At 59.6% G+C, this 57,671-nt stretch carries 46 protein-coding genes (2 of these 46 cut by a window edge); 20 read left to right on the top strand and 26 right to left on the bottom strand.

Going from position 1 to position 57,671, the window contains the following annotated elements:
• Positions 1-865: the 3' portion of a winged helix-turn-helix domain-containing protein gene (locus EOK75_RS10620; protein WP_137193927.1), read on the top strand. Its footprint begins 329 nt before the window's first position; only the last 865 of its 1,194 coding nucleotides appear in the window; the start codon falls outside the window, past its left edge; the stop codon is at positions 863-865.
• A gap of 3 nt (positions 866-868) precedes the next feature.
• On the opposite strand, the gene EOK75_RS10615 is transcribed toward EOK75_RS10620, so the two are convergent.
• On the bottom strand, positions 869-1,792 hold the full coding sequence (locus EOK75_RS10615) for a DMT family transporter (protein ID WP_137194372.1): 924 nt from the start codon (positions 1,790-1,792) through the stop codon (positions 869-871).
• Positions 1,793-1,916: 124 nt separating this feature from the next.
• Here EOK75_RS10615 and ade point away from each other — a divergent pair, with 124 nt between their 5' ends.
• From ade to EOK75_RS10600, 3 genes are all read left to right on the top strand, one after another.
• Complete coding sequence (ade, locus tag EOK75_RS10610; RefSeq protein WP_137193926.1) at positions 1,917-3,617, top strand: adenine deaminase; 1,701 nt, start codon at positions 1,917-1,919, stop codon at positions 3,615-3,617.
• Positions 3,614-4,546 carry an alpha/beta hydrolase gene (locus EOK75_RS10605; protein WP_137193925.1) on the top strand — a complete coding sequence of 311 codons (933 nt, stop codon included), beginning with the start codon at positions 3,614-3,616 and terminating at the stop codon, positions 4,544-4,546. The genes ade and EOK75_RS10605 overlap by 4 nt, the downstream gene beginning before the upstream one ends.
• Positions 4,547-4,657: 111 nt before the next feature.
• Positions 4,658-5,275, top strand: coding sequence for a hypothetical protein (locus tag EOK75_RS10600; RefSeq protein WP_168199211.1), 618 nt, complete (start codon positions 4,658-4,660; stop codon positions 5,273-5,275).
• A gap of 118 nt (positions 5,276-5,393) precedes the next feature.
• Here the strand turns inward: EOK75_RS10600 and uvrC are convergent, their stop codons facing one another.
• From uvrC to EOK75_RS10535, 12 genes are all read right to left on the bottom strand, one after another.
• Entirely contained in the window at positions 5,394-7,262 is a 1,869-nt protein-coding gene (gene uvrC / locus EOK75_RS10595) for an excinuclease ABC subunit UvrC (protein ID WP_420821931.1), read from the bottom strand.
• A 311-nt stretch (positions 7,263-7,573) separates the two neighbouring features.
• The gene (locus tag EOK75_RS10590; RefSeq protein WP_137193922.1) at positions 7,574-8,353 is read right to left on the bottom strand and encodes an SDR family oxidoreductase; all 780 of its coding nucleotides are present in this window, start codon (positions 8,351-8,353) and stop codon (positions 7,574-7,576) included.
• Positions 8,350-9,294 carry a calcium/sodium antiporter gene (locus tag EOK75_RS10585; RefSeq protein WP_137193921.1) on the bottom strand — a complete coding sequence of 315 codons (945 nt, stop codon included), beginning with the start codon at positions 9,292-9,294 and terminating at the stop codon, positions 8,350-8,352. The genes EOK75_RS10590 and EOK75_RS10585 overlap by 4 nt, the downstream gene beginning before the upstream one ends.
• A gap of 209 nt (positions 9,295-9,503) precedes the next feature.
• Complete coding sequence (locus EOK75_RS10575) at positions 9,504-10,322, bottom strand: S49 family peptidase (protein WP_137193920.1); 819 nt, start codon at positions 10,320-10,322, stop codon at positions 9,504-9,506.
• Between the two features lie 127 nt (positions 10,323-10,449).
• Positions 10,450-11,619 carry a phenylacetate--CoA ligase family protein gene (locus EOK75_RS10570; protein WP_137193919.1) on the bottom strand — a complete coding sequence of 390 codons (1,170 nt, stop codon included), beginning with the start codon at positions 11,617-11,619 and terminating at the stop codon, positions 10,450-10,452.
• A gap of 11 nt (positions 11,620-11,630) precedes the next feature.
• The gene (locus EOK75_RS10565; RefSeq protein WP_137193918.1) at positions 11,631-12,455 is read right to left on the bottom strand and encodes an ABC transporter ATP-binding protein; all 825 of its coding nucleotides are present in this window, start codon (positions 12,453-12,455) and stop codon (positions 11,631-11,633) included.
• Between the two features lie 69 nt (positions 12,456-12,524).
• Positions 12,525-13,808: an ABC transporter substrate-binding protein gene (locus EOK75_RS10560; RefSeq protein ID WP_137193917.1), complete on the bottom strand. Its 1,284-nt coding sequence runs from the start codon at positions 13,806-13,808 to the stop codon at positions 12,525-12,527.
• Between the two features lie 45 nt (positions 13,809-13,853).
• Positions 13,854-14,930: a branched-chain amino acid ABC transporter permease gene (locus EOK75_RS10555; RefSeq protein WP_137193916.1), complete on the bottom strand. Its 1,077-nt coding sequence runs from the start codon at positions 14,928-14,930 to the stop codon at positions 13,854-13,856.
• A complete protein-coding gene (locus EOK75_RS10550; protein ID WP_137193915.1) occupies positions 14,930-15,208 on the bottom strand; it encodes a hypothetical protein in 279 nt (92 codons plus the stop codon). Before EOK75_RS10550 ends, EOK75_RS10555 begins: the two co-directional genes overlap by 1 nt.
• 2 nt (positions 15,209-15,210) lie before the next feature.
• On the bottom strand, positions 15,211-16,197 hold the full coding sequence (locus EOK75_RS10545; RefSeq protein ID WP_168199210.1) for a branched-chain amino acid ABC transporter permease: 987 nt from the start codon (positions 16,195-16,197) through the stop codon (positions 15,211-15,213).
• Between the two features lie 24 nt (positions 16,198-16,221).
• The gene (locus tag EOK75_RS10540; protein WP_137193913.1) at positions 16,222-17,043 is read right to left on the bottom strand and encodes an ABC transporter ATP-binding protein; all 822 of its coding nucleotides are present in this window, start codon (positions 17,041-17,043) and stop codon (positions 16,222-16,224) included.
• Positions 17,040-19,022: an AMP-binding protein gene (locus EOK75_RS10535; protein WP_137193912.1), complete on the bottom strand. Its 1,983-nt coding sequence runs from the start codon at positions 19,020-19,022 to the stop codon at positions 17,040-17,042. The genes EOK75_RS10540 and EOK75_RS10535 overlap by 4 nt, the downstream gene beginning before the upstream one ends.
• A 177-nt stretch (positions 19,023-19,199) precedes the next feature.
• Between EOK75_RS10535 and EOK75_RS10530 the strand changes: the two genes are divergently transcribed.
• On the top strand, positions 19,200-21,125 hold the full coding sequence (locus EOK75_RS10530) for a hybrid sensor histidine kinase/response regulator (protein ID WP_137193911.1): 1,926 nt from the start codon (positions 19,200-19,202) through the stop codon (positions 21,123-21,125).
• Positions 21,122-21,832: a response regulator transcription factor gene (locus EOK75_RS10525; protein ID WP_137193910.1), complete on the top strand. Its 711-nt coding sequence runs from the start codon at positions 21,122-21,124 to the stop codon at positions 21,830-21,832. Before EOK75_RS10530 ends, EOK75_RS10525 begins: the two co-directional genes overlap by 4 nt.
• Positions 21,833-21,844: 12 nt before the next feature.
• Here EOK75_RS10525 and EOK75_RS10520 read toward each other — a convergent pair whose 3' ends face one another.
• From EOK75_RS10520 to EOK75_RS10500, 5 genes are all read right to left on the bottom strand, one after another.
• On the bottom strand, positions 21,845-22,474 hold the full coding sequence (locus EOK75_RS10520) for a 4'-phosphopantetheinyl transferase family protein (protein WP_137193909.1): 630 nt from the start codon (positions 22,472-22,474) through the stop codon (positions 21,845-21,847).
• A complete protein-coding gene (locus EOK75_RS10515; protein WP_338053333.1) occupies positions 22,467-26,894 on the bottom strand; it encodes a MupA/Atu3671 family FMN-dependent luciferase-like monooxygenase in 4,428 nt (1,475 codons plus the stop codon). Before EOK75_RS10515 ends, EOK75_RS10520 begins: the two co-directional genes overlap by 8 nt.
• Positions 26,895-27,020: 126 nt before the next feature.
• Positions 27,021-27,983 carry a glycosyltransferase gene (locus EOK75_RS10510; RefSeq protein ID WP_137193907.1) on the bottom strand — a complete coding sequence of 321 codons (963 nt, stop codon included), beginning with the start codon at positions 27,981-27,983 and terminating at the stop codon, positions 27,021-27,023.
• 3 nt (positions 27,984-27,986) lie between these two features.
• Positions 27,987-34,304, bottom strand: coding sequence for a type I polyketide synthase (locus tag EOK75_RS10505; RefSeq protein WP_137194370.1), 6,318 nt, complete (start codon positions 34,302-34,304; stop codon positions 27,987-27,989).
• Between the two features lie 333 nt (positions 34,305-34,637).
• A complete protein-coding gene (locus tag EOK75_RS10500; protein ID WP_137193906.1) occupies positions 34,638-36,050 on the bottom strand; it encodes a hypothetical protein in 1,413 nt (470 codons plus the stop codon).
• A gap of 303 nt (positions 36,051-36,353) precedes the next feature.
• On the opposite strand from EOK75_RS10500, the gene EOK75_RS10495 reads away from it, so the two are divergent.
• Positions 36,354-37,100: a WecB/TagA/CpsF family glycosyltransferase gene (locus tag EOK75_RS10495; protein WP_137193905.1), complete on the top strand. Its 747-nt coding sequence runs from the start codon at positions 36,354-36,356 to the stop codon at positions 37,098-37,100.
• Here EOK75_RS10495 and EOK75_RS10490 read toward each other — a convergent pair whose 3' ends face one another.
• Positions 37,101-38,078, bottom strand: a complete 978-nt coding sequence (locus EOK75_RS10490) for a glycosyltransferase family 2 protein (RefSeq protein WP_137193904.1) — start codon at positions 38,076-38,078, stop codon at positions 37,101-37,103.
• Between the two features lie 282 nt (positions 38,079-38,360).
• Here EOK75_RS10490 and EOK75_RS10485 point away from each other — a divergent pair, with 282 nt between their 5' ends.
• Positions 38,361-39,299: a CpsD/CapB family tyrosine-protein kinase gene (locus EOK75_RS10485; protein WP_137193903.1), complete on the top strand. Its 939-nt coding sequence runs from the start codon at positions 38,361-38,363 to the stop codon at positions 39,297-39,299.
• A gap of 5 nt (positions 39,300-39,304) precedes the next feature.
• Positions 39,305-40,549, top strand: a complete 1,245-nt coding sequence (locus EOK75_RS10480; RefSeq protein WP_137193902.1) for a Wzz/FepE/Etk N-terminal domain-containing protein — start codon at positions 39,305-39,307, stop codon at positions 40,547-40,549.
• 97 nt (positions 40,550-40,646) lie between these two features.
• Here EOK75_RS10480 and EOK75_RS10475 read toward each other — a convergent pair whose 3' ends face one another.
• Both EOK75_RS10475 and EOK75_RS10470 read right to left on the bottom strand, forming a co-directional pair.
• Entirely contained in the window at positions 40,647-41,357 is a 711-nt protein-coding gene (locus EOK75_RS10475; protein WP_240793959.1) for a sugar transferase, read from the bottom strand.
• 458 nt (positions 41,358-41,815) lie between these two features.
• Entirely contained in the window at positions 41,816-42,025 is a 210-nt protein-coding gene (locus EOK75_RS10470) for a hypothetical protein (RefSeq protein WP_137193901.1), read from the bottom strand.
• A gap of 261 nt (positions 42,026-42,286) precedes the next feature.
• Here EOK75_RS10470 and EOK75_RS10465 point away from each other — a divergent pair, with 261 nt between their 5' ends.
• Positions 42,287-43,504 carry a glycosyltransferase gene (locus EOK75_RS10465; RefSeq protein WP_137193900.1) on the top strand — a complete coding sequence of 406 codons (1,218 nt, stop codon included), beginning with the start codon at positions 42,287-42,289 and terminating at the stop codon, positions 43,502-43,504.
• Here the strand turns inward: EOK75_RS10465 and EOK75_RS10460 are convergent.
• Genes EOK75_RS10460 through EOK75_RS10450 form a run of 3 tightly spaced genes read right to left on the bottom strand, consistent with a single transcriptional unit; the run spans position 43,501 to position 47,821 of the window.
• On the bottom strand, positions 43,501-44,325 hold the full coding sequence (locus EOK75_RS10460; protein ID WP_137193899.1) for a glycosyltransferase family 2 protein: 825 nt from the start codon (positions 44,323-44,325) through the stop codon (positions 43,501-43,503). The two genes, EOK75_RS10465 and EOK75_RS10460, sit on opposite strands and share 4 nt — an antisense overlap.
• Entirely contained in the window at positions 44,319-46,838 is a 2,520-nt protein-coding gene (locus EOK75_RS10455; protein ID WP_137193898.1) for a hypothetical protein, read from the bottom strand. The genes EOK75_RS10460 and EOK75_RS10455 overlap by 7 nt, the downstream gene beginning before the upstream one ends.
• Before the next feature lie 44 nt (positions 46,839-46,882).
• Positions 46,883-47,821: a hypothetical protein gene (locus EOK75_RS10450; RefSeq protein ID WP_137193897.1), complete on the bottom strand. Its 939-nt coding sequence runs from the start codon at positions 47,819-47,821 to the stop codon at positions 46,883-46,885.
• A gap of 97 nt (positions 47,822-47,918) precedes the next feature.
• Between EOK75_RS10450 and EOK75_RS10445 the strand changes: the two genes are divergently transcribed.
• Both EOK75_RS10445 and EOK75_RS10440 read left to right on the top strand, forming a co-directional pair.
• On the top strand, positions 47,919-48,164 hold the full coding sequence (locus EOK75_RS10445) for a WGR domain-containing protein (RefSeq protein ID WP_137193896.1): 246 nt from the start codon (positions 47,919-47,921) through the stop codon (positions 48,162-48,164).
• Positions 48,161-49,213: a saccharopine dehydrogenase gene (locus EOK75_RS10440; protein WP_137193895.1), complete on the top strand. Its 1,053-nt coding sequence runs from the start codon at positions 48,161-48,163 to the stop codon at positions 49,211-49,213. The genes EOK75_RS10445 and EOK75_RS10440 overlap by 4 nt, the downstream gene beginning before the upstream one ends.
• 3 nt (positions 49,214-49,216) lie before the next feature.
• On the opposite strand, the gene EOK75_RS10435 is transcribed toward EOK75_RS10440, so the two are convergent.
• Complete coding sequence (locus EOK75_RS10435; protein WP_137193894.1) at positions 49,217-49,945, bottom strand: SDR family NAD(P)-dependent oxidoreductase; 729 nt, start codon at positions 49,943-49,945, stop codon at positions 49,217-49,219.
• Between the two features lie 254 nt (positions 49,946-50,199).
• Here EOK75_RS10435 and EOK75_RS10430 point away from each other — a divergent pair, with 254 nt between their 5' ends.
• Positions 50,200-50,745, top strand: a complete 546-nt coding sequence (locus tag EOK75_RS10430) for a sigma-70 family RNA polymerase sigma factor (RefSeq protein ID WP_205965449.1) — start codon at positions 50,200-50,202, stop codon at positions 50,743-50,745.
• 12 nt (positions 50,746-50,757) lie between these two features.
• Positions 50,758-51,396, top strand: a complete 639-nt coding sequence (locus tag EOK75_RS10425; RefSeq protein WP_137193892.1) for a ChrR family anti-sigma-E factor — start codon at positions 50,758-50,760, stop codon at positions 51,394-51,396.
• A 5-nt stretch (positions 51,397-51,401) separates the two neighbouring features.
• On the opposite strand, the gene EOK75_RS10420 is transcribed toward EOK75_RS10425, so the two are convergent.
• Positions 51,402-51,584 carry a DUF1674 domain-containing protein gene (locus tag EOK75_RS10420; protein ID WP_137193891.1) on the bottom strand — a complete coding sequence of 61 codons (183 nt, stop codon included), beginning with the start codon at positions 51,582-51,584 and terminating at the stop codon, positions 51,402-51,404.
• 74 nt (positions 51,585-51,658) lie between these two features.
• Between EOK75_RS10420 and EOK75_RS10415 the strand changes: the two genes are divergently transcribed.
• The 6 genes from EOK75_RS10415 to EOK75_RS10390 all read left to right on the top strand — a co-directional run.
• Positions 51,659-52,930, top strand: coding sequence for an RsmB/NOP family class I SAM-dependent RNA methyltransferase (locus EOK75_RS10415; protein WP_137194368.1), 1,272 nt, complete (start codon positions 51,659-51,661; stop codon positions 52,928-52,930).
• A 102-nt stretch (positions 52,931-53,032) separates the two neighbouring features.
• Positions 53,033-54,769 carry a heparinase II/III family protein gene (locus EOK75_RS10410; protein ID WP_137193890.1) on the top strand — a complete coding sequence of 579 codons (1,737 nt, stop codon included), beginning with the start codon at positions 53,033-53,035 and terminating at the stop codon, positions 54,767-54,769.
• A gap of 27 nt (positions 54,770-54,796) precedes the next feature.
• A complete protein-coding gene (purH, locus tag EOK75_RS10405) occupies positions 54,797-56,386 on the top strand; it encodes a bifunctional phosphoribosylaminoimidazolecarboxamide formyltransferase/IMP cyclohydrolase (RefSeq protein ID WP_137193889.1) in 1,590 nt (529 codons plus the stop codon).
• 1 nt (position 56,387) lies between these two features.
• Positions 56,388-56,870 carry a signal peptidase II gene (gene lspA, locus EOK75_RS10400; RefSeq protein ID WP_137193888.1) on the top strand — a complete coding sequence of 161 codons (483 nt, stop codon included), beginning with the start codon at positions 56,388-56,390 and terminating at the stop codon, positions 56,868-56,870.
• A 52-nt stretch (positions 56,871-56,922) separates the two neighbouring features.
• Complete coding sequence (locus EOK75_RS10395) at positions 56,923-57,447, top strand: DUF3035 domain-containing protein (RefSeq protein WP_137193887.1); 525 nt, start codon at positions 56,923-56,925, stop codon at positions 57,445-57,447.
• 89 nt (positions 57,448-57,536) lie between these two features.
• A protein-coding gene (locus tag EOK75_RS10390) for a M16 family metallopeptidase (protein WP_137193886.1) crosses the window boundary here: on the top strand, positions 57,537-57,671 show its 5' portion. The gene runs 1,218 nt beyond the window's last position; only the first 135 of its 1,353 coding nucleotides appear in the window; its start codon is at positions 57,537-57,539; its stop codon lies beyond the right edge, outside the window.

Below are 57,671 nucleotides of genomic sequence, written 5' to 3'. Positions count from 1 at the left end.
GCGGTTGGAGCAAGGCTGGAAACGCTGGTTCCGCGATGGCTATGAGGAACAGTTCGAAACCATCCTTGATCGCATCCGCAAGGACGGACCCGTGACCACATCCGATGTCGGGCAGGGGGAGGCACGGTCCAAGGGCGGCTGGTGGGATTGGCACCCGTCGAAAACCGCGCTGGAATGGCTGTGGCGGACCGGCGTGCTTTCAATCGCAGGGCGCGACGGTTTCCAGAAAATCTATGATCTGACCGAGCGTGTGATCCCCGCCGCCCACCGCTTGCCCGCCCCCGATATGGCCGCGCATCATGATTGGGCCTGCCTTTCGGCGCTGCAACGGCTTGGCTTTGCCACAGCGGGGGAGCTGGCCGCGTTCTGGGCCGCCATTCCCAATGCTGCCGCCCGTGATTGGTGCGCAAAGGCGTTGAAACAAGGCCGGATCAAAGAGGTCGATATCGAGGCCGCAGATGGCAGCCTGCGCCGCAGCTTCATGCTGCCGGGCACGCTTACCGCTGACCTTGCGCCTGCCCCGCCGCGTATCCGCATCCTTTCGCCCTTTGATCCGGCCTTGCGTGACCGCGCCCGCGCCGAGCGTCTGTTCGGCTTTCGCTACCGGATCGAGGTGTTCGTGCCGCAAGCCAAACGCCAATACGGTTACTATGTGTTTCCGGTGCTAGAAGGGGAGCGTATCATCGGGCGGATCGATGCCAAGGCTTACCGCGATGACGGCACGCTGCGTGTTCGGGCCTTTTGGCCCGAGGCAGGGATCACAATGGGCAAAGGGCGGCTATCGCGGCTAGAGGATGCCCTCACGCGGCTCGCGCGCTTTGCCGATTGCCCTACGGTCGAATTTGCCGCTGATTGGCTGCGATAGCGGCTAGCCTTGCGGCGTCATCGCGCGGCGTTGCTTGGCGCGTTCCAACCCCAGTTTACGCTCTCGCCAGATGATAAGCACACCGGCGGTGACGACGATGGCGGCCCCTGTCAGCATGGTTATGGTTGGCACCTCGTCAAACACCCAATAGCCGATCGCCAGCGCAAAAATCATTGAGGCATAATCAAAGGGTGCTACAACCGATGCATCTGCCTCGCGGTAGCTGGACGTTAGCAAAATCTGCCCGACACCGCCCAAAAGTCCGGCCAAAATCAAAAGCCCCGCCTCTTTGGCCGAGGGGATAACCCAGCCGAACGGCAATGTGACCAGCGACAGCACCGTCGCGGTCAACGAGAAGTAAAACACGATGGCGGAGGTTGTTTCCTGCATCACGAGCTTGCGCACAAACACCTGCGCCAGGGCGGCGAACACAGCCCCGCCCAGCACCAGCATCGCACCAAGGGCGGCTGCATCATCATTGCCCGCCCCGGGAACCACCGTCAAACGCGGGCTGAGCACGATCAGCACCCCGATCAATCCAAGCACAACGGCAGAAATGCGGAACAGGCGCACATCCTCGCCCAGAAACATCGCGGCGAAAATCACGGTCAACAGGGGCGCGGCATAGCCGATTGCCGTCACCTCGGGCAAAGGCAAATAACCAAGCCCCGCAAAGCCAAGCCCCATCGCCATCGTCCCCACCACACCGCGCCAGATATGCCCTATCGGTGCGCTTGCCTTCAGGCCGGTTTGCAGTTCCCCGCGCATCATCAGCCATATAAGGATGACAGGCATGGCAAAGAGGGAACGGAAGAAGACAGCCTCACCGGGGGGCACATGGGCCGCCGTGGATTTGATCAAAGAGGCCATGAGAATAAAATTCACGACCGAGCACAGTTTGTAAAAAATGCCGCGCATCGGGCGCATGGTAAGGGCCTTTTTCTTGGGTTGCGCAAGGTGGACCATCTTTTACAGGGCGATACAAGCCCCGCCGGGGCTGGACGCCGCCGCCGTCATAGGCTTTTCTATGCAAAAGCAAAGGATTTCAGATATGGCCACCGCCCCTCTCTCTGCCCGCATCGCCCAAGGTCAGGGACAGGCCCCCGCAGATGTGGTTTTGCGCGGGGGACGGGTGTTTGATCTGATCACCGGTGATCTGGTTGAAACCGATGTGGCGATTTGCGGCGATACCATCGTAGGTGTCTATGATGATTATGACGGCGCGCAGGTCATTGATGTATCAGGGCAAATCCTTGTGCCGGGGTTTATCGACACGCATCTTCATATCGAAAGCAGCCTTGTTACCCCGTTCGAGTTTGACCGCCTCGTGACCCCTCTGGGGGTGACCACCGCGATTTGCGACCCGCATGAGATTGCGAATGTTTGTGGCTTGACCGGCATTCAGTATTTCCTTGAGGCCTCGGCGCTGACGCTGATGGATATCCGCGTGCAGCTTTCGTCATGTGTGCCCTCAACCCATATGGAAACGGCGGGCGCGGTGCTGGAGGCGGGCGATCTTTTGCCGCTCAAGGATCATCCGCGCAGCCTTGGTCTTGCGGAATTTATGAACTTCCCCGGTGTTTTGATGCAAAACCCCAGCGCCATGGCCAAGCTGGAGGGCTTTGCAGGCCGCCATATCGACGGGCATTGCCCCTTGCTGCGCGGTAAGGGGCTGAACGGATATATCGCGGCAGGCATCCGCACCGAACATGAGGCGACCACCGCCGAAGAAGCACTGGAGAAGCTGCGCAAAGGCATGCGGGTGTTGATCCGTGAGGGGTCGGTTTCCAAGGATCTGCATGCGCTGGCACCTTTGATCACGGAACGCCACTCGCCCTATATCGCCTTTTGCACCGATGACCGGAACCCGCTGGATATCGCAGAGCAGGGGCATCTGGATTACATGATCCGTACGGCGATTGCGCTGGGGGCGCCGCCCTTGGCCGTCTACCGCGCCGCCAGCCTTTCTGCCGCCGAGGCCTTCGGGTTGAAGGATCGCGGTTTGATTGCCCCGGGGAAACGCGCGGATATTGTGGTGATCGACAGCCTTGAAAGCTGCCGTGCCAGCATGGTCTTTGCAGGCGGGGTACAAGCCAATAAAGCCAATTTCGCCGCACGCCGCACAATCGCCCCCGTGGCCCGCAACTCGGTCAAGGCGCCAAAAATCACCGCGACCGATTTCCGCACCGGCGGCAACCGCACGCAAACCCCCGTGATCGGGATCATCCCCGGCAAGATCATAACCGAGCATCTGACCTTCAATGTCCCCCCCCGTGACGGCGACAAAGCGCCCGACATCGCCCGCGACCTGGTAAAAATTGCCGTGATCGAGCGCCACGGCAAGAACGGCAATCGTGCGACGGGCTTTGTGCAGGGGTTTGGCCTGAAACGGGGGGCGATTGCCTCTACCGTGTGCCATGACCATCACAATATCGCGGTGGTCGGTGCGGATTACGACGATATGGCGCTGGCCGTAACGCGATTGGGTGAGATCGAGGGCGGCTTTGTCGTGGTCGAAGGTGGCCGCGTGCTGGCCGAGCTGGCGCTGCCGGTTGCGGGGTTGATGAGCCTTGAGCCGTTTGAAACCGTCCGCCATGCGCTCGAAGACCTGCGTGCCGCCGCCCGCAGCCTTGGTGTTGTGCTAGAGGAGCCGTTCTTGCAGCTCGCCTTCCTGTGCCTGCCTGTGATCCCGCATCTGAAGATCACTGATCACGGCATGGTCGACGTCGATAAATTTGAGGTGATGCCATGAGCTATCCTGCCAAATATGATACGTTGCTTGATGCCCAGACATGGGAGTTCATCCGTAAAACCGAAAGCTTTTATCCGCCGGACGCGGTCGGGCTAGGCGTGGCCGATCAGCGCAAGGTTTACGATAAGATGTGCCGTGCCTTTAACGCCCCCCACCCGCCGGGGCTGGAGGTGCATGACACGACATTGGACCATATCCCCCTGCGCCACTACCGCGCCGCAAAAGACGCGCCCGCACAGGTGCTTTATCTGCACGGTGGCGGGTTCGTGGTCGGCGGTCTGGAAAGCCATGACAGTGTCTGTGCCGAGATTTCTGCGCGCACCGGCTTTGACCTCACAGCGGTCGACTACCGATTGTCGCCTGAACATCCCTTTCCGCAAGACCTCGATGATGCTGTGCACGCAGCCAAGGCACAGACAGGCAAGCCCTTGATTTTGGTAGGTGATAGCGCGGGGGCCAATCTGTGCGCGGCGGTGTCAGCCGCCTTGATCGGCGCCAAGGATGCGCCCGTGGGGCAAGTGCTGATCTATCCGCAACTGGGCGCGACAGAGGTTACGCCCAGCATGGCCGCCCATGCAAATGCCCCCATGCTGGGCGCTGCGGATTGTGGCTATTATGCCAGCATCCGCTCTGCGCAAAACCCCAAAACTGTGACCGACCCGCGCTTCTCGCCCCTATGTGCGGCGTCCTTTGCCGAGCTGCCGCCAACGGTGGCCATCAGCGCCGAATGTGACCCCTTGGCCGATGATGCCGCCCTTTATTGCGCTGCGATCACCGCCGCCGGGGGCCGCGCCCTGCATATCCAAGAGGCAGGTCTGGTCCACGGCTACCTCCGCGCACGTCATAGCGTCGACCGCGCAAAATCCAGCTTCACCCGCATCATCAATGCGGTTTCGACTTTGGCGCGGGGCGAATGGCCCACCGTGTGAAAACCAACAATCCCGCATAGTTATCATTCAAATAGCTGCCCATTTTAACGCCGTCTTTAGCCGGATCGCGTTTAACGGCAGTCTCTTTGAATGTTTTTGCCGGAGCGGTCAATGGTCATACCCTACACAGTACATATCGGGCAGATGTCTGATCGCATCCGCTTTGGCCACCCGAAAGGCCGCAACGGCGCGGCGCTTCGACTTGCGAAGCACGCGCGCGGTTGGTTGCGGGCGATCCTTGCCCTATGCGCGCTCACTATGCTTGTTGCATGTGAACGCGATGCCGAACAAACTCTGCGCACCAAACTCGACCACTGGTTCTATCTGGGTGAGACCGTTTATTTTCAATCCCGATCGCGCTGCACGGGTGCCATGATCCGTCTGGAATCTGCCTATCTGCGCCCCACCATCGCGGTTCAAACCAATTATGATCGCGCCAAGGAAACGCTTCGTGCCAATGGTGTGGCCGCCATCCGCAAAGCAGACATGACGCCGACCGAGCTAACCGATGCGATGCTTATGAGCGGGAACGGAGATTTCGGCAAACAGGCGCTGGCGGCGGGCGCGCTGGCCGCCTCTTGCTTTAACGGGACAGAGATGGGCGCCCTATTGTTCGACGCCCTCCACACGCCCGGTGCCACGCTGGTATATGACACGCAAAGCTCGGGCTTGATGGTCGTGGACCCCGGGCTCAGCAGCTTGTTCTATGTTGCGGGCGACGTGTGGTGACCCTCTCCGCCGCGAAATGGGGCAAGGCTTGCATACCCCGATAAGGCCAATTTTGGTCGCTGTTATGAAGCGACGGTAAAAGGCCCGCCAACCGCTTCCACTACAGATTGTAGGCGCGTCAATTCAGCTTTGCGTTGAAGAAATCGCTGATCTTTTGCGCCAGCGGTTCTGAAATGCCATCAACTGCCATCAGGTCGGGGATTGCAGCCCGCGAAACCGCCTTGGCGGACCCGAAATGCGCCAAGAGCGCGCGTTTGCGGGCCGCCCCGACACCGGGGATATCGTCCAGCGGGGTGGCGCTGACGGCCCTGGCGCGCTTGGCACGGTGCGCGCCGATGGCCCAACGGTGGGCCTCATCGCGCAGACGTTGCACGAAATAGAGCACCGGATCATTCATCCGCAGCGCAAAGGGGCGCTTGCCTGCGCGGTGGAATTCCTCTTTGCCGTGATCGCGGTCCACGCCTTTGGCAACGCCGATCATGGCGATATCATCCACGCCTAGATCGCGCATGATCTCCGCCACCACCGACACCTGCCCCGCCCCGCCATCGATCAGCAGAAGATCGGGCCATGCATCAGAGGTCCGGCCTGGGTCCTCTTTCAACAAGCGCTCAAACCGGCGGGTCAGCACCTCTTTCATCATGCCAAAGTCATCCGAATTGGCGCCGGCTTCGGACTTGATGTTGAACTTCCGGTACTGCGATTTCAAGAACCCGTCAGCCCCCGCGACGATCATCCCGCCCACGGCATTCGTGCCCTGAATGTGGGAGTTGTCGTAAACCTCAATCCGCTTGGGTGGGGCGTCCAGATCAAAGGCCTCCACTAGACCCTGCAAAAGCTTGTTCTGCGTGGCGCTTTCCGACATTTTGCGCGCAAGGCTCTCGCGGGCATTGCGGGCGGCGTTTTCCACCAGCTCTGCTTTTTCGCCACGTTGCGGGACGCTGATCGTTACCTTGCGGCCCGCGCGATCGGTCAACGCTTGGGCCACGAGGTCTTCATTTTCCAGCGCATGCGACAGCAGCAAAAGCTGCGGCGGTTCTTTGTCATCGTAAAACTGCGTAAGGAAAGCCTCCATGATCTCCGGCTCTTCGGCACCCATCGGCGTGCGAGGATAGAAATCACGGTTCCCCCACGACTGGTTGGCGCGAATGAAGAACACCTGCACGCAGGCCTGCCCCCCCTCAAAGTGAAGCGCCACGACATCCGCCTCTGTCACACCGCGCGGGTTGATGGCTTGGGCCGATTGCACTTGGGTCAGCGCCTTGATGCGGTCGCGCAGGGCGGCTGCACGCTCAAACTCCATCTCCTCGCTGGCCTTGGCCATCTCGGTCGCTAGATTGGCCTGCACATCCGTCGATTTTCCTTCCAGAAAGCGCTTGGAATCCGCGACCAGACGGGCGTAATCCGCCTCGCTGATTTTGCCGACACAGGGGCCGGCACAGCGCTTGATCTGATATTGCAGGCACGGGCGCGTGCGCCCCGCAAACATCGCATCCGAACAGTTGCGCAACAAGAACACCCGTTGTAGCTGGTTCAACGTGCGGTTCACCGCGCCGGCGCTGGCAAAGGGGCCAAAGTAGTGCCCCTTTTCAGACCGTTTCCCGCGATGCTTTTTGATCATCGGAAAAGGGTGCTCGGTCGGGATCAGGATATTGGGAAAGGACTTATCATCCCGCAGCAACACATTATAGCGCGGCTTGAGCTGCTTGATGAGGTTTTGCTCCAGCAACAGCGCCTCGGTTTCGGTGCGCGTGGTCAGAAACATCATCGAGGCCGTTTCCGAGATCATCCGCGCGATGCGCCCCGAATGGCCCGAGGGGCGCGCGTAATTGGATACCCTGTTGCGCAGGCTGCGGGCCTTGCCAACATAAAGCACCTCGGATGCCGCGTTCAGCATCCGGTAAACCCCCGGCGACCCGTCCAGCGTTTTCAGATAGCCCTGAATAACGCCATGCCCCGTCTCAATTTCCGGCCCGTCTTGCGTCACATCCAATTAACCTTTTTTTAACCTTCGATTCTCAGCTAGCGCTGCAATGCCAAGACTTCGGTGGCAAGGGGAAACCTATCCCCGCTTTCTGTGGATAACTCTGTTGGAAACAATCTGCCAGCATAGAATTTCCCTTGTATTCCTGCCCTTTCAAGCATCTGCACAAAAAATAGGCAAATCTGCAAAACACTGTTATTAAAAGGAATTTTTTTGAACGTGTGGTAAGGAGTTGATATTCATGAGGAAAACGTAATAAATTCGTAATGATTGAGGCAGCGGTGTACAACTTGTCGCAGGATCGGCGTCAAAGCTCACTCCACGCCCAAGATATCCGGCGTTTTCCAGCCGAGATGCTGCCCGCCATCCACGCATAAAAGCTGCCCCGTGACCGCAGGCGCATCGAGGAAATACCCAAGCGCGGCCGTGACATCGGACGGATTCGCACCACGGCCGAGCACCGTATTTTCGCGCTGACGTGTAAAGTGATTTTGTGACTGCCGCGCCCCGATCATCGTGGGACCAGGGCCGATTGCATTCACGCGCACCCTCGGCGCCAGTGCTTGCGCTGTGGTTTGCGTCAAGGCCCACAGGCCCATCTTGGCCAGCGTATAGGTCATGAATTCCGGTGTCAGCTTGCGCACGCGTTGGTCGACCATATTGACGATCAGCGATTGGGCCAACTGCTCCCCATTGGCATCGGGAATCGCAGGCAGGGCTTGCGCCGCAAACCCCTGGGTCAGCACAAAAGGCGCCCGCAGGTTGGAGCCGATATGCCGGTCCCAGCTTTGCCGCGTGGCGCTTTGGATTGTGTCATAGTCGAAAATGGAGGCGTTGTTGACCAGAACAGTCAGCGGCCCGTCCAGCCCTTCGGCTGCGCGCTGGATCAAGGTTTCGGTCTCTGCCTCCTCCAGCAGGTCGGCTTGCAGGGCAGTGGCGCGGCGGCCCATCGCGGTAATTTCGGCGACCACGGCCTCGGCCTCCTCTTGCGAGGTGGCGTAATGCACGGCGACGTCATGCCCGCGCGAGGCCAGATAAAGCGCCATCGCACGGCCCAGCCTGCGCCCCGCGCCTGTGACCAACGCGCGTGTCATAGGGCCACCAAGGAAAACGTATAGGCCGCATAGATCGCGACGAACACGATGCCCACCGCCCGCGTGATATCAAAACGCATCAGGATGAAGGGAACCAACAGCAAGGATGCCGCCGCCATCACCCAAAGATCGGATGCCAGCATGGACGCAGGCACCGGAATTGGCCCGACAAAGCCTGCCACACCGATGATCCCCAAAAGGTTAAAGACGTTGGAACCGATAACATTTCCCATCGCCACATCTGACTGCTTTTTCAACGCTGCGATCACCGAGGTTGCCAGCTCTGGCAAAGACGTTCCAACCGCGACCAGCGTTAACCCGATAACGGTTTCCGAGATGCCAAACACCCGCGCCATATTGGCCGCGCCATTCACCAACAACTCTGCCCCGATGGGCAAGCCGATCAAGCCGATCCCCAAAAACCCGATGATCTTCCACCATGGCGCAGACGGATCTGCACCTTCCAGATCTTCTTCTTTGGCGGCATTTCGATGACTGCGGGCGGCATGAAAGTTATCCGCCAACATTAATGCAAGCCCGACCAAAAGCACCGCCGCGTGCCACCATGTGATTGGACCCAGAAAGCACAACCCGATAAACAGCGCCGTCGCCGCAAGCATGGTGATAAAGCCGCGCGAAACGCCCAAAGTGCTGGAATGGATTGTTGAGATAATCGCCGGAATCCCCAGAACCAAAAAGATATTCGCGATGTTGGAGCCGACAACATTGCCCAAGGCAATCCCCGGCACGCCGTCCAAAATCGCACTGACCGAGACCAGAAGCTCTGGCGCGGAGGTTCCGAAAGCCACCACCGTCAGCCCTACGATCAACGGCGGGATGCCCAACCGCAGGCTAAGGTTTACGGAGCCGCGCACCAGCGCATCCCCTGCCAACACCAAAAGCACAAGGCCAATGGCCACATACGCAATATCCATCAGCATCGGCGGGATTTATCCTTTTTTCTTCGGTTTCACACCGCAAGCACAACGATTGGAGCCGATGATATGACGACCGCAGCCATGGCACAAACCGGGCTTGCGCCCCGATCTACGCAACGCTCCGGGCGCGAGGGAGCCAAGCCAGCCCAGCTTGCCAAAGACGGCCAAAGCCAAGATCACGACCAGAAAGAGCGAAACAATTTTGACCACAATTACAGCCCGTACCGCTGCCAGAGCGCGCGATCCTCGACCTCGGCCATGGCCCCGGCGGCGATTTGGGCACCCGCAGCGCCGATGCCGAACCGTTGGAGCAAAGGCTTGCGTTGGCCGATCGGCCGCAAAGAAACCTTGTCGCCGTAAAGCGCCTTCATCTTGGGCACCAAATGCGCCACACCATCAGCAAGGCCCAGATCAACAGCACCCTGCCCGACCCAAATATCGGCGTTGAAAAGATCAGTCTCCGCCGACAGCCGTGCACCACGCCGCGCCTTTACATGGGCGATGAAGGCTTGGTGGATCGGCTCTTGTAGGGCCTTGAGGCGGGCGACATCCTCGGGCTTTTCGGGCAAAAACGGATCGGCCAATGATTTAGAGGTACCGGCAGTATGGACCCGACGCTCCACCCCGTATTTCTCCATCAGTTGCGGAAAGCCGAAGCTGGCAAAAATCACGCCAATTGAGCCGACAAGCGAGCTGTTATCCACCCAAATATCATCGGCGGCACAGGCCAGCCAATAACCGCCCGAGGCCGCGACATCTTCGACAAAGGCATGCACGGGAATGTTCTTCGCATCCGCCAGCCGCCGGATACGCGCGGCGATCAGGCTTGATTGTACGGCCGAGCCACCGGGGGAATTGATCACGAGCGCCACGGCGGCGGGCTTGCCGCGCGAAAAGGCACGTTCAATTTGCGTGGCCAGTCCGGCATCGCTTAACGCAGGCGAAAAGCGGCTGCCCCCGCCGATGCTGCCCGACAGGCGGATTACGGGAACGAAGGGCGGCTTTTCAAGAAAGGGGATATATTTGCGCATAAGCGTGATGTAGGCGGCCAAGGCCAAGGGAACAAGAAGCAGAGTGCAAAGCGGTGCAGATTTCTTTTCCCATTGGCGCTTGCTGCCTGAAATTCAGGCGCGGGGAACAGGCCCCCACGCCCAAAGATCAGTCATATTTGCGCAGATCTTCGATTACCAAACCATCGTTGGGCAAAGACCCCGGCGGAACCAGTTCAACCTTGCCGCGCAGCTTGAGGGTTTCCAAAATGCTGCCTTCATAAAGCGCGGGGTTGGAGGCGCGGGTCTCCACCCTGACGGTCATCTCGTCCATCTCTCCCTTGCGGGTCGCGATAACACGAGCGCGCGCCACCTCTTCGTGGGCTGCGACAAAGGCGGCGACCTGTTCGGGGCGCACGAACATGCCCTTGATCTTGGTGGTTTGATCGGCACGGCCCATCCAGCCCTTGATGCGGGCGTTGGTACGGCCACAAGGGCTTGTGCCTTCCATCAGCGCGGAAAGATCACCAGTGGCAAAGCGGATCAACGGGTAATCGGGGTTGAGAGTGGTCACGACGACCTCGCCAACCTCGCCCGGTTCTACCGGATCACCGGTTCCGGGGCGGACGATCTCGACGATCACGCCCTCATCCAAGATCATCCCCTCCATCGCGGCGGATTCGTATGCGATATTGCCAAGGTCGGCGGTGGCATAGCACTGCAAGGTCTGGATACCGCGATCCGCGTATTCCTGACGCAACGACGGGAACAGCGCACCGCCCCCCACCGCCGCACGGGTGATTTTAAGCCGCTCACCCATGGTCTCGGCCCTGTCCAAGATGATTTTCAGGAAATCGGGCGTACCGGCATAGGCCGTCGCACCGATATCAACCGCTGCACGAACCTGTAGCTCGGTCTGGCCGATGCCTGCGGGGATCACACGCGCGCCAACCGCCAGAATGCCGGAATCAAAAATCATACCCGCAGGGGTGAGGTGATAGCCAAAGCAGTTCTGCACGATATCATCCGCGCCAATGCCGCACGCATGGACAAACCGGCCCATGCGCCACCAGTCATGGCTGTTTCCGCAGGGCTCATAGATCGGGCCGGGGGATTGAAAGATATGGGTGATATTCTGGGTCGGAATGCCACCAAGCGGCGGGTTCGCCTTTTGCCGTGCCGACAAATCCGCCTTGCGCAGGACCGGCAGCTTGACCAGATCGGACAGGCTGTTGACCGCTGGCAGGCCGACGCGGGCAAGCTGCACGCGCAGTTGCGCCAGTTGATCGGCCTCGCGGGCGTCTTGGCTTCGGGTTTCCAAGGCATCGAAATGGGTCATGGTTTTGTCCCTCATGCCAACCACCGCTTGCGGCGGCGGTAGCTGCGGACATCGCGGAACGACCGGCGGCCCTTGTCGGACATGCCCAGATAGAATTCCTTTACGTCCGGGTTCTCACGCAATTCCTGTGCAGTGCCTTCCATCACCACGCGGCCCGATTCCAGAATATATCCGGTATGGGCATAGCGCAGGGCGACGTTGGTGTTCTGCTCGGCCAAAAGGAAGGTCACGCCTTCGTTCGCGTTAACGGCTTTGACGATCTCAAAGATCTGCTCCACCAGCTGCGGGGCCAGACCCATCGACGGCTCGTCCAGCAAGATCATCTCGGGGCGGCTCATCAAGGCGCGGCCCATGGCACACATCTGCTGTTCCCCGCCAGAGGTATAGCCCGCTTGGGATTTGCGGCGCTCGCGCAAACGGGGGAAATAATTATAAACCATCTCAAGGTCGGCGGCCGTAGCCCCTGCCCCGTCGGTGCGCGTATAGGCGCCCGTCAGCAGGTTTTCCTCGATCGTCAAATGCTCAAAACAATGGCGGCCCTCCATCACCTGAATGACGCCGTTGCGCACCATTTCGGCCGGGTCACGGTTGGCGATATTTTTGCCTTTGAGGGAAATACTGCCCTTTGTCACCTCACCGCGTTCGGAATGCAGCAGGTTGGAAATGGCCTTGAGTGTGGTGGTTTTGCCAGCCCCGTTACCACCCAAAAGCGCGGTAATCCGGCCTTTGGGCACCGTCAGGCTGACGCCCTTCAACACAAGGATGACGTGATTATAGATCACCTCGATATTGTTGACGTCCAGCAACGTATCCGAGGTTTGGGGTGCGTCCAGCATGGGCTTCATCTTTGCAAAAAGGGGCGTGATCCCCGGCCAATGCCATAAGCACGGGCCGGGGTTTGTCGATTAGTTGCAGCGGTGCTCGATATTGTTTTCCGCAGCATAGGCCTCGGAATCCTCAAGGATCAGCGGCTGGATCACGTCCATATCCGGTTCAATCCAGCCAGAAATCAGGGTCCAGGTTTTGGCGGTTGCATCCCATTGCTGGATGCGCGCCTTGCCGGGGCCACCGTGATCTTCACAGGTCGCCTTGAAGGCTTGGCCAAAGTCGGGCAGGCCCAGCTCTTCCATGCGCTCTTCGGTGATCTCAAGGTTCTCAAACCCGTCACGCACCTGTGCAGGCGTGACCTGCGAAGTGCCCGCGATTTCTTGTGCGGTGCGCAAAGCCTCGGCAATAATCATGGCCGCATACATGCCGCGCGAATACAGCACGCCACCAACCTGATCGCCCGCACCGGCACCCTTGCCTGCATCGGAGACGTATTTCTTCATGTCGGCGTACACCGGATAATCCATGCCCGTGCCATGCATCGCCAGCGACTTATAGCCGTCAGCACCATCGCCCGCAGGCAAGACGTCATGGTCCGCGCCCGACCACCAGATGCCGATAAACTGATCCATCGGGTAGCGAATGTTCGCAGCCTCTTGAATGGCCACCGCGTTCATCACGCCCCAACCATACATGATGACGTTATCGGGTTTTTCGCGGCGGATTTGCAGCCATTGCGATTTTTGCTCTTGGCCCGGATGCTCAACAGGAAGCTGAACCAGCTCAAACCCGTGCTTTTTCGAAAGCTCTTCCAATGTGCGGATCGGCTCTTTGCCATAAGAAGAGTTGTGATAGACCAACGCGATCTTTTTGCCCTTCAGGTCACCACCGTTTTCCGCCAACAAGTAGTTGATCGCAACACTTGCCGCCGTCCAATAGTTCGCTGGATAGTTGAAAACGTTGGAAAAAACCTTGCCGTTGGATGCGGATGTGCGGCCATAACCGGGTGTATACAGCGTGCTGCCATCCGAGGTGACCTTCGGGATCAACTGATAGGTGATGCCTGTGGAAAGCGGGTTGAAGGCAAGCGCGTTGTTGCCCTTTGTCGCCTCATAACATTCCACGCCTTTTTCGGTGTTATAGGCAGTTTCGCATTCCGGAACTTGCACGATCTCACCGCCGATGCCGCCATCGCGTTCATTCAGCAGGGTGAAATAATCCTGAAAACCGTCAGCATAAGGCACACCGCCCGGCGCATAAGGCCCGGTGCGATATGAAAGGTTTGGCACGACCAGATCGGCCATCGCGGGGGCAGCAGCCATCATGGCGGCGGCAGCAAGGGCAGCAAAGTTCATTTTCATCTCAAGTCTCCTCCCAGAGTTTGTTTTTGTATTCCGGACTGCCCCTTAGTGTGGGAAAGGCCAAAGCCGTAATTTCTCTTTTGCCAAGCGCCAAAGCTGGGCGATGCCATGCGGTTCGGCGATCAGGAATATGATGATAAGCGCACCGATGATCATCAGCTCGATATGCGCCGCAAGGTCTGTGGGCCAACCAAGCCCGCCAACCAGCACGTTCTTCAAGAACACCGGCAACAGCACCAAGAATGCCGCCCCTGCCAAGCTACCAAAGATAGAGCCGAGCCCGCCGATGATGACCATGAACAGGATCAAAAAGGACTTCTGGATGCCAAAGCTTTCGCCAACCTCGGCAGCACCAAGATAGACCGCAAAGAACAAAGCGCCCGCGATACCGATGAAAAAGCTGGATACGGCAAAGGCGGAAAGCTTGGCGCGCAGCGGGTTCACACCGATGATCTCGGCGGCGATATCCATGTCGCGGATCGCCATCCATTTGCGCCCGATCGTGCCGCGCGTCAGGTTGCGGGCAAGCCATGCCACCAAAAGCAACATCACAGCACAGAACAGGTATTTCGCCGCCGCAGTGGTGTCTGGCCCTGTGATGACGATGCCAAGGATATCACGCTCTGGCGCGGAAATCTGGCCCGAGGCGGAATAGTTGTAAAACCACGGCACCTTGTTGAACAACCAGACAAGGAAGAACTGCGCCGCCAGCGTGGCCACCGCAAGGTAGAACCCCTTGATCCGCAAGCTTGGCAGGCCGAACAGAACGCCCACCCCGGCCGTGATCCCACCCGCCAAAATGACGTGGATAAAGATCGACACCTCGGGGAAGGCGGTCATCAACTTGTAAACCGCATAGGCGCCCACGGCCATAAAGCCGCCTGTCCCAAGCGAAAGCTGCCCACAATAACCAACAAGAATATTCAACCCGATGGCGGCAATCGCATAGATCAGGAAGGGCACAAACACCGCGTTTGCCCAGTAATCGTTAATAAAAAACGGGATAATACCGAATGCCACCGCCAACACCGCATAGTAACGGATACGGTCGAATTTGATCGGGAAGGTTTGGCTGTCCTCACTGTAGGTGGTCTTGAAATCACCTGCCTCACGGTAAAACATCAGTCATTCCCTTCCGACGCTTGAAATTCAGCCTCAAGATGCGATCTATCGGCGGTTTTGGGGGCCGGCGCATAGCCGCTGACCTCCGCATAGCGAACCAGTTGCAGATAGGCCCAGATACCAATCCCACCGCCCGCAGCCGCAAGAACGAAGGCGGTGGTGATCTGGTCCATGTTTTGGGTCTCGGCAGTCAGGGCGAGATAGCCAAAGGCCCAAAAGCCCGCCCATGCAATAACATTCAAGATCGCAATACACTTCTTGAAAGGGGTGCCTTGCATCGTCACACCCTCTCGATGATCTTCTCGCCGAACAGGCCTTGGGGCCGGAACACGAGGAACAAGAGCGCCAGCACATAGGCGAACCAGTTTTCGGTGGCCCCACCGATCATTGGCCCGATGGCGAATTCAAACAGTTTTTCACCCATGCCGATGATCAACCCGCCAACAATCGCACCGGGAATAGAGGTGAACCCCCCCAGCATCAGCACCGGAAGTGCCTTAAGCGCGATCAGCGAGAGCGAGAACTGCACACCGGATTTCGACCCCCACATGATACCCGCAACCAGCGCCACAAAGCCCGCGATCGACCAGACCAGCACCCAGATGAACCGCAAGCTGATCCCAACCGACAGCGCCGCTTGGTGGTCATCCGCCACAGCCCGCAAGGCACGGCCGTATTTGGTGTACTGCGAAAACAGAGTCAACGCGATCACAAGGGCGGCGGCAACAAGGGCGGCAACGATATCCAGCTTGTCGATAAAGAAGCCATAGCCGAACCAGTTATAGGTGACATTCTCGATGGTCTCCGAGACCCCCTGCGGCAAGCCGACATCCAGTTTCTTGATGTCGGAACCCCAAAGCACATCGCCGAAACCCTCAAGGAAGTAGGCAAGGCCAATGGTCGCCATGAACAGGATAATCGGTTCCTGATTGACCAGATGTTTGAGGATATAACGCTCAATCACAATCGCCATACCCACCATCACCAGCGCCGTCAGCGCGATGGCAACGATTGCTGGCAAGGTCCAGCCAAAGTGGTGCAGGTCCGTGCCAAAGATGGCATTGATCACGTGGGAAAATGGGATCTGCCCGTCTTGCAGGCCCACAAGCGTCAGCGCCGCGAACAGCGCCAACACACCTTGGGCATAGTTAAAAATGCCGGAGGCTTTAAAGATCAACACAAAGCCCAAGGCGACAAGGCTGTACATAATCCCCGCCATCAGGCCGTTGACCATCACCTCGGCTGCGAAAAAGAAGGTATCGGGCATCAGAAATCCCCCAGATTTTGGTGGTTAGTCATGTGACACCCCCAGATATGCATCAATCACGGCTTGGTTATTGCGCACCTCATCAGGGGTGCCATCGCCGATTTTCTTGCCGTAATCCATCACGACCACACGGTCGGACAGATCCATCACCACACCCATATCATGTTCGATAAGGGCAATTGTGGTGCCGAATTCATCGTTCACATCCAGAATAAAGCGGGACATGTCCTCTTTTTCCTCGACGTTCATCCCTGCCATCGGCTCATCCAACAGCAAAAGCTTGGGCTCGGCGGCCAAGGCGCGGGCCAGTTCCACCCGCTTTTTCAACCCATAGGGCAAACGGCCCACAGGGGTTTTGCGGATATGCTGGATTTCCAGAAAGTCGATGACCTTTTCGACCTTTTCACGGTGCGCGGTTTCCTCGGCCTGCGCCTTACCCCACCACAAAGCTTGGGCAAGCATCCCCGACTTCATCTGCGTCAGGCGGCCGGTCATGATATTGTCCAGCACCGTCATCCCCTCAAACAAGGCGATGTTCTGAAAGGTGCGGGCAATGCCTTGGGCGGCAACCTGATAGGGCTTCATCGGGGGGCGGCGCGATCCGTGAAACCACACCTCGCCCTCTTGCGGGACATAGAACCCCGAAATGACATTGAGCATCGAGGATTTACCGGCACCATTCGGACCGATGATTGCGCGAATTTCGCCCTCGCGGATGTCAAAGGAAATGTCGGTAATCGCCGCCACGCCGCCAAAGCGCAGGGTGATATTCTTCATTTCCATCATCACGCCGCCGATTTCGCGACCGTCTGCGGTGGTATAGCCGTCTGGGTTCTGGATATTCATTCTGCGGCGACCTTTTGTGCGGGGGCCACGACGGCATCGGCCAGCGTCAGCGTGGCTTTGATGGCGCCCTTGCGACCGTCCTCATAGGTGACTTCAGTTTCGGTGTAGATCTCGGATTTACCGCCATAAAGCGCGCCCACGAGGTCGGCGAATTTATCCTCCACCACTTTGCGGCGCACTTTGCGGGTGCGGGTCATCTCGCCGTCATCGGCGTCCAGTTCCTTATGCAGGATAAGGAAACGATGCACCTGACAGCCCGACAACATCGGGTCGGCAGCCACGGATTCGTTCACCTCCGACACATGACCCTTCATCATCTCCAACACACGCGGATGCTGCGACAGCTCTTGATAGCTGGAATAGGCGATGTTGTTACGCTCTGCCCAGTTACCAACCGCATTAAGGTCAATATTGATAAACGCGGTGCAAAAATCGCGAGACGCGCCAAAAACCACAGCCTCCAAAATCGCAGGATAAAATTTCAGCTTGTTTTCAACGTATTTCGGCGCAAACAGGCTGCCATCGGCCATTTTGCCCACGTCCTTGGCACGGTCGATAATGCGCAGATGACCGGTGCCTTCCTCAAAGAAACCCGCGTCACCTGTGGCAACCCAACCCTCTGGATCTTTGGTCGAGGCGGTGCTTTCGGGGTTTTTATAGTAACTCTCAAACGTGCCGGGGCTGCGGTAAAACACCTCGCCATTGTCGGCGATTTTCACCTCAACCCCCGGTGACGGCACGCCAACGGTATCGGCGCGCACCTGACCGTCGGGCTGCTGGGTGATGAACACCGAGGCCTCTGTCTGGCCGTAAAGCTGTTTCAGGTTGATCCCGAGCGAGCGGTAAAAGCTGAAAATTTCTGGCCCGATCGCCTCACCAGCGGTATAGCCCACACGCACGCGCGAAAAGCCAAGGGTGTTTTTCAACGGCCCGTAAACCAGAATATCCCCCAGCCAATAGGAAAACTTATCCGCCGCCGATACCGGATTGCCGTCCAGAATATCGGGACCAACGCGGCGCGCCACGGCCATATATTTATCGAACAGCCATTTCTTGAAACGGCCCGAGTCTTCCATGCGGATCATCACATTGGTCAACTGACCCTCAAAGACGCGCGGCGGGGCAAAGTAATAGGTCGGCCCGATCTCGCGCAGGTCGGTCATCATGGTGGCGGCCGATTCCGGGCAATTCACGCAAAAACCGGTCCACATCGCCTGACCCATCGAGAAAATGAAATCGCCCACCCATGCCATCGGCAGATAGGCAAGCACCTCATCCCCCGCGCGCAGGTGATCAAAATCCGAGGTGTTTTTGGATGTCTCAATGATGTTGCGATTGGACAGCACCACGCCCTTGGGCTTGCCGGTGGTGCCCGATGTATAAAGCATCACACAGGTGGAATTGTAATCAAGCTCGGCGGTGCGGGCGGTCAGCTCTGCCTCGAAACGCTGATGGGCGGCGCGACCTTCGGCAATCACATCCGCCATCGCATTCATGCGCGCATGGTCGTATTTCCGCATCCCGCGCTTGTCGACATAGATGATCTGCTCAACGCTCGGCTTTTGATCCTCGGTCAGCCATTCGCTTTCCACCTCAAGGATCTTGTCGACCTGTTCCTGATCGCCGCACACAACGAAACGGGCACCGCAATGATCCAGCACAAAGGCCATCTCTTGCGCCACCGCATCTTGATAAAGCGGCACCGGAATGGCCCCGCACATCTGTGCCGCGGCCATCGCCCAGTAAAGCTGTGGACGGTTACGGCCAATGACGGCGACATAATCCCCCCGGTTAAGGCCGAGTGCCATATACCCCATCGCCATCGCGCGAATCTCGACATCGGCCTGCGCCCATGTCCAGCTTTGCCAGATCCCGAATTCCTTTTCGCGGTAAGCCGGTTTATTGCCATGCTTCTCCACGTTACGCGCAAGCAGCGCGGGGATGGAGGCAAGACCAGCCTGTGCCTGTGACGCTTTCATTCAAGTCCCCCCTTGATGCCGAAACGATTCGTTAATCATCCCCAGCTTGTTAAGCCTATAGGTCGCTTGCAATGCTTGCGTGACTTTTTCGCAAATCTTGCGAATTGTTACAGACGTGATTTACGCCTTCCCCGGGACCGGCCCCCGATGTTAACCAATGAAAGGAGGACGCGCGCAATGGGACAAGACATTACCACCGCAATGACCGCCGCCGGATTGAATCTGATCCAGCAGGCGCTTTCGATCTATGACAGCGACCTTCGGCTTGCCGTCTGCAACCGTCGCTTTTGCGAGATGTTCAACCTACCGGAATCCCTCTCTACCCGTGGTGCGCTGTTTGAGGATACGATCCGCTATCTGGTCGGGCGTAATGAATATGGCGAGGTCGATGATATTGAGGCAGCCGTGACCGCAAGGGTCGAGGCAGCCCGCGCGTTTGAGCCGCATTATATGGAACGGATGCGCCCCAATGGCCGCTGGGTCTCGGTCGAGGGGGCACCTTTGACCACGGGCGGCTGGATCACGGTCTATACCGACATCACCGAGATCAAGGTTCAGGAAGGCTTGCTACGCGCAAGGTCAGAGGAATTATCAGGGCAGGTCCTGGCCAATGCCGAGCGTTTGTCGCAGGCCAACCGGCAGCTTGCCTCGGCCAATATCGCGCTAGAGGAAACCAAGCGCCAGTTGATGGAAATGGAAGCCCGCACCCGGTTGACCACCGAGATGATGCCCGCCCATATCGCCCATGTTGATTGCGAGCTGCGCTATACCTATACCAACCGGCGCCTTTCGTCCGTCATGCCCGGCGCAGGGCGGCCCCAAAGCATTCTGGGCCTGACGGGCCGCGAGGCCTTGGGCGAACCCAGCTTCAGTAAGATCGAGCCCTATCTACTCCGCGCGCTGGAGGGGGAACCTTCGGTCTTTGAATTTGCCGATGATGCAAGCGGGCGACGGATACGGGCCGCCTTTACCCCCGATCAAACCGGTGACGGGCCGATAAACGGCGTCTATATTCTGGCGATGAACGTGACCGAAGAGGTACAGGCACGCTCTGCCCTGATGCAAACCCGCAAGCGGGAATTGGCGGCACAGCTGACCAGCGGCCTTGCCCATGACTTCGCCAATCTGCTGACCATCATTCTGGGGCTGCAAGGGCGGCTGGAACGGGTCTCTTTGCCCGATAGCGCCGCCGAGATCGTGGCAGCCACCATCGCCGCCGCCCGCCGCGGGGGCACATTGCTGGATAGGATCGCAGGGATTTCCGGCAAGCGAGAGCTGCGGCCCGTCGTCACCGATATGAAGCAGTTTCTGGCCGATCTGTCGGTGCTTGCCGATCCGATCCTGCCCGAACAGATCACCCTCTGGATGGCCCGCGAGGGACTGGAGCCCCCCTTGCTGCTGGATGCAGGCATGTTGCAAGACGCGCTTGTGAACCTCGTGCTCAATGCCCGCGACGCGATGGGTGCCAAGGCGGGCAAGATCACCCTGACCGCCCGCGCCCTGCGCGAGACATGGCTGGAACTGGTGGTCGAAGATGACGGCCCCGGCTTTTCCGAAACCGCGCTGGAACGGGGGCTGGACCCGTTCTTCACCACCAAAGGCGGCGAAGGATCGGGCCTCGGGCTGGCGATGGTCTATGACCAAGTTACCTTGGCGGGCGGCACGGTGCGTCTGCGCAACCGCGCCACGGGCGGCGGCATGGTCACGCTGCGCCTGCCCTTGCGCCCCGTACACAAAGCCACCGAACCCGGCATGGTGCTGTTGGTCGAGGACCGCATCGAGATCCGCGAAGGCGTGCGCGAAATGCTGCGCGCCATGGGCCATTCGGTGATCGAGGCGGGCAGCGCGGATGAGGGGCTTGCCCTTGCCGGCTTGCCGGGCCTAACCATGGTCCTTAGCGATATTTCCCTTCCCGGAACGCTGACGGGGGTGGACCTTGTGGAAACCCTTGCGCAAAACGGTATGAAGGGGCGATGTTTCCTGATGACGTCTTTGCCGCCGACGAACCCGCTGCGCGCACGCGCAGCCGCACAGTTTCCGGTGCTAACCAAACCTTTCGACGAGACGCAGCTCGCCGCCCTTTTGACCCCAGAGGCCCCATGACCGCAAAAGCCCCCCTTGTCGCCATTCTGGATGATGAACCCGAAATTCGCCGCATGCTGCAAGACGCGCTGGAGGAGGCCGGTCTGCGCACCCTTGCTTATGCCCGCGCGACCGAATTCGAAGCCGCCCTGAACCGGGTCACACCGGATGTGTGCTTGGTCGATCTGGGGTTGCCCGACCGCGACGGCTTGGCGCTTGTCCACCGTTTGGCGCTGGAATCGGGGGCGGTGATTATCATCATTTCAGGGCGCGCACAGGTACAAGACCGCGTAACAGGGTTGGAGCTGGGCGCAGATGACTACATCATCAAACCCTTTGATCCCGCCGAGGTCGTCGCCCGCGTCCGCGCCCATCTGCGCAAGGGCCGCAGCGGCACGGAACGGGTGGCCCAAGAAGCGCGTTTTGAGGGGTGGACCGCCCTGTTCGACCGCTACCTTCTGGTCAACAAAGACGGTGCCGAGGTTGCCTTTTCCCATGCCGAGGGTGAGGTGTTGCGCCTGTTTCTGGAATCCCCTAAACGATTGATTTCACGCGCACAAATGCAAGAAAGCCTTGGCGGCGCGGCAGGTGACAGCTTTGACCGCGCGATGGATGTGCGGATTTCGCGGCTGCGCACCAAGCTGGGCGAAGACCCCAAAAACCCGCTGTTGATCAAGACGATCTACGGGGCGGGCTATATCTTTTTGGGCGATGTTGTCTGGGCCTGACCCAACGCCGCATTACGCCGCAACAAGGGTCAGAAAATGGCCCTCGCTTTGGCAAAACCGCCCGTGCAAAAGCGTGTTTTGCGGGAAATGCGGCACATCTTGCGTAAAGCGGGCCGTAAACTGGCCATGCCCCAAGGTGATCTCCAGCGCGTCAAATTCCAGCAAGGTTCTGGATCGGGCGTATTGCGCCTTATAGGCCGCCTCTTTCGCCGAAAAAATCAGTTTGGCGTGTAGGCCCGTGCCCAATGTCGCGCGTTCTGGCGGCGACAGCACGATGTCCCACAGGTCAGCCTCTAGCGGGGTTGCCGGTTCCAGATCAATACCGATCAGGGTCGGGGCGCGGGTAACGGCCGCAAGGCAAGCCGTCGCACTATGGGTGATGGAACCGCTGATCCCGTCAGGCCAAATCGGCGCGCGATCGGACCCCATCGGGATTGCACAGGCAGGGCCAAACGCAGCCATTGCCGCACGCGCAGCAGCCCTGCCCGCCGCAAATTCCATCAACCGTTTTGGAACCGAACCTGCTAATATCTCCCCTCGCCAAAGGGGGGGCGAGGGGGCCCTTGGGTCACTTGCCGCAATGACGACCCCCTGCGGCGCAATTGCGCGCGCCGCAGCTAAAAGTGATTCAAGATCAATCACTCAACCGAGCAGAGCGCATCGCCCGCCGCCGCGCCATTGCATCTGTACGGCTCGGATTCGTAGGCTCGGCAGCTTTTGCCGGTACATGCGTCTGTGCCTGAATGGGATCTGCCGCTGGGGCCAATGTCGCGACAACTGGCCCCTCCATCGAGGATTCGATATGTGCGGCCAGTTTCTCCAACACCGGAAAGCGGAAAATATCGGTGATCGACAGCTTGGCCACGCCCAGACTGGCACGGATTTCACGGTGGGCCTGCACAGCCAAAAGCGAGTGCCCCCCCAGCGCAAAGAAGTTGTCCTTGGCCCCGACTTTCGCGACCCCCAACACCTGGACCCACACGGCGGCCAGCGCCTCGGCCACACCCAGTGGGGCGACGTAGGTTTCAACCTTCGGCATCGCGCTTACCGGCGCAGGCAAGGCCTTGCGGTCCACCTTGCGGTTCGGCGTCAGCGGGAAAGCATCCAGCCGCACAAAATGCTGCGGCACCATATGGGCGGGCAACGCCTGCCCGATCGCATCGCGCAATTCCGCCTCGGATGCTGTGCCGCGAACATAGGCCACAAGACGCAGATCGCCGGCGGTATCTTCGCGTGCCATAACGACGGCCTGGTTCACCTCGGGCTGGGCTTCCAGCACGGCCTCCACCTCCCCCAACTCAATCCGGTGGCCGCGCAATTTGACCTGATGATCGGCACGACCAAGGAAATCAAGCGTGCCATCGGCATTCCAGGACGCAAGGTCGCCGGTGCGGTACATACGCCCCGCATGGAAAGGGTTGGGCAGGAAGCTGCTGGCGGTTTGGTCTTCGTACTGCCAATAGCCGCGCGTGACCCCCTCACCACCGATCCATAGCTCCCCCGCCACGCCAAATGAGACCGGATTCAGATCGTCATCCAGCACATAGGCCTGCGTGTTGGCGATGGGGGTGCCGATATTCACCGCCCCCTGCCCTGCCGTGGCTGTGGTGGACCAGATGGTGGTTTCGGTCGGCCCATACATGTTTTCAATGCGCGCAGCCGTCGCTTCGGCCAAATCCGCGACCAAGGCCGCCGACAGCGCCTCTCCGCCAAGCAACAGAGTTTTAACGCACGCCAATGCGGCACGGCTATCCTCGTTCATCGCGATCATGCGCGCCATGGACGGGGTGCATTGCAAATGGGTAACCTTGTGACGGACAAGCTGTGCCGCGATAGAAAAATCATCCGCCGCGGGCCCCGTCTCGTTGGAACGGCGCAGCACCTCGACCAGCGGATGCAGCCCCGCCATTACCTTATCGGTGGGGATCCCGTAGTCGATAAGGCATGCCACCTCTGTCACGCCGATCTGCTTGAGACGTTCAACCCGCGCGACGCAATCCTCAACGGTGCCGAACAGGCCGGCATCCTCAAAGTAGCGGTTGAACGCGAAATCGAGGATGGCCTCGTTTTCCTCTTCGGTCAGGGATTGCAGGTCGATCTCCGTCGGGTTTTCAATGCCCGCAGGCTTTTTGAACGCCGGAAAGGCCCATGCGTATTGCTTGATCAAACCGGCGGCAGAGCGCAGATAATCCTTCATCGGACCCCGCGCACCTTCGCGTGCGGTTTCACGGTCGCCCGCGATATAGGTGTGCAGCATTAGTGAAACGCTAAAGTCATCGGGGTTATGGCCGGCCTTGCGCAGGGCGGCGTGATAGATCTTGATCTTCTCCCCGACCTCCGCAACCGTCTGGCCCAACAGGTGGGTCAGCACATTGGCCCCAATCTCGCCTGCCTCTCGCCATGTGGCGGGATTGCCGGCGGTGGTGACCCAAACGGGAAGCTCTTTTGATACCGGACGCGGCTGCGTGGTCACCCCGAAATGGCCAGTGGCCGTCGGGAAATCCACCACATCACCGCGCCACAACCGGCGCACCTGATCAATAGAGGCAAACAGCGCATCGCGGTTTTTGGGCGGTGTATTTTCAGGACGCAGCACAAAATCATCGGGATGCCAGCCAGAGGCAAAGGCAAGCCCCGCGCGCCCGTTGGTCAGATTGTCAATGACGCTCCATTCCTCGGCGATACGCGCGGGATGGTGCAACGGCGCCACGCACGATCCCGCACGCACATCAACATTCCTTGTCACCGCCGCAACCGCCGCCCCCGTCACCGAGGGGTTCGGATAGGGGCCACCAAAGGCGTGGAAATGCCGCTCTGGCGTCCAGACTGCGCAGAACCCGTTTACATCAGCGAATTTCGCGCCTTCCAGCAGCATCTCGTATTTCTTGGGGCCGACACCATCGTCATTGCCCCAGTAATAGATAGAGAACTCCATCCCCTTGCCGGCCGTAACCGGCCCGGAGGCGACCAGCGTCCGGTTCTCATCCGATGACAAAACCAGTTTGAAACCGCGGGCGATTGTCCAGAACAGCTCCAACACCGAGATATCAAACGAAAGCGATGTGACCCCCAGCAGGACAGAACCCTCGGCATGGTCAATCCGTTGATCCATCCCGACAAAGAAGTTCACGACATTGCCATGTTCCACCATCACGCCCTTCGGCCTGCCGGTAGAGCCGGACGTATAAATCATATAGGCCAGATCGGCACTGGTGACGCCGCTATTGGGGTTGGTTTCGGGTGCCAAGGCAATGCGCGGGTCCGTATCAAGGCACAGGGCCTGCGGCCCCATCGGCAAACCACCCGTCAACGCCGTCTGGGTAACGATCACCCCTGCCGCGCTATCCTCAATGAAAAGCGCAATACGATCCGCCGGATAGGCAGGGTCTATCGGAACATAGGCCCCGCCGGCCTTCATAATCGCCAGCGCCCCGACCAGCATATGAAGCGAGCGGTTGATATAAAGCCCGGTCAACACCCCCGGCCCGACGCCCATCTCCATCAAGACATGCGCAGCACGGTTGGCCCGTGCATTCAGCTCTGCATAGGTCAGGCTTTGAGATTCAAAAACCACCGCGACAGCATCCGGCGTTTTGGCGGCCTGCACCTCAAACGCCTGATGGATGGTTTGGGTCCGGTCATATTCAACCGCCGTATCATTCAAACGGTTCAAGATCAGGTCGCGCTCTGCCTCGGGCATGATCGGCAAGGCGGCGCAGGGGGTATCGGGATCCGCATCGGCCAGCGCTTTTGCCAAAACCGAAAGCCGCGCAGCAAGTGCGGTGGCATCTTCGGTGCTCATACGGGCTGCATCAAAGTGGAACCTGTCCGGCGTGACCGTGATCGCCGAGCCTGTGACCGGGCCATCCATCGCCAAGGCAACCAAGGGCGTTTGCAAGGCAACAAGCGCAGGATCCCGACGCGGCAGATCGACGGCAAAACCGGGGGCTTGCAAGGCGGCGGTCAGAGGCAAGGCGGCCTCTGCTTGCGCAATGGTGCCGCTGGCGTCGACATGCAATGGCGACCAACCCGAAACATACAGCGACTGGTTGGGGCTTTTAATTGCAAGATCAACCGTATCCTGCCCCAACGCCCGTGCCATACCGATAGCGGTTGCAAACAGCGGTGCCGCATATGGCAGGCTTTGCCAATCCGCGGTGCTCGGGGCCTTGACTTGCGGCATCTCCAGCGCGGTCACGGCGGCCAAAGCCCGGCGCATGGCCCCTTCAATCGGGGCCGCAGCAGCAATGGCCGCAGTGATTTCCGCCGCCGCATCGCCAGGGCTGGCAAGACTGGTCACATTCAACGTGGTCGGACAAACAGCATAGCCCGCAAGGTCCATCAAGCCCGTAAGCCGTATCGCACCCTGCCCGCAGGCAACAAAAAGCCCGTCGGGTGCTGTGACAAGCACCGTCCCCGGCATGCCTTGCCCCCGAATAATTTCGGCCCCTGTCACCAGCAAAATGCGGCCATCCACCTCCAGCTTGGGCAGGGCCACAGGGTTGGCGTAGATACCATGATCCAATCCGCGCACCAAAGCATAGACCTGCTCGGCGGTTTGCGTGAAATCCAGCCGTGCAGCCGCTTCGGGACGATCCGCGCGGCGGTATTGTGTGCGGGCGGTCAGGTCTTGCGCGGTGCCCGGCGCGCTGGATGCCAAGGCGGCCAGAACGGCAGGGAAGCTTTCGATCGCTGCCTCGAAACATTTAGTGTTAAGCGTCAGCGCCGTATCATCGGGGGCGACATCAAACAGGCGCTGCTCCAGAATTGCGCCCTCATCCACACCGGCGACCATGCGGTGCCATGTGATGCCGTGCTGCGTCTCGCCATTCAGAATTGCCCAGACCGGCGCGTTGAGGCCCGCATATCGCGGCAGGGGGCCGTCATGGAAATTCACCGTCTGATCCGCCAGCGCCAAAACCGATTCGGGGATCACATGCAGGTAGGCAATCGAGAGCAGCCAATCGACATGGATATCCAGCAAATGCGCGTCGCTTGGCACCTCGACACGAATACCTTTTGCCTGCGCCCACGCCCGCACATCCGGGTTCTCCGTGACCATGGCCACCACTCTATGGCCTTGATAAATAATACTTTCTGCACATTGAATGGTAAGGGACTGGTTGCCAAAAATCAGGGCGTCCGACATCGTTAACTCCTTCCCGCAACATGCGGGGCACACATAATATTACGCGCGATGCCTAAAAATGGATCGCGCCGTATGGGCTATCAAATCCCGAAGAAAATGGGGTGGATCTGCCCTCTCCTTGCGCTGAAACAACAGTCGCAACCGCCATAGGATAGACCCGAAAACGAGCGATAATGTGGCAAGGGCAGCATAACCGCGCCCATGCACTTTGGTGAAATAGTAAAGACGGCTGTCAAACCAGTAGCTTGGCATCCTTGCCCAGGTTTTCATTCCGGTCGAGACCGACCCGATATGCATGACGGTACTCGTGCGCACGAAATCAGAAGGGTATCCGGCGGCGGCAGCACGGTGGGACAGTTCCGTTTCCTCAAAATAAAGGAAAAAGGTTTCGTCAAACAGGCCGACCTCATCCAGCACAGACTGGCGCATCATCAAGCTGGCGCCAACAAGCCAATCAACGCGCGTTGTCGTCTCGGGGATCGGCTGCGCCACAATATAGCGGTGCAAAAGGCGGGATACCGGACCAAAACGGACAGAGCTCTCAAACTCCCCCGCGATGGACGGGAAACGAAAGGCGGCGCGATGCGGAGTGCCATCTTCACCATGCACATAGCTGCCGGTAAAACCGGTCTTCGGGTTGTCTTCCAAATGGTTGTAAAGCGCCCGGATCGCCCCGACGGACGGAAAAGCGTCAGAGTTGAGGATATAGACATAATCGGGGCGGTCACCACCGGGCAAGCCCGCACGGATCCCCACATTATTCCCCGCCCCAAAACCGCCGTTGTGACCCGACTGGATCACCCGCACAGGGATCTCACCCTTGTCCCAACCACGCTCGGCCACAGCCGCAGACAGCTTTTCGTAAGAGCCGTCCCCGCTGTCATTATCCACGATCGTTAAAGCACCGGGAATGCCTTTCATCTCGCGCAATGCGACTTCTGCCGCGCTCAGCGTCATATCGGCAGTGCGCCAATTAAGGATGACCGTTAAAAGAGTTTTCATTCGTTACTCCGACGCAGATTCATCTGCGGTCTCTGAATTTGCAATCACCTTGCGCAAGGCAGCGGCCATCACGCGGACATTCGGTTCCAGCACCATGCTGTCATGGTCGCCCGGCACCTCGATAACTTCCAATGCGGGCGCAAAGCGGGTGAGGTCGTTATCGGGATAGACGTACTCTTTGGCACGGCTGACCCATTGGCCGTTGCTAACCGCCCAATGCCGGTCAAGCGGCGGACGGAACAGCACGGTACGCCCCTTGCGCAGCAGCAAAGGGAATTGCGGCAGGGCGGTACGGAAAGCAGCCTCAATCGCAACATTATGAAAGGTCCCTTCGGCATCGGCGTCAGGGGCGTTATGCTTGCTCCGCTCCCATTCCCAACGAGAGCGCGCCCAATCGATCACATAGTCGGGGCCATGCTTTCGTAGCTCCGCCAGTTTGATATAGGCCTTGTCGATGCTGGACAGGCTGGGCCGCAACGGCAAAGGTGTGTCGAGCAAGACTAGGAGGGCGACCTTTTCCCCCTGCGCCTCAAGCTGCCGCGCCATATCCCAAGCGGTCAAACCACCGCCCGAGAAGCCGCCCAGAAAGTACGGCCCATGCGGTTGAACTTGACGCAGCTCGGCGATGCAATCCGCCGCTGCCTCTTGGATCGTGTTATGGGGCGGCGCATCGCCATAAAGGCCGCGCGCCTGAAGACCGTAGAACGGACGTTCAGCGCCGATCAGCTGCGCAAGATGGCGCAGGTTCAACACGTTGCCGAACATGCCCGCCACAAGGAACAGCGGCGCCTTTGACCCGCCATTCCCTTCATGCATCGTGACCACATGGGTAAAGCGACGCTTGGGTTCCTCTGCCTGCTCGGGGCTATCCTGCGGGCCGATACGCTCCTCAATCAAGGCGGCGCAGGCGGCGATTGTAGGGGCCTCAAACAACACGGAAATCGGGAAGTCCACGCGGTAGGCTTTGCGCACCATCGCGAAAAGGCGCACCGCAATCAGGGAATGGCCACCAAGGGCGAAAAAGTCATCCTCCACCCCGACCTGATCAACGCCAAGCAAGTCCTGCCAAAAGCCGGTGAGGGTACGTTCCACATCGTTTCGGGGGGCCACGTAATCGCTGTTCAAATCCGGCCGCGCAAAGCTTTGGCCCTTGGGGGTACTTGGCTCCACCTGCTGCGCCTGTGCGACCAGCTTGGGCAACTCCATCGAGGAAACGATAACTTGCGGCACATTCAGCGACAGGGCGCGACCGAACGCCTCGGCGCCAAGCTGCGACGGGATACCCTGCGACAGGTTATGCGCAAACCGTTCCTCTGCCGCAGAGCGTTGCCGTTTGGGCGCGTCGTCAAATGTCAGATCGCGCGGATCGGGCGCGGCAAAGGACAGCCCCCCGTCCATGCGGCGGATGGTGAAGCCTTCGATTTCAACGATCACATTGCCCAACGGATCCGCCAGCGTAACATCGAATACCGCAGTCGGATCATTGACGTGGTTCGCCGCCCCAGCACGCACCCATGACACAATCTGTGCAGGTAAGCGGTCGTAAACCCTGACCTTACGATAAGACACCGGAACCCAAAGGTGATCAGGCCGGTAGCCGCCAATCAGCCCCATCGCCCAGCCGGTCGCCAGATCCATCAGCGCCGGATGCAGATGCCACGGCCCTGCCTCCGCCATGTATTCAGGCGGTAAGCTAAGGCAGGCAAGGCCTTCGCCACGTCCGTAAACCTGCGCATCCAGCACATGCCAACGCGCCCCAAAGATCAGATGTGCCTCTTGCGGTGAACGCAGCGGGCCTGTCTGCAATTCTCCGCAGCGCTCGATGATGGCGGCTGGGTCAATGACGGGTGCGTTCTGCGCCAGTGGTAACAATCGTGCCTGCGCATTCAACTGCCAGCCTTTGCGCCCGCCAGAGTCCACGGCAGAACGCAGCGCAAACTCATACCCTTCATCGGTCTGGGCCAATGTCGCGCGAATATCCGGCACGTCGAGCGGGCGGAAGAAATAGAGATCGCGCACCTCAAACCTCGGCTGGCCTTGGTAGGCCATCGCCTCTGCCGCCATCTCCAAATAGCCGGTGCCGGGCACCAACGCATGGCCGTCTTTAGTGCGGTGGCCATCCAAAATCCAGCGATCCAGCCCCAGATGGGCGGTAAACTGGCGATGGCCGACCGCGTCAAAGCCCGCCGCATCCAGCATTTGCGCCTCTATCGGTTCTTGTGGTGCCGAGGCAGGACCGGCAAGCGCATTGGCCGCCATGCCGACATCTGCCCATATGCCCCAATTCAGCGCGGTCACTTGGGTCTTGCCGCCTTTGCGCGCCTGCGCATAAGCGTTGAGATATTCATTGGCGGCCACATAATCCACCTGCCCCAAAGGCCCGGTAACGGTAGAGGTCGAGGAGAACAGCACAAGCCGCGCGATGGACCCGTCAGGGAATATATCTTCCAACACTTTGGTTCCATGCAGTTTTGGCGCGAATACACCTTCAACCCCCGCAGGCGACTTGCCCAAAAGCGGGCCGTCATCAATCACGCCCGCCGCATGGATGACCGTATGAATGGGGCCAAATCTTTCTGTGATCCGTCCTACCGCAGTTCGCATTTCCTGCGTATTGGTCACATCAGCCGCAAAAACCGCAACATCACCCAGCGCCTGAAGCCGCTGTATGGCCATGATGCGCTGCGCGGTGGGGTCAGTTGGGCCGAGCTTGGCCAGATAGACCGGCCATTGGTCAACATCGGGCAGCGCGTGGCGGGAAATCAGGGCAATCTTTGCACCGTGTTCGGTGATCAGCTTTTCCGCAAGCGTCAGGCTGATACCGCCCAAACCGCCCGTAAACAAAACCGGCGCGCCGATGGGCATATCAAAACCGGCATCCGGCAAGGCGGCGGGTTTGATGGACTTCTCCAACCGTTTCGCACCTCGCAGGGCGGCCACCGTATTGGCGGGTGCTGCAAAAAGCTCCTCTTGCACTTGGGGCAAGAGTGCCGCAAAATCTGCTTTGCCCCGTCGCGGAATCGCGGGCAGCACCAGATCACAGGTGGAACAGGTAACGCCTGACACCTCGCGCGGGATGATCATTGCAGGCCCTGCAACCATCGCCTTTTCGGGATAGGCAAGCCCCTCAGCACGAACCTGCGCGGCCCCATTGGTAAAGACCGTTATATGCGGCGGCTCGGCAAGGTTTTCCTCGGCCAATGCCTGCCCCAAGAACATCAACGCATAAAAGCCTTGCTCCACATTGCGGTGAAAAAAGCTGGAACCGGGACGGAAGGTCTCTTGCGCCGTGACCAGCCAGAAATGCGCGATACGGGTTGGTGTGCGCCCCTCAGAGATCAGATCCCGCAGCATTGTCGCATAGCCGTCGCGGCCCTGTTCCGGCGCAAGGCGGTAGCCACCCTTGCCATCAGGGCCAAAAGCATCCCCTGTCCGCACCGGAATGACGCTATGACCGGCCGCAATCAGCGGGGCAAAGGCCGCTTCGGCCAAGCCACCCGCATCCATAAACACCAGCCACGTTTGGGGCGGCTGGTCCTCAAACCCCGCCTCGACATCAAAATCGGTATCCACAGCACGGGGACGCCAATGCGGCTGCCAGCCCCAGTCGGCCACATCATCAAGGCGCATCGGCAGATCCGGGGCGGCGGCGGCCTCTGTCCCCGGTTCGATGAAATATTGATTGCGCTGAAAGGCGTAGGTGGGCAGCGGCACACGGTGGCGCGACGCATCCCCCCAGACCTGCGACCAATCCACATCCACCCCACAGGCCCAAAGCCGCCCGATGGTGGCGAGATGCCATTGATCATCCGGCATGACTTGTTCGGGGTGGCGCAATGCAGGGACAACCTGCGCGGCAGAAACCCCGTTCGCTTGCGCCAGTGACGACATTGAGCGCCCCGGACCCATCTCCATAAAGACGCGGTCAGGGGCTTTGAGCGTCTCCATACAGGCGGCAAAATTCACCGTATTACGCAGATGGGCCACCCAATAGTCGGGGCTTGTGGCTTGTGCAGCCGTCAACGCCTGCCCGGTCGTATTGGAGATAATCGGCAGCTGTGGCGCATGGAGCGGTATCGACCGCAGATAATCACCAAATCGCGCCAGAACCGGCTCCAGCATGCGCGAATGGGCGGCGATATCAATTGCGACCCGCTGGCATTCCACCTCTTGGTCGGCAAGCCTTCCCGCAAGCGCGTCAAGGGACGCGTCAGGGCCGGACACCACGCACAGCCCCGGGGCGTTAACACTTGCCACATCCAGATCGGCGGTCATCAGGGGACGGATCTCTGCCTCATTCAGCGGGATGGACAGCATACCGCCCTTGGGAATGGTATCGAACAAGGTGCCGCGCAGATGCACCAAGCCGATGCAATCCTCAAAGCTAAGAACACCCGCAAGACAAGCCGCCGTGTTTTCGCCCATCGAATGGCCGACCAAAGCGGCAGGCTCCACCCCCCAAGACTGGTAGAGTTTCGCCAAGGCGTATTCGGTAATCATAATCAAAGGCAACTGGATAGAGGGCCGCTTTAGCGCCTCATTTGCCGCCGCCTCTGTGCCCGGCTCCGCAAGCCAGAGGGTGCGGATGAGGTGATCGATTTCCGACGGCAAAACCGAAAGGCCACGGTCCATCCAATCGGCAAATTCAGGCTCTGTCTGGTAAAGATCGCGCGCCATGCCCGCGAATTGCGCGCCGCCACCGGGGAACATAAAGACGACGTCAGGTGCATCCAGCGCGGCATGGCTCCAGATCCGGCGGGGATCAGCGTTTTCTAGCAGGTCGGCGGCGGCATCATGGGTCTCGGCGACGATCACACGGCGATGCTCAAAAGCGCGGCGGCCTTGTTTCAGGGTCCACGCCACATCGGCAAGCGGTTGTTCAGGATGCGCGCGCAGATGGGCGGCGAGGGCCTTGGCCTGCCCGTCCAGCGCGGCTTTGGATTTGGCGGAGATCGCAAGCAGTTGGAACGGCCAATCACTGGGGTCTGACGGGGCGCGGGGCGGGGCCTCTTGCAAGATTACATGCGCATTGGTGCCGCCAACACCCAAGGCATTGACGCCCGCACGGCGCGGCCCTTTGCGACGTGACCAATCGGTCAGCCTATCGTTGACGCGGAAGGGCGAGGCATCAAAATCAATCGACGGATTTGGTGCGGTAAAGTTCAGGCTTGGCGGGATTTTACCGTGATGCAGCGCGAGGCTGGTCTTGATCAGGCTGGCCACACCCGCCGCCGTATCCAGATGGCCGATATTGGTTTTCACCGAACCTATGCGGCAAAATCCGGTCTCATCCGTGGTTTGTGCAAAGGCTTCGGTCAGGGCGGCAACCTCAATCGGGTCACCAAGGAAGGTGCCGGTGCCGTGACATTCAACATAGTCGATGGTATCGGCCGTCACACCCGCAACGGCTTGGGCATCGGCGATCACACGTGCCTGCCCGTCAACTGATGGGGCCAGATAGCCGGCCTTTGCCGCGCCGTCGTTATTGACAGCAGAACCCTTAATGATGGCCCAGATATGATCGCCATCACGCACAGCATCCACCGCACGGCGCAGCACAACCACCCCGGCACCGGACCCAAATACCGTGCCCTGAGCAGAGGCATCAAACGCATGGCAATGCCCGTCAGGCGACAGGATCTCACCCTCATTAAAGACATAGCCCTGCCCTTGCGGCAGCACGACGGTAACCCCACCAGCCAGCGCCATATCACATTCACCGACCAACAGGGATTCAACCGCGTAATGCACCGCCACAAGGGAGGTGGAACACGCGGTCTGAATATTGATGCTCGGGCCTTTGAGGTCGAAAATATGGCTGACGCGTGTGGTCAGAAAATCCTTGTCGTTGCCAGTGTGTCGCAACAGGAACATGCCGGTATTCTCGACCAAGTCGGGGTTCGTACACAGGTTGAAATAAAAATAGCTGCCCATGCCGCAGCCACCATAAACACCGATATTGCCCGGAAAATTTTCTGGCGGGTGGCCGGCATGTTCCAACGCCTCCCATGAAACCTCTAGAAACTGGCGGTGCTGGGGGTCAAGGATGGCGGCCTCTTTCGGAGAGAAGCCAAAAAACTCTGCGTCGAACCGGTCGAAACCTTCCAGCGGGGCGGCGGCAGGAACATAGTTGCGGTGGCGCATACGGGCGGGGCTTTCGCCTGCCGCAAGCAACTCCTCTTGTGTCAGGTGACGAACGCTTTCAACGCCTGCCGCAAGGTTGGACCAATATTGCGCAACGGACTCTGCTCCCGGAAAATGTGCTGCCATTCCGACAATCGCAATGTCATTTCCACCAGGCTCTACGTTATTTACTGCCATTGCCATGTTAAGATTCCCAGGCCCTTTCAAGCGTCACTCATTACGGTGCCACTACATGTGGCTCCCTGAACATCAATCGATCCAGCACGTTAAAATATCGCAAAGAAACATGCTTTAATTGGCGCAGGCATGTCGCAAAATGATCATCCACCCAATGAAGACAACGCTGCAGGAATACCGCGTTCCTACCTCTTTACAAGCCCCAAGCCCGCCCCTGCCGACGGGTCATCCCAAATTTTCTGGACCCCATTCCCGCGACAAGGAACCGACCGAAAGCAAATGCTCGCAGTAGTTGTTTTTCAGGTCGAATCAGTAAGTCCGGAACTGTAATATTCAGATCATCGTGCGCGGGCCCGCGCCATTGGCCAGCTTTGCCAGCCACCGCGCACGCGTGTCGATCCGGCGCTGGACGGCCAGATCCTCGGCATAGCCCAACAACGCCCCGGCCATCAGCCATGTGAAGGGAATAAGCGTGGCATTGGGCAGCAAATCCACCAGATTGGCCGCATAGATCAACGCGATCCCACAAGCAAAAGGCGAGAACGCAGCAGAGCGGAGCAAAAGCCCCTCGCGCCCCAAAAAGACCAGCGGCATGACAAGCAAACCAAACTCCGCGATGTAGCCAAGCCAACCATAGGTCCCCAGCACGATGATCCACTGACCGTCCGGGATTGTCTGGATAAGCCCGGTGATGGGGTCAAGGATCAGGTTACGACCATAGCCCCCCCAGCCAAAAATGGGCTTCTCCATTGCACGGGCCAGAAGCCGTTCTTCATTCACCACACGGAAATTCAGGGATTGATGGCGGTCGGGGCTGATCGAGTAGGCGTAGTCCAGAATCGCATCCAGCGGTATCAGCTGTGCGCCGCGCAACAGCGGATAGGTGATAACGATCAACCCAAGAAAACCGGCCAGCATAACTTGCCACCGGCGTCCCAATATCAAAATCACCGGAATGAGGCCCAGCGCAAAGACCAGAGGCCCGGCACTGCGGCACATCACCAGAACAAGGAACAGATAAAGGAAGGTCATCAACTGTTTGGGCCGATCCTCAGCCGTGCCCGTGCGCAGGACAAGCAGGGCAGAGATCGTGGCCATAAGCGCGAAAAACGCCACCCAAAGACCATGCGGCATGAAAACCATCGGACGAAAGCCGCCGCCGCGCATACTTTGCGAAAAGTCATGCTGGAAGAACCCGTAGACCCACACGTTGATCTGCGGCGACAAGCGGGCCTCTATCAGCATCGGCACCGAATAGATCAGCCCCGCAAACACCAAGGCCAGAACCACTGTCCGCATCGCCTCGGCCGTGCGCAACAGGGTGCGTGCCAGAAAAAACGGGATCAGCGCAATGAACTGATAACTGATGGTTGAGGCGGAGTCGTATAGCCGCAAAGCCGGCACATCGCCCGCCTCGATCGGGATCGAGTCCGGATTGGTCAGCGATGTCGCAATCGGGCTAATGATATAAAAGATAATGAGCAGCCGTCCGACCAAGCTGGACGGTAGGAAATCAACCTTTTCACGCAGCACCCAAAGGGTTAATGCAAGCGCGCAGAGATTAGAAATAGTAAACTTGTCCATATCCGGTACCGCCGGCAGATTGAAATTCGCCAGTGGTGGCAACAACATATAAGCTGCCAAAATGGACCATATCAGCGCTTTCTCACGCGGCAGGCGCAAAAACAGGACGGTCGCAAGAACCGGCCAAAGCATTAGCATTAAATAAGCAAGACCGTTGGGCATCGTCTAATAGTATTTCCTTGTTGACCTTCTGCAAACGCATTGGCAAATCAGATTAACACAGCTAAAACGCCCGAACTATCGTACACTGGGTCTGACTGTATAATATGTGGTAAATCGTTATAGTTTTCGGTGGCAATAGGGAAGAAACTCTCATTAAAAGTCGTTGGAAAGTCGATGTTTAGAATAATAAGTGGTCGCGATGAACCAATTTATGCCATAAAAGAAACAAAGTGTTGCGTAAAGGTGTAACTCGGCGCTAATTGCATTAACTTTTCGCCGCTTAAAATGGTTTTCGAGGACAAAATGCAGTTTGCTTTCAATACGACAAAAATCGTGGTGACGCATAAAGATGCCGCCGCCACGATAGAAGAGGTGGAAACTCGGTTAATTGACGGGCGCGGGTTTGCCTTGGCCACGATCAATCTTGACCACCTCACAAAACTGCGCAGCAACCCCGAATTCCTTAAGGCCTATGCCAAACAAGATATCGTCGTGACCGACGGGAATCCGCTTGTCTGGCTGTCCCATCTTGCGCACAAACCTGTATGCTTGGTGCCGGGTGCCGATCTGGTCATACCCTTGGTGGAAACAGCAGCCCGCACGAATCGGCCCGTGGTATTGCTTGGCAGCACCGATGCCGCGTTGACCGGTGCTGCGCGCCATTTGACCAAACTTGTACCGAACGTGAAATTTGCGCGCTGCATCGCACCGATTCACGGCTTTGACCCTACCGGAGAAGCGGCCCGCGCGATCCTGGAAGAGGTCCGTCAAGTTGGGCCCTGCCTTTGTCTTGTGGCTTTGGGCGCGCCCAAACAGGAAATCCTGTCGGCCTTGGGGCGCGATCTGGCCCCCCAAGCGGGCTTTGCCTGCATTGGCGCAGGCGTGGATTTTCTGGCCGGTGATCAGGTCCGCGCACCGCAATGGGTCCGAAAGATGGCGCTGGAATGGGCATGGCGGATGATGCAAAATCCAAAGCGACTGGTCCCACGCTATGCCGCTTGTGCGGCGATTTTGCCAGGCCAGTGCATTGAGGCCATCAAACAGCGCTAACTACTTGTACTCGATCAACCGCGCGCGTTTCTGCCGCGAACGGCCCCACCAATATCCCAAAACGCCCTGCGCCTCTGGCAACTTGCCAAGCACTGAAAAGAACGCAGGCACGGCCCCCATACGCGGGGCCAAACGCAACATTTGCAGCGGCCAAAGCAGCAGCAGCGCAAAGCCCAAAGGATGCACAGCCCCAAGAATAAGCGCCAAAAGGGGCACAGCCAGCCCCCAAAACAACGCGCGCCGGGTCTCTGCCACCCAATGACGTTCGGGGGCGGCGCCATGCAGGGCCGCACCTTCCGCAAAGGCATGACCCGCGCGGCGGCTGCGTTGCCACCATTGCCCCAGTCGCGTCATCGCGGCGTCATGCAAGGTCATCTCGGCATCAATCCGCCAGATCTGCACGCCGGTCCGGCCAAGGCGCAAACACAGCTCCGGCTCCTCTCCGGCGATCAAGGTTTCGCGGTAGCCGTCAACACCCCGCAAATCCGCCACCCGCATCAAGGCATCGCCGCCACAGGCCAGCGCCTGACCGATCGGCGTGTCCCATTCCGTATCGCACAGCCCGTTGTAAACAGACGCCTCGGGAAAGCGTTCCCGCCTGCGACCACAGACCACTGCCGCCTGCGGATTGGCCTGCATAAAGGCCAATGCTGTGGCCACCCAATCAGGCTGCACCTCACAATCGCCATCAACAAATTGCACATAATCGCCACCCACAAGCGCAAGCCCTGCATTGCGCGCCCGTGCGGCGGTAAAGGGCAGGCCCATATCAAGCTGCACCACCGTGGCGCCCATCCCCTCGGCCATCGCGGCACTGCCATCGACCGAGCCGGAATCGACATAAATCACCTGCCCGACCTGTGGCAAAAGCGACGCGATACAGGCCCGCAACCGCTCCCCTTCATTGCGGCCAATCACCACGGCATCAACGCGCGACGGGGCCGCAAGCTTCGGATCTACTATCGCCACTGGGCACATTCCTTCGTACAGATTTCAGCGCGATCATAAGCCCTGAAACCGGCCTTGACCACGCCTTCCTGCACCGATCAAACCATGCTGATACACTTCCATTTTTAATATTTGTCTGCTAGATAGATAGGGCTGGGCGGGGGCCCGGAAAATTCTGCCAACAGCGTGCCGGCAACGGCGCAAAAACGGCAGCAGAAGCCGGAAGCTTGCCTGCTGCTTTTGCGGGGGCGCCAATCTAACACCGCCCGTATCGAAGATCCGATACTTCGGGCAGCAGGAGCCTGATTTTATATGACCAACCGCGATATAGTGTTGTCATCATCCTTGCGCCCGACAGATCTAGGGTCATCGTCACATGATGACGAGAGCTTCCGCAAGCTTGCAAAAGAAACAAAACGTCCGCGCAGCGTCGGGGTTTCGGTTTTTCGCCATGCTGCCCCGCAGTTTGCGGCACCGTCAAACTCCATCTCCAACGGCGGGGAATGGGACAGGTTTTTGCACCCTGAACCTACCCCTGACCGCGTTTGGGAATCGCTTAGCCCGACTCCTTTGGATGCAGCAAAACTGCTTGAAAAAGGTCTGTTTATAAACGCGCAACAATCATCGGTTGCAACCTCTTTTGATATACTACGCACGCGTGTTCTGCATGCGATGCAACAGAACGGCTGGCGGCGGCTGGCCATCACCTCTCCGACCCATGGATGTGGCAAAAGCTTCGTCGCCACGAACCTTGCGCTCAGCCTTGCACGCTGCCCTTCCAGCCGGACTGCCCTGCTAGATCTGGCGCTGCGCCAACCCGGTTTGGGCGCATTGCTGGGCCTGCCCGACGTCGCCACGATCCGCGGCTATTTGAACGGGGAGCAGCCGCTGGAAAGCCACTTCCACCGTTTCGGCCGGACCTTGGCGCTTGGCCTGAACGGAACCGCAATGCAGGATGCCGCCGAAGTGCTGCATGAGCCCGCAACAGCGGCAGTGCTTTCGACAATGGTCCGCCAACTGGACCCGGATATGGTCGTCATTGATGCCCCGCCGGTGCTTGGCTCGGATGATTTTCTGGCACTTTTGCCGCATGTCGATGCCGCATTGCTGATCATTGACGGCACTAAAACCACAGCGTCCGAGGTCCGCACATGCGAGCGTTTGCTGGCGGCGCAATGTCCTTTGATTGGCGTGATGATGAACCGCGCCCAAGACCTTAGTCTTCGCCGCCCCCGTTTTGGACGCAGGTAACTCAGATGGGAAAAATTCAGAGCTTCGACGAACTCTTCGGCATGCTGATCCGCCGCCGCTTGATGATCGCTTTGATCGCATTGGTAGGCATTATTGCGACCGTTCTGCAACTCAGCACCAAAGCGCCGGTGTTCGAAAGCACCGCCGTCATTCAGGTGCAAACGCCCACGATCACCGCACCCACCGCATCCGGCGCGGCCGCGCCACATGAAAATTCCGGCCAAAGGTTGCAAGCGATCCAACAACAGCTGACCACCCGCGAGAACATGCAGGCGGTGATCGCACGGCATAATCTTTATTCCGGCCTTCCGCTGACGAGCGACCAAAAAGTGCATATCCTGCGCCAATCGCTCCGCTTCCAAACTGTCGCGAGTGCTGCTGCGGCCTCTTTCGGGCAACCGGCCGAGGTTTCGGCCCTGCTGATCAGCGCACAGGCCAACACCCGCGCCGAGGCCACGAATGTGGCAAATGATTTCGCACAAGGCGTTCTGGTCGCCGGTGCCGAAGATCAAAAGGCCCGCGCGCTCGAGGCGCAAACCTTTTTCCAACAAGAACAGCGCAACCTGAAGGAACTGATCATGGCCAAAGAGGCCGAGATTGCGCAGTTCCAATCCGAACACCTCAGTGCATTGCCCACGCAGCGGGCTATCTTACAAATTGAACTCACGGGATTGGAGACAGAGTTACGCTCTCTCAATCAAACGCTGGTTGGCCTGCGCAATGAACGTGGCGCGATTGAGCGTAAGACGAACCTGCGCGCCACGGACAAACGCCAGGTCGCCACGCTCAGCGCACAAATCGAGACCATATCGGCGCAAAGCGATGCCTTGCAAACGCGGCGCTCGGAAATCGTCGATATCCTGTCGCAAGCGCAAGTGATCGACCGCACATTGGCAGAGTTCGACCGTGATCTGGACCAGCTCCAAGCGCAATATGAGGTTGCCACCCGCCGCAGCGCCGATGCCGAAACCGCCGCAAAATTGCAAAATGGTGATCAGGGAGAGACCTTTACACTGTTGGAGGCCGCGATCGAACCGGATTATCCGATCAGCGGCGGCAAGCGGAAATTGGTGCTGGTGGGGGCATTCGCAAGCCTGATCATCGGCCTGATTGTGGCTTTTGTATTGGAACATTTACGACCCGTATTGCGCACCCAACGCCAGCTGGAACGGGAGCTTGATCTGCGCCCCATCATTGCCATCCCCGAGTTGCGCAAGTCCGATTTGACGTTGAAACAACAGCGCACATAATCAACTTTCGGGCGGTACGACAGCCCTACGCCAGAACAAGAAAAGCCCCGCGCCGAAAACCGGTGCGGGGCTTTTTCATACACAATCGAGGCGTAGCTCAGAAGCCGGTGCCTTTAGCAACAACACCGATCGTTTCCGTCAGAACTTTCAGGTCTGTGGCCAAAGAGACCTCGGCATCATATGCCTCGTCATACCCAACCCGCGCTTCAAACGTGGTATCATTGCGACCGCGCGTTTGCCAGTATCCGGTGATGCCGGGCCGCAAGCGGTAGTAGGCTTGGCCAGGGTAAAGCGCTTGCTGGTTAAGCATCATCGGGCGCGGGCCAACAAGGCTCATCTCGCCACGAATTACATTCCAAAGCTGGGGCAGCTCATCCAGCGATGACCGGCGCAAGAACAAACCGAAAGGTGTGATCCGTGGATCTTGCTTCAGCTTTTGCGTGGTTTCCCATTCGATACGCGCCTGCGGGTTTGCAGAAAGATAATCGGCCATCCGCTCATCCGCATCGCTAACCATGCTGCGCAATTTCCACAAACGAAAGTGCCGCCCGTCGAGCCCGACGCGTTGCTGGGTGTAAAACGCCCGACCGCCATCGCGCCGGACAGCCAGCGCCAATCCGGCAATCAGCGGCAGAATAATCGGAGCAGCAACAACGACAGCTGCGGTATCGAACACCCGCTTGAACAAACCACGATAAATCCCACGCCGCGAAGGGCGTTGCGGGATGGCCGTAGGTGCAGCAGCACGCGCAGGATACTCGATCCCACCGACTTCTGCGGCGATCATATCGGAAGGAGTCATTTTCATTGTTACGATCCAGATTTCAATTTGGCAGGACAGGCAAAATCAACGTCAACACCCCTCGCCATGAAGCCACACGCAGCATCACCACGTCGTGCAATCGCAGCACTGATAGAAAAACACAAACAAATCATTATACGTACCCGGCAGTTACGCCCCCATTTACATTTTTACTCAAAGTGACCGGGTTTGGCGAGGGCTATGTCACGTTCTCGGCGCATTTAAGTCAAATTTACCACGATATTTTATCCATATTCACCCGAACGCACAGGAAATTTACGAACAATGCATCCTGTAATTGTTTTAGCCGGGAAAATTAACCAAATTAAGAAAGTGAGTCGCGGGATTCGCCTATTGCGGCCCAAGACCGTGAATCTGGCGACATCGCAAACGAATAAGGGGCACGGATTTGACCATGCCCCAACCAGAAATTTTATAAATCAACGACCTATAAGGCCCAGCGCTTAGCGAGCGACTACGGCACAGGCAGTCATATCATCAGCGTCATCTCTTTTCTTGAGCAAGAGCGCCAATGCAACAAACCCCATGGCCCCTATCGTGCCAACAACCGGATACAGCATCAGGGCCAGCCAAATCGGAAAACCTGCAACCAACGCAGCAATCATCGTACCTAATGCCAAGAGAATGCCTGCAAACAAAATGCCGATGATCATATCTTCTTCCTTTGCGTATCACGGTATTTCCGCCCGATCCGGGCCCACCATTTAGCCTGACACTTCATATCGTGTTTCGGCGTTGACCTAATTTGACCAAAGAATGCGGCAAGAGTCGGGCATAGATATAACCATGCTTGGGCTTTTTAGGGGTTTCGTAAGGGCCCCCCGCGCAATAAGTCAAAATCTATGACTGGTTTGGAACGGCATTATGCAATTCCAAGCTTAAACATCAGCCCTCCCGTTTCAGAAGGCGACGAAATGAAAATCGCTTATATTGTGAATACCTATCCGCGTGCGTCCCACACTTTTATCCGCCGAGAGCTTCAGGCCTTGGAACGGCGCGGCTTTGACATCCACCGTTTCGCAATGCGGTCCGAGCGCGACAGCCTGCTGGACCCTGCCGATCTGGCTGAGGATGACCGGACGGAGCATGTGCTGAAGACAGGCTTTGCGGGGCTAGTATGCTCTGCCCTGCGCTGGATGTTGCGGAAACCACGTCACAGCGCACAAGCCTTTGTGGCTGCTATGCGTTGCGGGGCGGCTGGGGCGGGCGGCACTCCGGGCACGGGCGGGCGCTTGCGGCATATGATTTACCTGGTAGAGGCCGCGCATGTGGCCCGCCGCTGCGCCAGTTTGGGCGTCACGCATATCCATGCCCATTTCGGCACCAACTCTGCCACCGTGGCGATGTTGGCGCGCCTTATGGATGGCCCAAGCTACAGCTTTACCGTTCATGGCCCCGAGGAGTTTGACGCACCGCTCGGGCTGTGTCTGGGTGAGAAAATGCAACATGCAGCGTTTACCGTGGCGATCAGCAGCTTTGGCCGCAGCCAGCTTTACCGTCGGGCGGCATTGGCCGATTGGGGCAAGCTTCATGTTGTTCATTGCGGGATTGAGCCAGAAAAATTTCCGACACCCTCGGCGCCCCCGAAAGGCGGGCCGCGCTTGGTCGCGATCGGGCGGCTGGCCGAACAAAAGGGCTTTTCGCTTTTGATTGAGGCGATGGCGCTTGCCGCCCCCACCAATCCCGACCTGCATCTAACCTTGGTCGGTGACGGCCCCCTCCGCCCCGAGATCGAGGCGATGATCGCCGCCAACCACCTTGAGACCCGCATCACGCTAGCCGGCTGGCAAGATGAGGCGGGTGTGCGTCAGGCCTTGGCCAATGCACAGGCCCTGATCCTGCCCTCCTTTGCCGAAGGTCTGCCGATGGTCGTGATGGAGGCGATGGCCGCCGGTCGCCCTGTGATCGCCACCGCAATTGCCGGCGTGCCAGAGCTGGTTGTCAGCGGCGAAACTGGCTGGCTTGTACCGGCCGGCGACGCGCAATATTTAGCCGAGGCAATGACAACACTGGCCCAGACCCCCCATACCGATCTGGTCGCCATGGGCACTGCTGCGCGCGCGCGGGTGTTGGAACGTCACGACATCAACACCGAGGCCGCCAAACTGGCCACGCTGATCGGGCAGGCCTAACGGCCGCGCGCCCATTCGCCGCCGCCCCGCCGCAGCCTCACGGCCAAGGACACGGCGGCATAGACAGCAAAGCCCAGCGGATCGGCCCCTGCGCGTTGCAACACACCGCGCAGGCCCATCTTCGGCTTGGCCTCCCGCTCCAGAATTTCGGGGTGAAGCGACGCGATTTGTGCAACACCTTGGTCCTGCCGCCGCCGCACACGCACCAGGGATTCAAACCCTTCGATCATCGGCCAGCGGTACGTCGCCGCGCAGCTTACGCGCTCATCCGGGCCGAATTGCAGGCGCACGAAGGTATCATCTGAAATCAAATCGGGGAATTCCCCCCAACGCGCACGCCCCGCCGCATTGACCGCAAAAAGCCCGTATCCCGGTGCATCACTTTGCGCGAAAGGCAGGGTTTGCCAAAACCGCGCATAGGCCCGCGTCACAGCCGATTGCGCCCGCGGAATAACCGCACGCCCCGAGGCATAGCGCGCGGCCTCGCCGGCCAAGGCCTGTGCGATCTGCGCCATCAGATCCGGGCTGACAATCACATCGGCATCAAGATACGCCCGCATATCCCCGCGCGCCTGCGCATCCCCTGCATTCAGCGCGCGGATCTTGCCGCCCTGCGCCAGATCAAGCACGGTAAAGCCCCATCCGGCGGCCTCGGCCTGCGCGGCATATGTGCCTGCACGGGCGGCGGTATCATCACGGCATCCGTTGGCCACAACGATCACCTCTGCCCCCCCCGGCACCGGCGTCGACGCAAGCAGCGCCTCAAGGCATGGCCCGATATAGGAGGCCTCGTTGCTTGCAGGCAGGATTATACTCAACATGTCTTGCATCCTTGTGCCAGCGCATCCCAGCGCGGGTTCTCATCGCCCAAGTGGCGCAAACCACCCCAGCTTCCCCATTTATTGGGGGTATATACATCTACGAAGGCGTTGAAAGGCGCGGGCGTCAGGTCGGCCCACCCCTCAATCAATTTCGCATAAAGCGCACCCATCTGCGGCGAATAGTTCAGGTGGTGGAAAAACGCCGTCACGTCCGCATCATTGATCAGCGCGCCATTCGCGACCACATGGGTTCCGCCTTCATACATCATCAGGGTCAGCCCCTCGGATTTCGCGACCGCCGCGTGATAGGGCCAGACATGACCCAGCAGGGCCACAAGCGTGTCCTCGGCCTGGCCCGAGACAAAGCCGTTTTCCAGCTCCATCGCGGCATTTTCCGTTGCCAAATCAAAGCGGTGGTTGGCGATATAGATGTCACGCGCAGCGCCTGTCAAGACTTGCGCGTCGGCCTGTTCGGTCGCGTATTGAAGGCTTTCGGCCAACCACTCCTTGAGCATCGGGGCCTTTTCATCGCTGCCCAAACCGCCTGCAAAATAGCCGGTGACGGCATATGCATCAAAGCTGTCTTTCGGGGGCCTGCGCCCTTCGGCGACCACCAGCGGCGCGTCGAGGATCTGCGCCTCCAACCCCAGCCAGCCGGTTTGCGTGGTGATGATCCGCGTCAACCGGTCTTGGGCCATCGCACCGAAAACATCCGCCCAGATATCGGCCACCTCGGCCGCGCGCAGCCCGTAGTATTGCACCCAGCAATCCTGCGCGCCCCAGCGGGCCTGACATTGCCGTTCGGCCCAAGCGGCGGTATCGAACTGCCAGTTCCAGACCTCATTGGAATATTCCACCTGCGCCTTGAGCCCCGGCGCCAACCCGTCACGAACCGCTATGGCATAGGCGCGGACCAGCGCATCCTCGGCTAGATGCGGGATGGTGAACCATGCATCCGCACGCAGCTCGTTTGCCAGCGCGATCATCACCTCGACGGGAACGCCGTTGATGGCCCAGCTGAAACCATAGGGTTTCGGACGGTCTTCCAGCTTTGCAAGGGTGGAATTGTTGGTATCCATCCAATCCATAAAACGCAGCCCCTTGGCGCCGCGAATACGGCCCAGCCAATCGGGGTTGAAAAGCGCACCTGCATCATAGGCGGCCAGATGCTCTTGCTTGACGACCGAGACCTGGCGGATCGGGTCATCTGCATTCTGCGCGATCAGGGTCAACATCACACTGCCAGGGCCGGGGCTGTAATCGAACTCTATGCGGCCGGGGGCTTCCTTTAGGACCGTGGCGCGTCCTTCAAGCCTCAAGCGCCCCCTGCCTTCATAGCGCACCACATAGCGCCCCGCGACCTTGCCTGCATTTTCAGGCAGGTCCGTCAGGATCAACGTCGACAGGCCCACCACTTCGGGCGGAAGCCGCACCGGCCAGCCGTTCGCATCAAGGTAACCGCCACCCCGCAGCGCCTCATATTCCATCCCGCCCCATTTACCGGGCAGATGCCCGACCCAAGGCCTCGCGGTTTTCATCACATCAAGGAATGGCTGCTGCACCGACCAATCGGCAACCTCCGCCAATCCCAGCGCAAGATGCGGGTTGGTGATCGGGCGCGGAGCCTCGGGCACAGGCGGGGCGGTGGTGACGGCTGCGGGCGCGGCTGCTCGGCCACCGCTTTGGGCCAGCGCCTCTATGCGGGCAACATCATCGGCCTGATAGCCGGACACCGCCTGCCACGCGATACGCTGGAACGCAGCCGCCTGTCCTGCAGAGATAACCGCCTGACGGCTTAGCCAATGACGGGTCAACTTGGGCGGAAGGCCTGTCGGATCCTTGCCCGTTATCACCGCTACATGCACCATCGCCAAAAAATAGAGCGCGCGTTCATCCGGGTGGAGATCATCGGAAAACAGCGCCTTGATGCTGTCGATACCCGCCACCTGTCCCGCCGCAATCGCATCGGCCAATTGCCCCATCGCCTGCCCCGCCGGAATAACCCGCACCAGCGGTGCGCCTTCTGGACGGATGGCATTGGCCTGTGCGGTCATCCCCTCCCACAGCGGCAAATCGGCAGTCAAACGTTCGCGCCATGGCACATTTGCGCCCGGATCACCTTCGACCACCGCGCCCGGCCCGCTTTGCAGGCTGGGCCATGTCTCATAGATATAGACTTGGGTATCGGGCCGCGCCTCCCACGCCAGCCCTGCGAATTTGGCAACATAGGCCGCGCTGTCGTTCCATTCGACATGGGCCGCCACCGGAACCGCCTCGGCCAGAACAAGCACCTTAGTGTTGCCCTTGGGCAGGATCGCACGGGCATCGCCACGTTCGCCCTCTTGGCTGTTATCCCATGAAAACCGCAGCGGCGCGCCGTTGATAACCTGCGATGCAACCTCCATCGGTTGCCCTTGCGCGCGCAGCCCCCCCTCTATCATCGGCGGCAAAGAGGGGCCGACAAGGCTGTGGCCCACAAACAGAATATCGGTCAGCAGCGTCAGAAATGACATCGGGCAAGCTTTCCTTTTGCAATCATACTACAAGACGCGCACCATCAGCCCGCAACCCCAGTAGAAGCATAGCGCGTGACAACCTGCCAGACCAGCCGTTGCAACGGCGCGACCGAGGCTTTGGGCAAAGGCACCGCAGGCTGTCCATCAGCGCGCAACAAGGCCCACGGCAACCCTTCGGGGCTTTGATGATAAAGCGTCGAAAAATGCGTAATTGCTATGATATACGCGCCCAGATCATTCAGGTGGATCGGGTCCACACCGCCCGCCGCATCGCGGGCGAACAGCTCGGTGCGGCGGGTCAAGCCCGGCAATTTTCCGCCTTCGATTGCGCGGATTACCGCCGCCAGAACCTGCCCCCCGGGGATAAGGTAAATGGTGCCAACGCCTTCTTGCGCCATGGCCACGCGCATCAGCGCATCCTGCCACGCGGCCGTCAAATCCCCATCAACCCGCGCAAGCCAGCCCTCGGGATCATCCAGCCGGTGCCATGTCTCATAGAGATAGACCCGCACATCGGGGTTGCCCGCCCGCGCCACCCGCGCCCAATGGGCCAAGGCCTGCGCGCTGTCGTGATAGCGGATGGCATCGCGGATCTCGACCATCTCGGTCAGGACCACGGCGTCATAGGCACCTGAGCCCAGCGCCTCTGTCGGGGCGCGGTGGTTGGGGTGGGTGTTTTCCTCGGCAAGCCCCGGAACATCGCCTTGCCTGTGCTGGTTCAGGCTGGCACCCCAGCCAAGCTGGCTGGCATGGGAATGCCCCGCCACCAGTTGATCCAGCATCACAGGCATATCCCGCCCCACAAGGCTGTGCCCCAGATGATAGACCGACATCCCCCCTTCGGGCGGATCAAGCGGCGTGGCATAGCGCGCGGCAAATGCGGCATCATCCAGTTTGCGCGCCCCCCGCGCCCGCCACAACCCAAACCCCGTGCCTGCCGCCAACAGCGCGCCGGCCCAGATAAGTTTACGTCTTTCCATATGTCGCCCTGCCCCGTTTTCCTCTGTCGTTTGGTTGCGAATATGCTATCTCTTATATCCAAAACCAAGCTGGGGGGCGCAATTGTTCGGTTTCCATATGCTACGCAACCGCAAGGGGCACGCACGCTATTACCGCGTTGATGTAGCCTATAACCTCTTTGGGGAATACTCGGTCTTGCGGGAGTGGGGATTGCCGGGCAAGCCGGGGGCAAGTTCCGGCAATCGCAAGATCACCTGGTTTTCCAACCTACGAGAGGCCTGCCTTGCGGCAGAGCATTTGCAATCCCGCGCATCGCGGCGCGGATACGCACAGACATTGGCAGACCAAGGGGGATTACAGTGACACATATATGGGTCCGCGCCGAGCAGCGCCCGAATGAGGAACGCACAGGCATCACCCCCGAAGGTGTGGCCGCCCTAATGGCTGCCGGTTTCACCGTCACCGTCGAGGAAAGCGATGTCCGCGCCATCCCCATCGACGGCTACCGCGCCACGGGATGTGAGATTGCACCGCAAAACACATGGCCCGATGCCCCGCGCGACGCGATCATCTTTGGCCTCAAGGAACTGCCCGAGGATGGCACCCCCCTGCACCACCGCCATATCCTTTTCGGTCACGCCTATAAGGGCCAGCCCTCGGGGCAAGACCTGCTGCGCCGCTTCAAGGCCGGGGGTGGCACGCTTTATGATATCGAATATCTGGTGGATGAGGCGGGGCGGCGTGTCGCGGCATTTGGCTATTGGGCGGGCTATGCCGGGGCGGCGGTGGCGCTGAAATGCTGGGCCGCACAGCAACGCGGCGGCATTGCGGGGCCGGTTACCACCTATGGCGGCAAGGATGCACTTTTGGCCGAATTACGCGGCGCGATTGCCACGGCCAACACCCTGCCAACTGCGCTGGTGATCGGTGCGCTTGGCCGTGTCGGGACGGGGGCGGCCGACCTGTGTGAGGCGCTCGGCCTGCAGGTCACCAAATGGGACATGGATGAGACCGCGCATGGCGGCCCCTTCCCCGAAGTGCTGGCGCATGAGATTTTCCTCAACTGCATCCTCGCGCGGCCCGGTTGTCCGGTGTTCGTGCCGCGATCGGCGCTGACAGCCACCCGCAAACTCTCGGTAATTGGCGATATTGCCTGCGATCCGACCTCGGACTTCTCACCTATCAAAGTCTATGACCGCACAACCGATTGGGACGCCCCCGCATTGCGTGTGGCGCAAGACCCTGTGCTGGATGTGACCGCAATCGACAACCTTCCCAGCATGTTGCCGGTTGAAAGCAGTCAGGATTTTGCCGGTCTGCTTTTGCCCTCATTGCTGACGCTGAACGATTTGACCAGCGGCGTCTGGGGGCGGGCGAAGGCGCTGTTTGATGACCACATCCAGCGCCTATAGTCGTTATTTGCGCGCAAACATCCCGTTAAAGACCGCATCCGGCAAGCACCGTGACAGGCGAACCAACCAGGATGACCCCGTTGGAACGCTGACCTTGAACCGCTCGGTCAGCATCAGCTCGAACATCTGCTGGGCGGCATCCTCAGCCTCCATCATAAAGGGCATGGCATCCCCACCCTGATTACCGCGGATGAAGCCGAGGTTGGCCAACTGCACCTCTATTCCGCTGCCACGCAAATCAGCGCGCAGCGTTTCGGCCATCGCCATGACACCGGCCTTGGACGCGCCGAACCCGTTCGTGCCCGGCACCCCGCGATAGCCCGCCAAAGATCCCGTCATGACCAGATGCCCCGCCCCGCGCGCAACCATTGCAGGCAGCACCGCGCCAACAACACGCGCACAACCGGTGAAGTTGGCGTTGCACATCGCCTCGACATGCTCGGCGTTCCACTCTTGCGCTTTCACCGGCCAATAGACCTCATCAAGGAAGACCACGCCGTCGACATCGCCCACTTCTGCTGCTGCACGGGCAACCGATGCGGTATCAGCCACATCCACGGTGACCGCATGCGCCTTGCCCGGCATCTGCGCCACAGCCTTTTCCAGCTGCACGTCAGAGCGGGAGGACAAGATCACCTCTGCCCCTGCGGTGCTGATCCGACGGGCCAGACCCAGTCCCAAACCTTCGCCTGCTCCGACGATCCAATAGCGTTTGCCTTGCCAATCCCTCATCCGAAAACCCTTTCATGCTTTGACGTCATGCTAGCGGGCCGATCCGCAACCTTGAACCCCTGAATTACAAAATTGCCGACATATACCCTGCGCAAATCCTGCAAATATCTGTCAAAGGTGATCCAATCGCGCAGACCGCCCGTATTGGGTGCATGTTAGATACAGCACCCTTTCAAAAATCAGATGCACATACCGCCACACGGCACTATGCTGTGACGGGCGCGGCGGTTCGCCTGCGCCAGAAAGGTAGATGTGTGTCACCCAAGACAGAACCAGAGGATTGGAGCGCGTTAATCCTGCGGGTTCGCGATGCGCAGGACAAGTCGGCCTTTGCCGCGTTGTTCCGGCATTTCGCCCCGCGCATCAAAGGTTTCTTGATGAAATCCGGCACCAGTGCCGCATTGGCAGAGGAATGCGCCCAAGACGTTATGGCAACCCTGTGGCAAAAAGCGCATTTGTTTGACCCTGCGCGCGCCTCGGCCGCGACGTGGATCTTTACAATCGCCCGCAACCGCCGCATTGACGCCCTGCGCAAGTCCCGCCGCCCCGAACCCGAAGACCTGACATGGGGACCAGAGGCAGAGCCAGACCAGCAAGAGGCGCTGGAGCTGAGCCAGGACACCGAACGTCTGGGTGAGGCGCTGGCCCTATTGCCGCAAAAACAGCGCGATCTGATTGAACGCGCCTATTTCGGCGACCTCTCGCATAGTGAAATTGCCGCTGAGACCGGCCTGCCGCTTGGCACCATCAAATCCCGTATTCGGCTGGCGCTGGAGCGTCTGCGCCACAAATTAAGCTGAAAGCATTCCCCAATGACAATTCGCCACCATATCACCGACCAGCTCCTGATGGGCTATTCTGCGGGTCAACTGCCAGAGGCGTTCAATCTGGTCGTGGCTGTGCATTTATCCCTGTGCGATGAATGTCGCGCACGGCTGGGGGCCTTTGATGCCATTGGCGGCGCCTTGATGGGGGAATGCGACAGCGTGGCGATGATGGACAGCAGTCTGACCGCAACATTGGACCGTCTGACACAAGCCACCCCCACGCCACGCCCGCGCAAGGGCTGCAAGGTTTTCCCCGCGCCACTGGTGGATTATGTCGGCGGCGATCTTGCGTCGGTCAAATGGCGGTCAATCGGGATGGGTGTGCGGCAGGCGATCTTGCCCACAGATGCAGGGGCCTCGGCCCGGCTGCTGTACATCCCTGCCGGTCAAAAGGTTGCCGATCACAGCCACCGCGGCATGGAATTGACGCTGGTGCTGCAAGGCGCCTTTCGCGACGAGACCGACCGCTTTGGCCCAGGTGACCTTGAGATTGCAAATGAGGAATTGAACCATCAACCCGTGGCCGAGGTTGGCCCCGATTGCATCTGCCTTGCCGCCACCGATGCGCCACTGCGGTTCAACGGGCTGCTGCCACGTCTGGCGCAACCCTTCTTACGAATTTGACGCGATCAGAAATCGACGGCAATCCCCTTCTTTTCCCAATCGCCATAGCGCACGGCCTCTGGTCCATCGCGCCCGCCCAGCTCTTTGGGCATGGCGGCGACCTTTTCATCGGCCTCTTGGCGGCGCGCTTCGGCCTCGTCCAAGGCGCGTTGGGCGGCGGCGGGGAGTTCGCGGTCTTTGTCGGGCATGGTCCGGCCTTCCTTGTCTGGGCAGTTGCTTTGATATAGGCCGCTTGAGACGGACAGACAACACGGGTGAAAATATGGCGGTCGATGGAACAACAGCACGCGGCGCGGCCTTGGCGCTTTTGGATGCGGTGCTGGAAGACGGCGCGCAATTGAGCCAGGCTTTGGAGGCTGACGGTAGCCCCATCGCGGGCCTGTCGCCATCTGATCGCGCCCGCGCGCAACGGCTTGTACTGACCACCCTGCGCCATATCGAGCAAGCCGATAAGGTCCTCAAGCCCTATCTGCGCAAATCGCCCCCCGCCTTGGTGCGAAACGTCTTGCGGCTGGGTGTGGTGGAGCTGGCGGTGGATGGATCGGCCGCGCATGGCGTGGTGAACGCGATGGTCGACCTAGTTCGCCACGGCAACCGCACGCAGCATATGACGGGGCTGGTCAATGCGGTGCTGCGCAAGGTGTCGGACATGCCCGAACCCTTTGCAAAAATGCCGCCGCAAAAAATGCCGCAATGGCTGCGTCAACCGCTTGTCCACCGCTGGGGACGTGATGTCGTATCGGCGATCGAGGCAGTGCAAGCACAAACCCCGCCGCTGGACCTGACCCCGAAATCAACCCCGCCGGAAATTGAGGGCGCAGCCGTCTTGCCCACCGGCAGTCTGCGAATCAGCCGATCGGTGCAGGTGTCCAACCTTCCCGGCTTTGAGACCGGCGATTGGTGGGTCCAAGATGCCGCCGCCGCCCTTGCCGCCCGCCTGCTGGATGCGCAGGACGGCGAGGAGGTGCTGGATCTTTGTGCCGCGCCGGGCGGTAAAACCCTGCAAATCGCGGCCACGGGGGCCAAGGTGACGGCGCTTGATATTTCATCCCCACGTCTGGCGCGGCTGCATGAAAACCTTGCGCGCACGGGGCTGTCGGCCAAGATCATTACCACCGACGCGCTGCATTGGACGCCCGATGCGCTTTATGATGCGGTGCTGCTGGATGCGCCTTGTTCGGCGACCGGCACCCTGCGTCGCCACCCTGATTTGCCCTTTGCCAAGGATGGCAGCGACATCCCTGAACTGGTGGAATTGCAAGCAGCCCTGATCGACCGCGCCCTCGGGTTCCTGAAGCCGGGCGGGCGGTTGGTATTTTGCACATGCTCGCTTTTGGCTGAGGAGGGCGAGGACCAATTGACCGCCGCCCTGTCCCGCCACCCCAACCTGACCGTAGAGGCCCCCACCCTTGCCGGAATCGCCCCCGAATGGATCACCGAAGGCGGCGGCCTGCGCCTGCGCCCCGATTACTGGGCCGAGACCGGCGGCATGGATGGGTTTTTCATGGCACGGCTGCGCACCCCGGCCACTTAAGGCGTCAATTTGCGGTGACAGCGCCGAGACACGCAGCTATGATCACCCCAAGCAGACCCAAAACCGGGCGCAGTGATCGAGTGGCAACCTACATGAGGCAATTTGGCTTACCCGCTTAAAGACGGGCTCGCAGCGCAGATAACGCGTTTGCAGAACCGGTTGGCCGCTCGGCGTGCACAGCATAGCCATGCCGTCACGGGATTCGTCTCACAACCCGAACCCCGCAGCATCGGCCTGTTCGCGCGGGGCAAACAGCTTACCATTGGCAACTACCTTCTGGCCGGCCATCTGATAGAGGCCCCCGGAAAACCGCTTTGGGATGCGCCCACGGCCGCGCCCGAGTTTTGGACAGAGGCGCATGGTTTTGTCTGGCTTGATGATCTGGCCGCGGTCGGGGACCCGATTGCCCGCAAGCGCGCCCAAGACTGGACATGGGACTGGATCACGCGGTTCGGCAAAGGCAACGGTCCGGGCTGGACCCCTGATGTCACCGGACGGCGCCTGATCCGCTGGATCCATCACGCGCTGTTTTTGCTTAGCGGGCGCAGCACGGCCGAGAGCCAAGCCTATTTCCACTCCCTTTCCGCACAAACCAGCTTTCTGTCGCATCGCTGGCAGGCCTCTGCCCCCGGCGTTCCACGATTTGAGGCGCTTACCGGGCTGATCTATGCCGGGCTTGCGCTAACAGGAATGGAGAACGAGGTGGAACCAGCGGTTGCCGCCCTCGCCCTTGAATGTGAGGCCGAGATTGACAAATTCGGCGGTCTATCCACCCGCAACCCCGAGGAATTGCTGAATGTTTTCACCCTTCTGACATGGGCCGCACAGGCGTTGGCCGAGGCAGGGCAAGCCGTCCCCCAAGCGCAGCGCGCCGCGATTGAACGGATCGCCCCCACCCTGCGCACCCTGCGCCATGCCGACGGATCGCTTGCGCGGTTCCACGGTGGCGGGCGTGGAATGGACGGGCGGCTGGACCATGCGCTTGCGGCCTCAGGGGTGAAGGCTGCTGTCGGCACCGGCCTTGCGATGGGGTTCTTACGGCTGACAGGGGCGCGCACATCGGTGATCATTGATGCGTCGGACCCACCGGCGGGGCGCGGGGCGGCAACGGCCCATGCCTCCACCCTTGCGTTTGAGATGACATCGGGACGGCGACCGGTGATCGTGAACTGCGGATCGGGGGCGCCCTTTGGGCCCGACTGGCTGCGCGCGGGTCGTGCCACGCCCAGCCATTCCACCCTGACGGTTGAGGGGTACTCCTCCAGCCGGTTGAACCGTGGCACCCCCGAGGTGCTGGCCGACCGCGCCCATGTCACCCGCACCCGCCCGCGAGAAACCGCCGATGGCCATGCCCTGCGCTTTGCCCATAATGGCTGGGTCGCGACCCACGGGCTCACACATGCGCGGCTTTTGCTTTTGTCGCATGACGGGCGGCATATGGGCGGGCAGGATGAATTGCGCGCCATGTCTGACAGCGACCGCGCACAGCTTGCCCGCGTCCAAAAGCGCGACCCGAACGGCGAGGTTCGCTTTTCCATCCGGTTTCACCTGCACCCCGATGTGGATGCCGCGATTGACCTTGGCGGCAATGCGGTATCGCTTGCCCTCAAAAGCGGCGAGATCTGGATTTTCCGCCATACCGGCGCAAATGACCTGTCGGTGGAGCCTTCGGTTTATCTAGAAAAAGGCCGTTTGAACCCGCGTGCGTCAAAACAAATCGTACTTTCCGGCCATGTTGGCAGCTTTGATGCCGTGATTGGCTGGACCTTGGCCAAAGCACAGGATACTCCGCTGGCCATCCGCGATCTGGAACGAGACGATGTTCCGGGCGTGATCTGACCCCAAGCTGCCAAAAGGTATTTATCCATGACCGCTGATCTTGTTCCCGTAAAACGCGCGCTTTTGTCTGTCTCCGACAAGACCGGGCTTATCGACCTTGGCCGCGCGTTGGCGCAGTTGGGGGTAGAGCTGCTTTCCACCGGCGGATCGGCGGCGGCACTGCGCAAGGCGGGGCTTGAGGTGCGCGATGTCGCCGATGTCACCGGCTTTCCCGAGATGATGGACGGGCGGGTAAAAACCCTGCATCCGATGGTTCATGGCGGATTGCTGGCACTGCGCGACAACGCCGACCATGTGGCCGCAATGGAAACCCATGACATCGCGCCGATCGATTTGCTGGTTGTGAACCTTTATCCCTTTGAGGCGACCGTGGCGGCGGGTGCCGATTATGACACCTGCATCGAGAATATCGATATCGGCGGCCCTGCGATGATCCGGGCCGCATCGAAAAACCACCGTTTTGTGAATGTGGTGACCGACCCCGAGGATTACGCGGCTTTGCTGGCGGAACTCGCCGCCAATGATGGTGCCACAAGTTACGCGTTCCGTCAGCGTTTGTCGCAAACAGCCTACGGGCGCACTGCGGCTTATGATGCGGCTGTTTCCAACTGGATGGCGGGCGCGCTTGAAATGCCCGCGCCGCGCCGCCGCGCCTTTGCGGGCACATTGGCACAAACCCTGCGTTACGGTGAAAACCCGCATCAAGGGGCTGCATTCTATACCGATGGGACCAACCGCCCCGGCGTGGCAACCGCCAAGCAATGGCAGGGTAAAGAGCTTTCCTATAACAACATCAACGACACGGATGCGGCCTTTGAACTGGTTGCGGAATTTGCCAACAGCGGACCTGCCTGCGCGATCATCAAACACGCCAACCCTTGCGGCGTCGCAACCGGCGCGACCTTGGCCGAGGCCTACGCCCGCGCCTTCGATTGCGACCGTACATCTGCATTTGGCGGAATTATCGCGCTGAACCAATTGCTTGACGGACCAACCGCCGAAAAGATCGTTGAGATTTTTACCGAGGTCGTCATCGCCCCCGATGCCAATGATGATGCGCGTGCGGTCTTTGCCGCCAAGAAAAACCTGCGTTTGCTGACCACCGGCACTTTGCCTGATGCGGCCACCGCTGGCCTTGCCTTCCGGCAGGTTGCGGGCGGGTTTTTGGTGCAGGACCGTGATGCGGCCAATGTGACGATGGATGATCTGCGCGTGGTGACCAAACGCGCGCCCTCGGATGCCGAGATGCGCGATTTGTTGATGGCGTGGACGGTGGCAAAACACGTCAAATCCAACGCAATCATCTATGTCAAAGACGGCGCAACGGTCGGCGTTGGTGCAGGCCAGATGAGCCGCGTCGACAGCACGCGTATCGCCGCCCGCAAGGCACAGGACATGGCCGAGGCGATGGGGCTTTCCTCACCTTTGACCATCGGTTCGGTTGTGGCGTCAGATGCGTTCTTCCCCTTTGCCGATGGGCTGATCACCGCCGCCGAGGCAGGTGCCACGGCCATCATCCAGCCCGGCGGGTCGATGCGTGATGATGAGGTGATTGCCGCCGCCGATGCCGCAGGCCTTGCCATGGTCTTTACCGGCCAGCGCCATTTCCGGCACTGATATGCGCATTTTCTGGGCGGCCTTGGTGATATTCGTATTGGATCAGGCCAGTAAACTGGCCGTGGTATTTGGTCTCAACCTGCGTGAGGTTGGGTATATCGATATCTGGCCGCCCTATCTGACCTTTCGCATGGCGTGGAACAAAGGCGTGAATTTCGGCCTGTTTGCCCATAATTCCGACGTGATGCGCTGGGTTTTGATCGTGGTGTCGCTTGCGATCACCGCTTGGGTCTGGCGCTGGGTATCGCGCAGCAAACAGACAAAGATGGCGCAAATCTCAGCCGGAATTTTAATCGGCGGCGCTTTGGGCAATGTGATCGACAGGCTGGTTTACGGGGCCGTGGCGGACTTTTTGAATATGTCTTGCTGCGGGCTGGAAAACCCTTATGCGTTCAATGTGGCAGACATCGCGATCTTTGCCGGCGCGGCGGGGCTTGTTCTTTTCGCCGCCGATAGCAAGGGAAAGGCGCGAAAGACCCCGTGACGCGCCGATTACTTTCGGCTAAACATGGGCAACCTAAGTGAAGGAGGCGGAGATGCTTGCAAAAAAAGGGGCCGTGGCGCTTGCCGCGATTGCGATGCTTATTTCTGCCTGCAGTGGCGGAGAGCCGCGCTTGATGAACCTGCAAGCCTCTGGCAACGGGCCGGATGAATTTGCGATTCTGCCGCCCAAACCGTTGCAAATGCCCGAAGACCTGGCAGCCCTGCCCGAACCCACGGTCGGCGGCAGCAACCTGAGCGACCCCACCCCCGAGGCCGATGCAGTTGCCGCCCTTGGTGGGCGTTTGCGTACCGGCACGGGTGTTCCCGCAGGGGATAGCGCCTTGGTCAACCACGCCGGGCGTTACGGTACATCTGCCGCAATCCGGCCAGAGCTGGCCTCTGCCGATCTTGAACACCGCCGCGACAACAAAGGCCGGGTGATGGAGCGTCTCTTTAACGTGAACGTCTATTACAAGGCCTACGAGGAGCAATCGCTTGACCAACATGCCGAATTGGCACGCTGGCGCGCCCGCGGTGTCCGCAACGTTTCGGCCCCTCCGGCGCAAGACGGCGAATAGCCCCTCGGCATCACATCCGCGCGAAGAAGGCTTGACCCTGCGCCTTGGGCAGTTAGGTGTAATACCGCACACCAAACGGAGTATTGCCGATGTTGCGTAGCCTGTTGCTGCCCCTCGTTTTCGCGGCCATGTCAGCGACCTCGGCGCTTGCCGATAAAGTGACCACATTCACACTGGATAACGGGCTGGAGGCGGTGGTTATCGAAGATCATCGCGCACCCGTT

This window comes from Pseudorhodobacter turbinis (assembly GCF_005234135.1).
GTDB lineage: Bacteria > Pseudomonadota > Alphaproteobacteria > Rhodobacterales > Rhodobacteraceae > Pseudorhodobacter > Pseudorhodobacter turbinis.
The sequence above is the reverse complement of the archived record's forward strand: the minus strand, read 5'-3'. Positions and strand labels throughout refer to the sequence as shown.

Bases quoted from the DNA above. Each gene is read 5' to 3' on its own strand.
- EOK75_RS10570 (WP_137193919.1), bottom strand. From the start codon at position 11,619: ATGACCCATTTCGATGCCTTGGAAACCCGAAGCCAAGACGCCCGCGAG.
- EOK75_RS10475 (WP_240793959.1), bottom strand. From the start codon at position 41,357: ATGAAAATGACTCCTTCCGATATGATCGCCGCAGAAGTCGGTGGGATC.
- EOK75_RS10565 (WP_137193918.1), bottom strand. From the start codon at position 12,455: ATGCTGGACGCACCCCAAACCTCGGATACGTTGCTGGACGTCAACAAT.
- EOK75_RS10445 (WP_137193896.1), top strand. From the start codon at position 47,919: ATGCTACGCAACCGCAAGGGGCACGCACGCTATTACCGCGTTGATGTA.
- EOK75_RS10540 (WP_137193913.1), bottom strand. From the start codon at position 17,043: ATGAATATCCAGAACCCAGACGGCTATACCACCGCAGACGGTCGCGAA.
- EOK75_RS10490 (WP_137193904.1), bottom strand. From the start codon at position 38,078: ATGTGCCCAGTGGCGATAGTAGATCCGAAGCTTGCGGCCCCGTCGCGC.
- EOK75_RS10550 (WP_137193915.1), bottom strand. From the start codon at position 15,208: ATGCAAGGCACCCCTTTCAAGAAGTGTATTGCGATCTTGAATGTTATT.
- EOK75_RS10560 (WP_137193917.1), bottom strand. From the start codon at position 13,808: ATGAAAATGAACTTTGCTGCCCTTGCTGCCGCCGCCATGATGGCTGCT.
- EOK75_RS10480 (WP_137193902.1), top strand. From the start codon at position 39,305: ATGGGAAAAATTCAGAGCTTCGACGAACTCTTCGGCATGCTGATCCGC.
- EOK75_RS10515 (WP_338053333.1), bottom strand. From the start codon at position 26,894: ATGGTCACGGAGAACCCGGATGTGCGGGCGTGGGCGCAGGCAAAAGGT.
- lspA (WP_137193888.1), top strand. From the start codon at position 56,388: ATGCGCATTTTCTGGGCGGCCTTGGTGATATTCGTATTGGATCAGGCC.
- EOK75_RS10485 (WP_137193903.1), top strand. From the start codon at position 38,361: ATGACCAACCGCGATATAGTGTTGTCATCATCCTTGCGCCCGACAGAT.
- EOK75_RS10575 (WP_137193920.1), bottom strand. From the start codon at position 10,322: ATGCGCAAATATATCCCCTTTCTTGAAAAGCCGCCCTTCGTTCCCGTA.
- EOK75_RS10425 (WP_137193892.1), top strand. From the start codon at position 50,758: ATGACAATTCGCCACCATATCACCGACCAGCTCCTGATGGGCTATTCT.
- EOK75_RS10395 (WP_137193887.1), top strand. From the start codon at position 56,923: ATGCTTGCAAAAAAAGGGGCCGTGGCGCTTGCCGCGATTGCGATGCTT.
- EOK75_RS10465 (WP_137193900.1), top strand. From the start codon at position 42,287: ATGAAAATCGCTTATATTGTGAATACCTATCCGCGTGCGTCCCACACT.
- EOK75_RS10495 (WP_137193905.1), top strand. From the start codon at position 36,354: ATGCAGTTTGCTTTCAATACGACAAAAATCGTGGTGACGCATAAAGAT.
- EOK75_RS10585 (WP_137193921.1), bottom strand. From the start codon at position 9,294: ATGCTGATGGATATTGCGTATGTGGCCATTGGCCTTGTGCTTTTGGTG.
- EOK75_RS10510 (WP_137193907.1), bottom strand. From the start codon at position 27,983: ATGAAAACTCTTTTAACGGTCATCCTTAATTGGCGCACTGCCGATATG.
- EOK75_RS10535 (WP_137193912.1), bottom strand. From the start codon at position 19,022: ATGAAAGCGTCACAGGCACAGGCTGGTCTTGCCTCCATCCCCGCGCTG.
- EOK75_RS10435 (WP_137193894.1), bottom strand. From the start codon at position 49,945: ATGAGGGATTGGCAAGGCAAACGCTATTGGATCGTCGGAGCAGGCGAA.
- purH (WP_137193889.1), top strand. From the start codon at position 54,797: ATGACCGCTGATCTTGTTCCCGTAAAACGCGCGCTTTTGTCTGTCTCC.
- EOK75_RS10505 (WP_137194370.1), bottom strand. From the start codon at position 34,304: ATGGCAGTAAATAACGTAGAGCCTGGTGGAAATGACATTGCGATTGTC.
- ade (WP_137193926.1), top strand. From the start codon at position 1,917: ATGGCCACCGCCCCTCTCTCTGCCCGCATCGCCCAAGGTCAGGGACAG.
- EOK75_RS10455 (WP_137193898.1), bottom strand. From the start codon at position 46,838: ATGTCATTTCTGACGCTGCTGACCGATATTCTGTTTGTGGGCCACAGC.
- EOK75_RS10470 (WP_137193901.1), bottom strand. From the start codon at position 42,025: ATGATCATCGGCATTTTGTTTGCAGGCATTCTCTTGGCATTAGGTACG.
- EOK75_RS10415 (WP_137194368.1), top strand. From the start codon at position 51,659: ATGGCGGTCGATGGAACAACAGCACGCGGCGCGGCCTTGGCGCTTTTG.
- EOK75_RS10525 (WP_137193910.1), top strand. From the start codon at position 21,122: ATGACCGCAAAAGCCCCCCTTGTCGCCATTCTGGATGATGAACCCGAA.
- EOK75_RS10600 (WP_168199211.1), top strand. From the start codon at position 4,658: ATGGTCATACCCTACACAGTACATATCGGGCAGATGTCTGATCGCATC.
- EOK75_RS10545 (WP_168199210.1), bottom strand. From the start codon at position 16,197: ATGCCCGATACCTTCTTTTTCGCAGCCGAGGTGATGGTCAACGGCCTG.
- EOK75_RS10500 (WP_137193906.1), bottom strand. From the start codon at position 36,050: ATGCCCAACGGTCTTGCTTATTTAATGCTAATGCTTTGGCCGGTTCTT.
- EOK75_RS10605 (WP_137193925.1), top strand. From the start codon at position 3,614: ATGAGCTATCCTGCCAAATATGATACGTTGCTTGATGCCCAGACATGG.
- EOK75_RS10590 (WP_137193922.1), bottom strand. From the start codon at position 8,353: ATGACACGCGCGTTGGTCACAGGCGCGGGGCGCAGGCTGGGCCGTGCG.
- EOK75_RS10555 (WP_137193916.1), bottom strand. From the start codon at position 14,930: ATGTTTTACCGTGAGGCAGGTGATTTCAAGACCACCTACAGTGAGGAC.
- EOK75_RS10420 (WP_137193891.1), bottom strand. From the start codon at position 51,584: ATGCCCGACAAAGACCGCGAACTCCCCGCCGCCGCCCAACGCGCCTTG.
- EOK75_RS10460 (WP_137193899.1), bottom strand. From the start codon at position 44,325: ATGTTGAGTATAATCCTGCCTGCAAGCAACGAGGCCTCCTATATCGGG.
- EOK75_RS10530 (WP_137193911.1), top strand. From the start codon at position 19,200: ATGGGACAAGACATTACCACCGCAATGACCGCCGCCGGATTGAATCTG.
- EOK75_RS10615 (WP_137194372.1), bottom strand. From the start codon at position 1,792: ATGCGCCCGATGCGCGGCATTTTTTACAAACTGTGCTCGGTCGTGAAT.
- EOK75_RS10450 (WP_137193897.1), bottom strand. From the start codon at position 47,821: ATGGAAAGACGTAAACTTATCTGGGCCGGCGCGCTGTTGGCGGCAGGC.